The sequence below is a fragment of the Sphingopyxis sp. GW247-27LB genome, assembly GCF_002277025.1.
Lineage (GTDB): Bacteria > Pseudomonadota > Alphaproteobacteria > Sphingomonadales > Sphingomonadaceae > Sphingopyxis.
In genome coordinates, this window is sequence record NZ_NIWD01000008.1 from 227,305 (window position 1) to 281,960 (window position 54,656).

58 protein-coding genes and 1 riboswitch (2 of these 59 only partly in view) are annotated in these 54,656 nt (G+C 68.4%); of the genes, 24 read left to right on the forward strand and 34 right to left on the reverse strand.

The features are described 5' to 3' along the window. From CD928_RS08685 to CD928_RS08705, 5 genes are all read right to left on the reverse strand, one after another. Window positions 1-860 carry the 5' portion of an amino acid permease gene (locus CD928_RS08685; RefSeq protein WP_095386706.1) on the reverse strand. 724 nt of this gene lie to the left of the window's left edge, so only the first 860 of its 1,584 coding nucleotides appear in the window; it begins with the start codon at window positions 858-860; the stop codon falls past the left edge of the window. A gap of 129 nt (window positions 861-989) precedes the next feature. Further along, window positions 990-3,065 carry a penicillin-binding protein 1C gene (gene pbpC, locus CD928_RS08690; protein ID WP_255247142.1) on the reverse strand — a complete coding sequence of 692 codons (2,076 nt, stop codon included), beginning with the start codon at window positions 3,063-3,065 and terminating at the stop codon, window positions 990-992. Window positions 3,066-3,329: 264 nt separating this feature from the next. After that, window positions 3,330-9,122: an alpha-2-macroglobulin gene (locus CD928_RS08695; protein ID WP_255247087.1), complete on the reverse strand. Its 5,793-nt coding sequence runs from the start codon at window positions 9,120-9,122 to the stop codon at window positions 3,330-3,332. Between the two features lie 185 nt (window positions 9,123-9,307). After that, window positions 9,308-9,685 (reverse strand): histidine triad nucleotide-binding protein, encoded by a 378-nt coding sequence (locus tag CD928_RS08700; protein ID WP_095386709.1) that lies wholly within the window; start codon window positions 9,683-9,685, stop codon window positions 9,308-9,310. A 22-nt stretch (window positions 9,686-9,707) separates the two neighbouring features. Continuing rightward, a complete protein-coding gene (locus CD928_RS08705) occupies window positions 9,708-10,028 on the reverse strand; it encodes a phosphoribosyl-ATP diphosphatase (protein ID WP_176473561.1) in 321 nt (106 codons plus the stop codon). Between the two features lie 197 nt (window positions 10,029-10,225). On the opposite strand from CD928_RS08705, the gene ung reads away from it, so the two are divergent. From ung to CD928_RS08735, 6 genes are all read left to right on the forward strand, one after another. Further along, complete coding sequence (gene ung, locus CD928_RS08710; protein WP_095386711.1) at window positions 10,226-10,939, forward strand: uracil-DNA glycosylase; 714 nt, start codon at window positions 10,226-10,228, stop codon at window positions 10,937-10,939. Continuing rightward, a complete protein-coding gene (locus CD928_RS08715; RefSeq protein ID WP_095386712.1) occupies window positions 10,936-11,694 on the forward strand; it encodes a sulfite exporter TauE/SafE family protein in 759 nt (252 codons plus the stop codon). The genes ung and CD928_RS08715 overlap by 4 nt, the downstream gene beginning before the upstream one ends. 11 nt (window positions 11,695-11,705) lie before the next feature. Then, window positions 11,706-12,167, forward strand: coding sequence for a YaiI/YqxD family protein (locus CD928_RS08720; RefSeq protein WP_095387340.1), 462 nt, complete (start codon window positions 11,706-11,708; stop codon window positions 12,165-12,167). 155 nt (window positions 12,168-12,322) lie between these two features. Next, the gene (locus tag CD928_RS08725; protein WP_141237126.1) at window positions 12,323-12,505 is read left to right on the forward strand and encodes a hypothetical protein; all 183 of its coding nucleotides are present in this window, start codon (window positions 12,323-12,325) and stop codon (window positions 12,503-12,505) included. Between the two features lie 200 nt (window positions 12,506-12,705). Beyond that, entirely contained in the window at window positions 12,706-13,047 is a 342-nt protein-coding gene (locus tag CD928_RS08730; protein ID WP_095386714.1) for a DUF962 domain-containing protein, read from the forward strand. Window positions 13,048-13,073: 26 nt separating this feature from the next. Continuing rightward, a complete protein-coding gene (locus CD928_RS08735; RefSeq protein WP_095387341.1) occupies window positions 13,074-13,502 on the forward strand; it encodes an OsmC family protein in 429 nt (142 codons plus the stop codon). Here the strand turns inward: CD928_RS08735 and CD928_RS08740 are convergent. Beyond that, the gene (locus CD928_RS08740) at window positions 13,499-14,101 is read right to left on the reverse strand and encodes a 2'-5' RNA ligase family protein (RefSeq protein ID WP_141237127.1); all 603 of its coding nucleotides are present in this window, start codon (window positions 14,099-14,101) and stop codon (window positions 13,499-13,501) included. The genes CD928_RS08735 and CD928_RS08740 overlap by 4 nt on opposite strands. Window positions 14,102-14,233: 132 nt before the next feature. Here CD928_RS08740 and CD928_RS08745 point away from each other — a divergent pair, with 132 nt between their 5' ends. Continuing rightward, a complete protein-coding gene (locus tag CD928_RS08745; protein ID WP_217983744.1) occupies window positions 14,234-14,782 on the forward strand; it encodes a PepSY domain-containing protein in 549 nt (182 codons plus the stop codon). On the opposite strand, the gene CD928_RS08750 is transcribed toward CD928_RS08745, so the two are convergent. The 4 genes from CD928_RS08750 to CD928_RS08765 form a co-directional block, all read right to left on the reverse strand. Then, window positions 14,776-15,114: an antibiotic biosynthesis monooxygenase gene (locus CD928_RS08750; RefSeq protein WP_095386716.1), complete on the reverse strand. Its 339-nt coding sequence runs from the start codon at window positions 15,112-15,114 to the stop codon at window positions 14,776-14,778. The genes CD928_RS08745 and CD928_RS08750 overlap by 7 nt on opposite strands. A gap of 10 nt (window positions 15,115-15,124) precedes the next feature. Then, window positions 15,125-15,634 (reverse strand): hypothetical protein, encoded by a 510-nt coding sequence (locus CD928_RS08755; protein ID WP_095386717.1) that lies wholly within the window; start codon window positions 15,632-15,634, stop codon window positions 15,125-15,127. Window positions 15,635-15,688: 54 nt separating this feature from the next. Then, on the reverse strand, window positions 15,689-16,138 hold the full coding sequence (locus CD928_RS08760) for a glycine zipper 2TM domain-containing protein (RefSeq protein WP_095386718.1): 450 nt from the start codon (window positions 16,136-16,138) through the stop codon (window positions 15,689-15,691). A gap of 107 nt (window positions 16,139-16,245) precedes the next feature. After that, the gene (locus CD928_RS08765; protein WP_176473523.1) at window positions 16,246-16,740 is read right to left on the reverse strand and encodes a nuclear transport factor 2 family protein; all 495 of its coding nucleotides are present in this window, start codon (window positions 16,738-16,740) and stop codon (window positions 16,246-16,248) included. 151 nt (window positions 16,741-16,891) lie between these two features. Between CD928_RS08765 and CD928_RS08770 the strand changes: the two genes are divergently transcribed. From CD928_RS08770 to CD928_RS08780, 3 genes are read left to right on the forward strand one after another with little or no spacing between them, the layout of a single operon-like run. After that, window positions 16,892-17,761 (forward strand): arylamine N-acetyltransferase, encoded by an 870-nt coding sequence (locus CD928_RS08770; protein ID WP_095386720.1) that lies wholly within the window; start codon window positions 16,892-16,894, stop codon window positions 17,759-17,761. A 54-nt stretch (window positions 17,762-17,815) separates the two neighbouring features. Continuing rightward, the gene (locus CD928_RS08775; protein ID WP_095386721.1) at window positions 17,816-18,106 is read left to right on the forward strand and encodes a hypothetical protein; all 291 of its coding nucleotides are present in this window, start codon (window positions 17,816-17,818) and stop codon (window positions 18,104-18,106) included. Between the two features lie 60 nt (window positions 18,107-18,166). Continuing rightward, a complete protein-coding gene (locus CD928_RS08780; protein WP_095386722.1) occupies window positions 18,167-19,027 on the forward strand; it encodes a TauD/TfdA family dioxygenase in 861 nt (286 codons plus the stop codon). Window positions 19,028-19,037: 10 nt separating this feature from the next. Here the strand turns inward: CD928_RS08780 and CD928_RS08785 are convergent, their stop codons facing one another. From CD928_RS08785 to CD928_RS08830, 11 genes are all read right to left on the reverse strand, one after another. After that, a complete protein-coding gene (locus tag CD928_RS08785) occupies window positions 19,038-19,853 on the reverse strand; it encodes a ThuA domain-containing protein (RefSeq protein ID WP_095386723.1) in 816 nt (271 codons plus the stop codon). 52 nt (window positions 19,854-19,905) lie between these two features. After that, entirely contained in the window at window positions 19,906-20,334 is a 429-nt protein-coding gene (gene arr, locus CD928_RS08790) for an NAD(+)--rifampin ADP-ribosyltransferase (RefSeq protein WP_095386724.1), read from the reverse strand. Between the two features lie 46 nt (window positions 20,335-20,380). After that, a complete protein-coding gene (locus CD928_RS08795) occupies window positions 20,381-21,223 on the reverse strand; it encodes a hypothetical protein (protein WP_095386725.1) in 843 nt (280 codons plus the stop codon). Window positions 21,224-21,308: 85 nt separating this feature from the next. Further along, on the reverse strand, window positions 21,309-21,617 hold the full coding sequence (locus CD928_RS08800) for a hypothetical protein (RefSeq protein WP_095386726.1): 309 nt from the start codon (window positions 21,615-21,617) through the stop codon (window positions 21,309-21,311). A gap of 186 nt (window positions 21,618-21,803) precedes the next feature. Next, entirely contained in the window at window positions 21,804-22,316 is a 513-nt protein-coding gene (locus tag CD928_RS08805; protein WP_095386727.1) for a 2'-5' RNA ligase family protein, read from the reverse strand. A gap of 58 nt (window positions 22,317-22,374) precedes the next feature. After that, entirely contained in the window at window positions 22,375-22,533 is a 159-nt protein-coding gene (locus CD928_RS23375) for a hypothetical protein (RefSeq protein ID WP_176473524.1), read from the reverse strand. Beyond that, on the reverse strand, window positions 22,526-24,103 hold the full coding sequence (locus CD928_RS08810) for an anti-phage dCTP deaminase (RefSeq protein ID WP_095386728.1): 1,578 nt from the start codon (window positions 24,101-24,103) through the stop codon (window positions 22,526-22,528). Before CD928_RS08810 ends, CD928_RS23375 begins: the two co-directional genes overlap by 8 nt. A 152-nt stretch (window positions 24,104-24,255) precedes the next feature. Next, window positions 24,256-24,651 (reverse strand): hypothetical protein, encoded by a 396-nt coding sequence (locus CD928_RS08815; RefSeq protein WP_095386729.1) that lies wholly within the window; start codon window positions 24,649-24,651, stop codon window positions 24,256-24,258. A 72-nt stretch (window positions 24,652-24,723) separates the two neighbouring features. Beyond that, the gene (thiC, locus tag CD928_RS08820; protein ID WP_095386730.1) at window positions 24,724-26,610 is read right to left on the reverse strand and encodes a phosphomethylpyrimidine synthase ThiC; all 1,887 of its coding nucleotides are present in this window, start codon (window positions 26,608-26,610) and stop codon (window positions 24,724-24,726) included. 42 nt (window positions 26,611-26,652) lie between these two features. Further along, a riboswitch (TPP riboswitch) is annotated at window positions 26,653-26,763 on the reverse strand. A gap of 37 nt (window positions 26,764-26,800) precedes the next feature. Further along, the gene (locus tag CD928_RS08825; protein WP_217983745.1) at window positions 26,801-27,256 is read right to left on the reverse strand and encodes a DMT family transporter; all 456 of its coding nucleotides are present in this window, start codon (window positions 27,254-27,256) and stop codon (window positions 26,801-26,803) included. 207 nt (window positions 27,257-27,463) lie between these two features. Next, complete coding sequence (locus tag CD928_RS08830; protein WP_141237128.1) at window positions 27,464-28,486, reverse strand: MipA/OmpV family protein; 1,023 nt, start codon at window positions 28,484-28,486, stop codon at window positions 27,464-27,466. A 170-nt stretch (window positions 28,487-28,656) separates the two neighbouring features. On the opposite strand from CD928_RS08830, the gene CD928_RS08835 reads away from it, so the two are divergent. Together CD928_RS08835 and dxs are read left to right on the forward strand one after the other, a co-directional pair. Beyond that, window positions 28,657-28,884 (forward strand): hypothetical protein, encoded by a 228-nt coding sequence (locus CD928_RS08835; RefSeq protein ID WP_095386732.1) that lies wholly within the window; start codon window positions 28,657-28,659, stop codon window positions 28,882-28,884. Window positions 28,885-29,068: 184 nt separating this feature from the next. Then, entirely contained in the window at window positions 29,069-30,997 is a 1,929-nt protein-coding gene (gene dxs / locus CD928_RS08840) for a 1-deoxy-D-xylulose-5-phosphate synthase (protein WP_095387344.1), read from the forward strand. A 301-nt stretch (window positions 30,998-31,298) separates the two neighbouring features. Here the strand turns inward: dxs and CD928_RS08845 are convergent, their stop codons facing one another. The 11 genes from CD928_RS08845 to purE all read right to left on the reverse strand — a co-directional run bounded on the left by CD928_RS08845 (window position 31,299) and on the right by purE (window position 41,281). Beyond that, a complete protein-coding gene (locus CD928_RS08845) occupies window positions 31,299-31,718 on the reverse strand; it encodes a DUF3035 domain-containing protein (protein ID WP_095386733.1) in 420 nt (139 codons plus the stop codon). A gap of 25 nt (window positions 31,719-31,743) precedes the next feature. Next, window positions 31,744-32,277 (reverse strand): signal peptidase II, encoded by a 534-nt coding sequence (gene lspA / locus CD928_RS08850; RefSeq protein ID WP_095386734.1) that lies wholly within the window; start codon window positions 32,275-32,277, stop codon window positions 31,744-31,746. Then, entirely contained in the window at window positions 32,274-35,165 is a 2,892-nt protein-coding gene (ileS, locus tag CD928_RS08855; protein ID WP_095386735.1) for an isoleucine--tRNA ligase, read from the reverse strand. The genes lspA and ileS overlap by 4 nt, the downstream gene beginning before the upstream one ends. A gap of 151 nt (window positions 35,166-35,316) precedes the next feature. Next, on the reverse strand, window positions 35,317-35,655 hold the full coding sequence (locus CD928_RS08860) for a GIY-YIG nuclease family protein (RefSeq protein WP_255247088.1): 339 nt from the start codon (window positions 35,653-35,655) through the stop codon (window positions 35,317-35,319). Window positions 35,656-35,669: 14 nt separating this feature from the next. Next, window positions 35,670-36,716, reverse strand: a complete 1,047-nt coding sequence (locus tag CD928_RS08865; protein ID WP_176473526.1) for a glycerophosphodiester phosphodiesterase family protein — start codon at window positions 36,714-36,716, stop codon at window positions 35,670-35,672. A 96-nt stretch (window positions 36,717-36,812) separates the two neighbouring features. Next, the gene (locus CD928_RS08870; RefSeq protein ID WP_095386737.1) at window positions 36,813-37,742 is read right to left on the reverse strand and encodes a bifunctional riboflavin kinase/FAD synthetase; all 930 of its coding nucleotides are present in this window, start codon (window positions 37,740-37,742) and stop codon (window positions 36,813-36,815) included. A 121-nt stretch (window positions 37,743-37,863) separates the two neighbouring features. Next, window positions 37,864-39,051 carry a dipeptidase gene (locus CD928_RS08875; protein ID WP_095386738.1) on the reverse strand — a complete coding sequence of 396 codons (1,188 nt, stop codon included), beginning with the start codon at window positions 39,049-39,051 and terminating at the stop codon, window positions 37,864-37,866. 14 nt (window positions 39,052-39,065) lie between these two features. Next, window positions 39,066-39,194, reverse strand: a complete 129-nt coding sequence (locus CD928_RS23765) for a hypothetical protein (RefSeq protein ID WP_255247089.1) — start codon at window positions 39,192-39,194, stop codon at window positions 39,066-39,068. A gap of 6 nt (window positions 39,195-39,200) precedes the next feature. Further along, on the reverse strand, window positions 39,201-39,698 hold the full coding sequence (locus CD928_RS08880; protein ID WP_095386739.1) for a dihydrofolate reductase: 498 nt from the start codon (window positions 39,696-39,698) through the stop codon (window positions 39,201-39,203). Next, on the reverse strand, window positions 39,695-40,777 hold the full coding sequence (locus CD928_RS08885; RefSeq protein WP_095386740.1) for a 5-(carboxyamino)imidazole ribonucleotide synthase: 1,083 nt from the start codon (window positions 40,775-40,777) through the stop codon (window positions 39,695-39,697). Before CD928_RS08885 ends, CD928_RS08880 begins: the two co-directional genes overlap by 4 nt. Before the next feature lie 6 nt (window positions 40,778-40,783). Then, complete coding sequence (gene purE, locus CD928_RS08890) at window positions 40,784-41,281, reverse strand: 5-(carboxyamino)imidazole ribonucleotide mutase (RefSeq protein WP_095386741.1); 498 nt, start codon at window positions 41,279-41,281, stop codon at window positions 40,784-40,786. 187 nt (window positions 41,282-41,468) lie between these two features. Here purE and CD928_RS08895 point away from each other — a divergent pair, with 187 nt between their 5' ends. The 3 genes from CD928_RS08895 (at window position 41,469) to CD928_RS08905 (ending at window position 43,323) form a co-directional block, all read left to right on the forward strand. Then, window positions 41,469-42,113: a GGDEF domain-containing protein gene (locus tag CD928_RS08895; protein WP_095386742.1), complete on the forward strand. Its 645-nt coding sequence runs from the start codon at window positions 41,469-41,471 to the stop codon at window positions 42,111-42,113. A gap of 70 nt (window positions 42,114-42,183) precedes the next feature. Next, window positions 42,184-42,747 carry a hypothetical protein gene (locus tag CD928_RS08900; protein ID WP_095386743.1) on the forward strand — a complete coding sequence of 188 codons (564 nt, stop codon included), beginning with the start codon at window positions 42,184-42,186 and terminating at the stop codon, window positions 42,745-42,747. Between the two features lie 105 nt (window positions 42,748-42,852). Beyond that, a complete protein-coding gene (locus CD928_RS08905) occupies window positions 42,853-43,323 on the forward strand; it encodes a Dps family protein (RefSeq protein WP_255247090.1) in 471 nt (156 codons plus the stop codon). A 225-nt stretch (window positions 43,324-43,548) separates the two neighbouring features. Here the strand turns inward: CD928_RS08905 and CD928_RS23985 are convergent, their stop codons facing one another. Next, the gene (locus CD928_RS23985) at window positions 43,549-44,310 is read right to left on the reverse strand and encodes a cold-shock protein (RefSeq protein ID WP_095386744.1); all 762 of its coding nucleotides are present in this window, start codon (window positions 44,308-44,310) and stop codon (window positions 43,549-43,551) included. A 261-nt stretch (window positions 44,311-44,571) separates the two neighbouring features. On the opposite strand from CD928_RS23985, the gene CD928_RS08915 reads away from it, so the two are divergent. The 5 genes from CD928_RS08915 to CD928_RS08930 all read left to right on the forward strand — a co-directional run bounded on the left by CD928_RS08915 (window position 44,572) and on the right by CD928_RS08930 (window position 48,710). Next, window positions 44,572-45,189: a ribonuclease D gene (locus tag CD928_RS08915; protein ID WP_095386745.1), complete on the forward strand. Its 618-nt coding sequence runs from the start codon at window positions 44,572-44,574 to the stop codon at window positions 45,187-45,189. A gap of 19 nt (window positions 45,190-45,208) precedes the next feature. Beyond that, a complete protein-coding gene (locus CD928_RS08920; RefSeq protein WP_095386746.1) occupies window positions 45,209-45,847 on the forward strand; it encodes an LPS export ABC transporter periplasmic protein LptC in 639 nt (212 codons plus the stop codon). Continuing rightward, on the forward strand, window positions 45,844-46,437 hold the full coding sequence (locus CD928_RS08925) for an LptA/OstA family protein (RefSeq protein WP_095386747.1): 594 nt from the start codon (window positions 45,844-45,846) through the stop codon (window positions 46,435-46,437). The genes CD928_RS08920 and CD928_RS08925 overlap by 4 nt, the downstream gene beginning before the upstream one ends. A 123-nt stretch (window positions 46,438-46,560) precedes the next feature. Beyond that, complete coding sequence (locus tag CD928_RS23380) at window positions 46,561-46,719, forward strand: hypothetical protein (RefSeq protein WP_176473527.1); 159 nt, start codon at window positions 46,561-46,563, stop codon at window positions 46,717-46,719. 176 nt (window positions 46,720-46,895) lie between these two features. After that, window positions 46,896-48,710 carry an ABC transporter ATP-binding protein/permease gene (locus CD928_RS08930; RefSeq protein ID WP_095386748.1) on the forward strand — a complete coding sequence of 605 codons (1,815 nt, stop codon included), beginning with the start codon at window positions 46,896-46,898 and terminating at the stop codon, window positions 48,708-48,710. A gap of 183 nt (window positions 48,711-48,893) precedes the next feature. Here CD928_RS08930 and CD928_RS08935 read toward each other — a convergent pair whose 3' ends face one another. Next, window positions 48,894-49,949 carry a phytase gene (locus tag CD928_RS08935; RefSeq protein ID WP_095386749.1) on the reverse strand — a complete coding sequence of 352 codons (1,056 nt, stop codon included), beginning with the start codon at window positions 49,947-49,949 and terminating at the stop codon, window positions 48,894-48,896. Window positions 49,950-50,073: 124 nt separating this feature from the next. Here CD928_RS08935 and ybaL point away from each other — a divergent pair, with 124 nt between their 5' ends. The 4 genes from ybaL to CD928_RS08955 form a co-directional block, all read left to right on the forward strand. After that, on the forward strand, window positions 50,074-51,711 hold the full coding sequence (gene ybaL / locus CD928_RS08940; RefSeq protein WP_095386750.1) for a YbaL family putative K(+) efflux transporter: 1,638 nt from the start codon (window positions 50,074-50,076) through the stop codon (window positions 51,709-51,711). A gap of 159 nt (window positions 51,712-51,870) precedes the next feature. Next, window positions 51,871-53,646, forward strand: coding sequence for a DNA helicase RecQ (recQ, locus tag CD928_RS08945; RefSeq protein ID WP_095386751.1), 1,776 nt, complete (start codon window positions 51,871-51,873; stop codon window positions 53,644-53,646). Window positions 53,647-53,895: 249 nt separating this feature from the next. Then, complete coding sequence (locus tag CD928_RS08950; protein ID WP_095386752.1) at window positions 53,896-54,330, forward strand: TIGR01244 family sulfur transferase; 435 nt, start codon at window positions 53,896-53,898, stop codon at window positions 54,328-54,330. Continuing rightward, window positions 54,327-54,656, forward strand: the 5' portion of a protein-coding gene (locus CD928_RS08955; RefSeq protein ID WP_095386753.1) for a hypothetical protein. The gene runs 78 nt beyond the window's last position; 330 of the gene's 408 nt are visible here — the first part of the coding sequence; its start codon is at window positions 54,327-54,329; the stop codon falls past the right edge of the window. The genes CD928_RS08950 and CD928_RS08955 overlap by 4 nt, the downstream gene beginning before the upstream one ends.

Consider the following 54,656-nt stretch of genomic DNA (forward strand, 5'->3'; position numbering starts at 1 on the left):
ACGAGCAGATAGAAGACGGTGCAGATGGCGAGACTGCCGATCAGCCCGATCGGCACGTTGCGCTGTGGATTCTTGGTCTCCTCCGCGGCGGTCGAAACCGCGTCGAAGCCGACATAGGCGAAGAAGATCGATGCGGCTGCACCGACGATGCCGAGACCCGAGGTTCCCGCCGGGCCGAACCAGCCGTTCGGCGCGAAGGGCGCGAAATGCTCGCGGTCGAGGACCGGCAGCGCGAGAATGATAAACATGGTGAGCGCGGCGACCTTGATCGCCACCAGAAAGGCGTTGACGGTCGCGCTTTCCTTGGTTCCGATCATCAGTAGCCAGGTCACCGCGAGCGCGACGAAGATCGCCGGCACGTTGATGAAGCCGGTGCTGAAATCGGCAACGGGGATGAAGCCGTTCAGCGACCAGGTCGGCCCAGCTTGTAACATCGTTGGTAACTCGAATCCTGTCAGACTCTTGACCAGCCCCATGAAATAGCCGGACCAGCCGACGGATACGGCGCTCGCCGCCACCGCATATTCGAGGATCAGTGCCCAGCCGACCATCCAGGCGAGCAATTCGCCGACGACCGAATAGGTGTAAGTGTAGGCCGATCCCGATACGGGCACCATCGAAGCGAGTTCGGAATAGCAGAGCGCCGCGACCGCGCACACCGCACCCGCGATGACGAAGCTCCACATCATGCCCGGCCCGGCCTTTTGCGCCGCTGCGGCGGTGAGGACGAAAATCCCGGTGCCGATGATGGCGCCGACCCCGAGCAGAGTCAGCTGGACTGCACCGAGCGACCGGTGCAGCGATTTCTTCTCGGCCGTGGCCAAGATGGCGTCGAGTGATTTGACGCGACCAAATATCATAGAAACATCCCCTTGTCGGGCGGCCTTGCGCGGGCGCCCTCTCCTGGCGGCGCAGACTAGCCGCTCCTTCGGTCAGCGCAACTTAATTTCGTGACGAAAGCCATAACCGCCGCGCCGCGCGAACCGCGCTTACCGTACCGTAAAGCGCACCCGGTCGATCGTCCGCCCGCCCGGGTCGACGAGTGCGAGGACGTGGCTGCCCGGCTGCGGCACGATCTGCAGGCCGGCGTCGGCGTCGCCGGCGAGCCGCTTGTCGAGGATCAGCCGGTGCCCCGCGACGGCGCCGCTGACCGTCACCGCGAGCCGCTGGCGATCCCCCGGAATGTCGGGGTCGATCGCATAGACGCTGCCGCTGACCGGGCTGGTGATGCGCGGGCGGCGGGCGGCGGCGGGGGCGGCCGCCATCTCGGTTTGCGCGGTGCCGCGCACGAAATATTCGCGCCGCGGCGGCTCGCGGGTGCCGGGAAGCGCGATCCGCCGCGCCTCGACGCCGCCCGGCATCGCGGGCGGCTTGCCCGGATGGCCGGCGTGGAGCGCCATCATGACGTCACGCCATACCGGCGCGGCGCCCGATGTGCCCGAGACGGCGCGCATCGAATCGCCCTCGAGATTGCCGACCCAGACAGCGACGGTGTAGCGGTCGGACCAGCCGATGCACCAATTGTCGCGCATGCCTTTCGACGTCCCGGTCTTCGCCGCGGCCCAGAAGGGCAGGCGCAGCGCGCTGTCGGCGCCGAAGGCGTCGGCGCGGGCGGTGGCGTCGGCGAGGATGTCGCCGACGATGAAGGCGGCGGCGGGGCTCACGATCTGGCGCGTCTCGTCCGCATCCTCGCCGATCAGGAAATGGACGGGCGACCAGCGGCCCTGATTGGCGAAGGTGCGAAAGGCATTGGCCTGTTCGACCAGGCTGACCTCGGCCGAGCCGAGCGCGAGGCTGAAGCCGTAATAATCGCCGTCCTCGACAAGGCCGTGATAGCCGAGCGCCCAGAGGCGGTCGCGGAATTCCTGGACGTCGTCGATGACGAGCGTGCGCACCGCGGGGACGTTCAAGGAACTGGCGAGCGCCTGGCGCACGCTGACGGGACCCTTGAAGCTGTGGTCGTAATTCTTGGGCACATAGAGGCCCGAGGCGGTGTCGAGCTGAACCGGGCTGTCGTCGAGGATCGATGCCGCGGTGAGCCAGCCGCGCTCGATCACCTGTGCGTAGAGGTGCGGTTTGAGCGTCGAGCCAGCCTGGCGCATCGCATTGGCGCCGTCGACCGCCGCGGCGGTCGATTTGAGCCCGACGCCGCCGACATAGGCGAGCACCTCGCCGCTCGCATTGTCGAGCACGACGACCGCGCCGTCGCGCACCCGGCCGGCGCCGAGCCCGGCGAGCTGGCGGCGCATCGCCTGGATCGCGAGGATCTGGATGCGGCGGTCGATCGTCGTCGTGACGCGCTTGCCGGGCTTATCGAGGAGGCGGGTCGCGAGGTGCGGCGCGAGCGCGGGGTCGAGCCGCGCGGCGCGCTCGCCCGAGACGAGCGTCGCGGCGGCGGCGCGGATGGCGCCGCAATCCTTCGCGTGGGCGATGCGGCACGCGCGGTCGCCGAGCGCCTTCGCGCCCGCCGCCGGGTTGGGGAGGAGCCCGGCGAACAGCGCGGCATCGGTGCGGCTCATCTCGGCGGGGCGCTTGCCGAACAGGCTGTTCGCGCCGGCTCCGATCCCCTGCGCCTCGCCGCGCAGCGGCACGAGGTTGAAATAGGCCTCGAGCATCTGTTCGTGGGTCCAGTGCGCCGCGAGCGCCTGCCCCGCGCGCATCTGCCGCAGCTTGGCGAGCCAGCCGCGCTGGCCGGGCTGCGCGAGCTCGGGCGCGAGGAAGGCGGCGAGCTGCATGGGCAGCGTCGAGGCGCCGCGCGAGCGGCCGCCGGTCCCCCCCATCGTCAGGCGCGCGCGCACCGCCGCCGCGATCGCGAGCCAGTCGACCCCGCCGTGCGCCCAGAAGCGGCGGTCCTCGGCGCGCACCACCGCGCTGCGCACCGCGGGGCTGATGTCCTTCAGCGGCACCCAGGCGAGGCGGCGGCGTTCGAAATCGATGCGCTCGGTATCAAGCAGCCGTCCGTCGCGGTCGTAGAGCCACGCCTCGCTGGGCTTCCACGCTGCGCGCACGTCGGCGTAGGCGGACATCGCCGGTGGTTTCGTGACGAGATGCGCGGCGGTGGCCATGATCAGCGCCGCGAGCGCGACCCAGGCGACGGCGTCGAAGAGGCGGAATCGGCGCTGCTGCTGGACCATCTGATAGAGCGATAATTCCGTTGCGGATGTCACAATAAGCCCCTCCCCTTCAGGGGAGGGGTCGGGGGTGGGGTCCATCGGCCTTGCGCAAGGCCGATGGACCCCACCCGCTGCAACTAGGCAGCGAGCTGCCAAGTTTCGCTGCCCTCCCCTGAAGGGGAGGGGCTTGGGTTTTTTGCCAAACCACCGGGATCATCACTCCGCCGATCCCGCCACGGTCATCGGGCCGTTCGGCCATTGGCCGCGGATCGCGGGCGAGTACATCGCCTCGACGCGTGTCGGGGGCAGGGTGAAGCGGCCCGAGCCATTGAGGCGCACGACATATTCGACCGCGTGGGTGCCCGCGGGCATCCAGCCGAAATAGCCGCGCCAGCTGTCCTTGCGGCGCTCGACATAGCTCGGCTGCCAGCCCGATCCGTCGGCCTGATCGGCGAGCATCTCGGACTGGCCGCCGAGATTGCCGACGATCGTCGCGCCGGGCGGGATCGGGTCGTTGACGATCACCCAGGTGCGGCCAGCGGCGGCGATCACCTCGATCCGCACCTTGATCACGTCGCCGCGGGCCAGCCGCTTGGGGTTCGCCGCCTTGACGATGCTCACCTGGCGCTTGACCCGATAGCCGGCGTTCAGCGGTTCGGTGAGCGGCACCGCCGCCTTGACGCTGACCGTCGCCCAGGGCGAGCCGCCGCCCTGGTGGCGGAGGCTCATCGTGCCCGCGGCGAGCGGGACGCTGAGCGGCTGGGCGTCGGCGGGACGCGGCCAGCTCGCCGCCGCGCTGCCGCCCGCGAGCGCCACGTGCGTGGTGCCGGTGATCGCGCTGGCCGGATAAAGCTCGGCGAAGCGGCGAACGACGGTCGCGCCCCACGCATTGGCGGGCGTCGTGTCCCAATGGCCGCGGCGCTGGCGCTGGGCGATGCCGACCATCAGCTTGCCGGCGTCATCCTCCCACCCCTTGCGGCCGAGCACGGCGTCGAGTGTCTTGATCGCCATTTCGTCGCCGCTGGTCATCATCCACCACGGCGCGCGCGCGTCGTCGACAAGGTCGAGGCGCGTGCCTTCGTAGACGATCCGCTTTCTGAGCTCCGCCTCGGCGGCGGCGCGCAGCCCGGCGGCGCCCCGCACCCCCGGCGTCCGCTCGATCGCGACGAGCCAGTCGGCGAGCGTCCCCGTCGCCATGTCGGCGGGCGCGAGGTCGATCGCCGCGACGAGGCCGGGGCTCGACGCCTTGTTGCGCGCGAGCGCCGCGAGCGCGGCGATCCGCACCGGGCGGATATCGTAGGGGCCGTAGCCCTTGCGGTCGAGGCGGCCCTCGACCACCGCCTGCAGCGCCGCGATCATCTTCGCCTTCGCGGCTTCGGGGATCGCGAAGCCGTTGGCGGCGGTCACCGCGAGGACATAGGCGGTGAGTTCGGGCGAACCCTGCATCCGCTCGCTGGGCCAGTAGCGCAGCAGGCCGTCGTCATCGAGATAGACGGGCATCGCGCCGGCGAGCGCCTGCCAGCGGCCGAAATCGCCGAGCGCGACCGCGCGCGACGTCTGCTGTTCGAAGCAGTCATAGGGATAGAGCGCCATATAGTCGCGCACCCCGGCGAGCGGCGGCGCGAGCGTATCCGACAGCGCGACGTCGACATAGCCGCCGGGAAGCGCGCCCGCGGGCGCCGCGACGGGCAGGCTGGTGTCGGGGCCGACGCGCATCAGGCTGGCGGCCCAGGTCTCGATCGGTACCGCGGGCTCGACCATCTGGTCGAAGACCAGCCGGTCGCGCTGCTTGCCGTTCTTCGACACCGCCTCGACCGTCCATTGCAGCTTGCCGACCGTTTCGGGCGCGGTCATCGTCCAGCTGATCGGCACCGCACCGCCCCCGGGGATGGTGACGGTGAGCGGCTTGCCGGTCGCGACCGCGGGGGTCAGCGACGGGGTCGCGGTGACCGTCATCGGCTGATCGGTGCCGTTCCGCAGCGTGAAGCGCGCGTCATAGCTGTCGCCGGTGCGGACGAGCTCGGGGAGCCCGGCGAAGACGCCGAGATCCTGCACGGTGCGCACGCTCGTCTCGCCGGTGCCGAAGCTCTGCGATCCGTCGGTCGCGATCGCGACGAGGCGGAAAGCCGAGAGGTTGTCGGAGAGCGGCACGTCGACCGTGGCGCGTCCCTTCGCGTCGAGCGCGACATGGCCCTGCCACAGCAGCACCGGCCGGAAATCCTCGCGCGTCAGCCCCGACAGGTCGCCGCCGCCCCCGCCGCCGGGTTCGAGCGCCTTGCGGCCGTAGTGGCGTTTCCCCACCACCTGCATCTGCGCGGTCGAGGTGAGCACGTCGAGGGTGCGGTCGCCCATCATCGCGTCGAGCAGTTTCCAGCTCTCGTTGGGCGCGAGCTGGAGCAGTGCCTCGTCGACCGCGACGAAGGCGACGTCGGCGCCCGCGGCGGGCTTGCCGTTCGGGGTCCGGACCTCGATGCTCGCCTTCGCGGTGTCGCGCACCGCATAGCTTTCCTTGTCGGCCTTGACCTTGACGCCGAGCTGGTGGCCTTCCCAGCCGACCTTGATCTTCGCGATGCCGAGGCGGTAGCTCGGCTTGGCGAGATCGACCAATGCCGTGGGGGGAGCGCCCTCGCTCTTCTCGATCTCGAAGCCGACCGCGCGCTTCATCTTGCGAAACCAGCTTTCGCCGCCGGTGACGCGCCCGCGCACCGCCATCACCGAGACATAGACGTCGGGGGCGTAGGTCGCGGGCAGCTTGACCTTCACCACCGGGTCGGTGCCCTTCAGGGGGGTGACGAAGCTCGACAGCACGCCCTCGCGCTCGACCGTGACGAGCGCGGTCGCCTCGCGGAAGGGCATGCGGACCTGGAAGGTCGCGGTGTCGCCCGCGTCGTAGCGCGGCTGTTCGGCGATCACGTCCATGCGGTCGCCATTGTCGCCGCCGAACCACCAGTCGTCGTCGCCCGCGAGCCAGACCGAGCGCACCGCGCGCGCCTCGTTGCCGTCGTCGTCGGCCGTCGTCGCGACCACGGTGACCTCGCCCGAGACGCCGGGCGCCATCGCGCAGCTCGCGCGGCCGAGCTTGTCGGTCGTCGCGCTGCAACGCGCGTCGAGCCGCGTCGTGCGCATCTGGTTGTCATAGGCGTAGAAGCCGCCGATCAGCCGGCGCCGCGCGGTGATGATCTCGCGGTTGTAGAGCGCGACCTCGATGCGCTGGCCGCGGATCGGCTTGCCGTCCAGATCGAGCGCGATGAATTTCAGCCGCAGATCCTCGTCGCGCATCAGCCAGCCGTCGGTCTTGAGCCCGAGCCGGACGGCGGAAGGGTAGAGGGTGATGCGGCGGCTGGAGGTCAGCGTCTCGCCATTGGCGTCGGCATAGTCCATCTCGACCGCCATCATCGTCGGCTCGGTGATCGGCTGGTCGACGGCGACGCTGGTCGCCGCGGTGCCGTTCGCGTCGAGGGTCAGCGGCACCGAGCGTGCGAGCGGCATGTCGGCCTGCGGCTCCTCGCCATCGTCGTCGAGCTGGACGACGCCCTCCTTGACCGGCTGGCCGTCGAAATCCCAGTCGCGATAACCCTCCGGCGGCGACCAGCTCGGGCGGAAGTTGGTGCGCAGCTCGACCGACAGGTTCGGCGCGGGGCCGCCCGAAAGATAGCCGACGAACAGCGACAGCGGCACTGCGGTCGGCCGCACCGGCGGGGTCTTCGGCCCCGTCACCTCGGCCTTCATCGTCGGCAGGCGATATTCGTCGACGCGGATCGACTGGTCGGTCCAGATCGTCTTGTCCTCGCCCTTTTCATCCTTGGTGACGAAGACGAGGTCGTAATCGCCCATCGGCGCCGATTTGGGGACGTTCCAGACCGTCTCGCCGCTGCCGCTCGCTTGAATCGCGAAGGGCATCTCGAACTCGGTGTCCGAGCCGCGGTGGACGAGGCGGAGCTTGCCCGCCATCGGCTCGGGAATCCGGAAGCCGGTGCCGACGGGATGGCGGAGGATGTGCTTCATGTTCACCGTCTCGCCCGCCTTGACGAGCGCGCGGTCGAAGACGGTGTGGAGAATGTCGCCGCGTTCGGACCAGCCATAGGGCAGGTCGAAATCATAGGGGCGGATGCCGCTGCCCCAGTCGGTGAGGGTGAAGCTGAAATCGCCCGCGGCGCGCGCGGTGACCATCAGCGCATGGCCTTCGCTGTTCGCAGGATCGGGCGTGTCCTCGCAACTCGAATAGGTCTGCGGCTCGGGAAGCCCGGTCGGGAAGGCGAGGCGGCCCGCCTTGTCGGCGGTGCCGCGCGCGAGCAGGCGGCCGGTGCAGCTGTCGGTGACGCGGATCTCGGCGCCTGCGACGGGCTTGCCGCTGTCGAGCGCGGTCACCCAGGCGAGCGAGCTTTCGCGGCCCCATTTGAAATGCACCGCCATGTTGGTGACCAGCGCGGCGGTCGCGACATAGCGCGTCGCCCGGCGCCCGAGCAGCGCGGCGCCGAGTTCGGGGCTCGCGATCTCGACGACGTGGAAGCCCTTTTCGGTCAGGGGAATGCCGACGACCTCGAATTCCTTGCCGCCGCCGGGCGGGGACAGCGTGAGCTCGCGGCGGGTGCCGTCGTCGGGGGCGTCATCGAACACCGACTTGGTGCCGGTGTAGTTGACGGTGACCTCCTTGCCGGTCGCGTCGCGCTCCTGGCGATAATCGACGTCGTCGGCGTCGTCGACGCGCTTCAGCCAGCGCGCGATCGCGGCATCGTCGTCGCCGACCTTGAGCGCGGTCGCGGGCATCTGGAGGTTTTTCTGAACCAGCGACGCCTCGACCCCGCGCACGGTGACGGGCAGCACGCCGCCCTCGCTCGCCTCCAATATGCCGAAGGGGGCGGCGAACTTGACCAGTGGCGGGGCGCGGTCGATGTGGAATTTCAGCGGGAAGTTCGACTGGTTCTGCAAGCTTCGGCCGCTCTGGTCGGTGACGCCGTCGGGCAGCGTCAGCGTCGCGTCGACATTTTGCGGCAGCGGACCGGCGAAATGCACCTCGGTCAGCCAGGGGTCGTTCTTGTCGTCGTCGGAAGCCTTGGCGGCGAGGCGTTTGCCGTCGGCGGTCGCGAGCGTCGCGGCGAGCGCGGTGGCGCGCGCGACGGGCGAGGCGAATTTGAGCGTGATGTCCTTGATCGGGTTGCAGCCCGCCTGCGGATTGACGCGGCTGCACGCCATTTTCGCGGTGAAGGCGGGGCGCACGTCATAGTCGAAACGCTGGTCGCGACCGGCGGTGCGCGCGGGGACGCCCGCCTGGCCGATGCGCGCGTCCCAGACGAGCGCCATCTCGCGCCCCGGCGGCAGCGGACGGCGGCACTTGACCGGCACGATGCGGTCGAGCGCGGCGTCGCGGTCGGCGCCCGCGGCGGGAAGCCGCTCGGGCAGTCCGGCGTCATAAGCGAAGGAGCGGGCTTTCCAGTCGTTGGTGCCGAGACCAGTGAGGATTTCGGTCGCGGTTTCGCGCGGCAGCACATCGACCGGGATCTTCTCGCCGATGCCGTCGACCGCGCAGTAGGCGAAGCGGCCGACCGAGGCGCGGTCGGCGGCGACGTTGGTCGCGACGAGGAAGATCTGGTCCTCCTCGATCCCGTCATAGGTGCCGCCGGCGAGCACCGCGCGCGCCGAGGGACCGCCGGTGTCGAGCGCGAAGCGGTCGTTGCCGACGACCGACACGCCGCGCGCGGTGACGAGGTCGGGGCGGAGCTCGACATAGCAGCGCTTGCCGCCGGGCAGCGGGGCGTCGAATTCGAGCACCCAGGTGCGCGTGTCGACCCAGCGGCCGGTCGCGGGAAGCTTGCAATCATCGGTCGCGGGCGCCTTCGCGCGCGGATCGCCGAGCGCGACCATGTCCTCCGAAAAGCGCAGCGTGAAGCGGGTGATGGTGCCGTCGCCGGTGCCCGAACTGCCCGGCGTCGCGAGCGTGACCTGCGGCACGGTGTCGCCGCCCGCGGCGGCGGCGAGCGCCGCGAGGGGGAGGATCAGCGCGAGTCGCATCCTGCCGGCCAGCCGATTCGCGAACCCGCGCCATCCCTGCATCATTCCGCCGCCCTTCCCTGTCTGGCATGCGCCGCTATCCTGCTGGAAACAGGGGCGAGAGTCCACCCGTCACCGCGCGCGTGAGGGATAGCCGGTCGGCGCGAAAAGGGTGTGACCGCGGTCACAGACGCAGGCGCGCGACCTCAGCGCGCGAGCATCGGTCCGAGCGGCTGGCCGGCGAAGATGTGGACGTGGAGGTGCGGGATTTCCTGGTGGCTGTCGAAGCCGACGTTGGCGAGCAGGCGATAGCCCGGCGCGACGAGGCCCTGGTCGCGCGCGATCTGGCCGACGGCACGGACGAAGCCCGCGATCTCTTCGGCGCTGCCGCGCTCCGAAAAATCGTCCCAGCTCACATAGGCGCCCTTGGGGATGACGAGGATGTGCAGCGGCGCCTGCGGATTGATGTCGTGGAAGGCGAGGGCATGCTCGTCCTCATAGACCTTCCGGCACGGCAGTTCGCCGCGCAGGATGCGCGCGAAGATATTGGTCTCGTCATAGGGCAGGGTGGCGTCGATCGGCATGAAGGGCTCCTATGCGTCTTGTCTATTTCGGGCGGGCGGCTTTTTCGGCGTGGCCCGAGGTGCCGTGACGGCGCGCAAGCTCGGCCGCGACGGCGTCCCAGCCGAGACCGCGTTCGGCGAGCAGCACGGTCAGGTGGAAGATCAGGTCGGCGGCCTCGCCGGTCAGGGCGGCGTCGTCCTCGGTGAGCGCGGCGATGATCGTTTCGGTCGCCTCCTCGCCGAGCTTCTGCGCGATCTTGCCGCGGCCCTTCGCCGCGAGGCTCGCGACATAGGAGGCGCCGGCATCGCCCGAGGCGAGCCGGTCCTTCACCACCGCCTCGAGCTGCGTCAATGCGTCGCCGATCGCCATGTCGAAATCCTTTGGCTGCTAAATATCCCGTTCGCCCTGAGCTTGTCGAAGGGCCGTCCTTTCTTTTCGGGCGCTGGAAAGAAAGAACGGTGCTTCGACAAGCTCAGCACGAACGGATGAAAGGTTGCCCGATGGCCTAGCGGCGGATAACCCACTGGACAAGGCCGCGCGGCTCTGGTCGAAGGGCGCGCATGGCCGAGGTCAAGCTTCATCCCGACTGGCTCGCGCGGATCGGCGGCGAGTTCGAACAACCCTATATGGCGGCGCTCAAGCAGTTCCTCGCGGGCGAGCGCGCGAAGGGCAAGGCGATCTATCCGCGCCCGCGCGACTGGTTCGCGGCGCTCGATGCGACGCCGCCGCAGGACGTCCGCGTCGTGATCCTGGGGCAGGACCCCTATCACGGGCCGGGACAGGCGCACGGGCTCTGCTTTTCGGTGCAGCCGGGTGTGCGCGTACCGCCAAGCCTCGTCAACATCTACAAGGAGATGCAGGCCGACATCGGCCTCCCGCCGGCGCGCCACGGCTATCTGAAGCATTGGGCCGAACAGGGCGTGCTGCTGCTCAACAATTGCCTGACGGTGGAAGCCGGAATGGCGGCGTCGCACCAGGGCAAGGGATGGGAGCGCTTCACCGATGCCGCGGTCGCCGCGGTCGCGGCCGACCCGGCGCCCAAGGTGTTCATCCTCTGGGGCAGCCACGCGCAGCGCAAGGCGGCGAACGTCCCGGGGCTTGGGCCGGGCAGCCCGCACCTGATCCTGCGCGCGCCGCACCCGTCGCCGCTGTCGGCGCACAACGGCTTCTTCGGCTCGAAGCCGTTCAGCCAGGCCAATGCGTTCCTCGAGGCGCATGGGCGCGGCGCGATCGACTGGCGGCTGCCCGAAACGGCGGACATCGACGCGGCATGAATCTGCTGGCCGATCCGGCGACGCTCGCGATGCTGGTTATCGCGGTGATCCTGCTCGGCATGGCGAAGGGCGGGCTGGCCGGGGCGGGCGCGCTCGCGACGCCGCTCGTCGCGCTCGTGCTGCCGCCGGCCACCGCCGCGGCGCTGCTGCTCCCCATCCTGATCGTGCAGGACGTCGTCAGCGTGTGGGCATTCCGCAAGACGTGGGACGGCTGGATCATCGGCTGGATGCTCCCCGGCGCCGCGCTCGGCATCGCGGCGGGTTGGTTCTACGCCGACCGGGTGAACGAAGCGCAGCTGATGGCGGCGCTCGGCGCGATCACGCTCGCCTTCGGCCTCTATCGCCTGTGGGTCGAACGCGGCGGGCGCATCGTGGCGGCGTCGCAATCGCCGGGCTGGGTCGGCACCCTGTTCGGCGGCCTGATGGGGCTGACGAGCCAGATCGCGCACGCGGGCGGTCCGCCGTTCCAGATGTGGGTGACGCCGCGCAAGCTGCCGCACCTGACCTTCATCGGGACCAGCGCGATCCTGTTCGCGATCGTCAACTGGATGAAGGTCCCCGCCTATCTCGCGCTCGGCGCCTTTCCGCACGAGGTGATCGTCGCGGCGCTGCTCCTGATGCCGCTCGCGATCATCTCGACCCTGCTCACCGTGCGCTGGTTGAAGCGGATCGACGGCGCGCGCTTCTATGGCCTGATCTATGTCCTGATGGTGCTGCTCGGCGCCAAGCTGCTCTGGGACGGGGTCGCGGGGTGAGCGTGTCCGAAATTGCCTCTCCCTTCATATTGGTCGATGCCGACGCCTGCCCGGTGAAGGACGAGGTCTACCGCGTCGCGTGGCGGCATGGCGTCGCGGTGAAGATCGTCAGCAACAGCCGGCTGCGCGTTCCTGAGCATCCGCTGGTCGAGCGGGTGGTGGTCTCCGACGGCTTCGACGCCGCCGACGACTGGATCGCCGACGCCGCGACGCCGCGCAGCGTCGTGATCACCGCTGATATCCTGCTCGCCGACCGGGCGCTTAAGGCGGGGGCGGTGGCGCTCGCGCCGACGGGCAAGCCCTTCACCGCCGCGTCGATCGGCCCGGCGATCGCGACGCGCGCGATCATGGCCGATCTGCGTGCGGGCATGGGGAATGGCATCGGCGGTCCGCCGCCCTTCTCCAAGGCCGACCGCTCGCGATTCCTGCAGGAACTCGATGCCGTGCTGGTGCGGCTGAAACGCCAAGCGTAAGTTTCTTTCCTTCCCGTTCAAAGGTTTGTGCGAATTTTTCACGCCAGTGACCGCGATCACCACGGCGCGGGTCGCGGTGCGGCATAAGCGGGGCATCGGGACGCTCCCGAGACAGTTTTCGAAACCGACGACCCCCCGTTTGAAAGGATATGACGATGACCAGGAAGATGCTTGTTGCCCCCGTGATGGCGCTGACGATCGCGCTGACCGCGACCCCCGCGATGGCCCAGTCGGCGCAGCCGGCGCAGAGCGGGATGACGATTACTTCCAATCCGGTACAGATTCTGATCGGCCTGCTGCTCCCCGCGGTGCAGAAGATACGCGAAGCCGCGCGCTGACGTCTTTCACGCCCTGTTCGGGGGCCGGGATGGCGGCCCTCCGGAGCCCTCCCGCCGCGGTGACCCGGCGGGAGGGCTTTTGCTTGGGAAGAGGGTTTGCGGCCATATTCTCCCTTCCCGCCTGCGGAAGGGGCGGTCCTCGGGCGCAGCTTCCTCCCAACACCCTTGACCCGGCTCCCCCGCCGCCGCATCCTCGCAGCATGGCGCGGACCTATACGAGCTTCGCCGATTTCTGGCCCTTCTACCTGCGCGAGCACAGCAAGCCCTCGACGCGGGCGCTGCACTATGTCGGGACGAGCCTGGTCGTGCTGATCGCGGTCGCCGCGATCGTCGCGGCGCGTTGGTGGTGGCTCGCGGCGCTGCCCGTGGCGGGCTATTTCTTTGCCTGGGTCGCGCATTTCGGGGTCGAGAAGAACCGGCCCGCGACCTTTACCTATCCGCTGTGGAGCCTCGCCGCCGATTTCCGAATGTGGGCGCTGTGGCTGACCGGGCGGCTGAGCCCTGAACTCGACCGGGCGGGGGTGGCGCGGGTTTCGCGCTGACCGCCGCCGAACCCAAGGAGACGATGATGACCGTGAACAGCGCAACCGCCCGCTACGAGGGTTTCGGCAAGGACGGCAAGGGGCATATCTGGACGAAGCGCGGCGCGCTCGACGGCGAGCCCTATGGCTTCGCCTCGCGCTTCGAGGACGGGCCCGGCACCAACCCCGAGGAACTGATCGCCGCCGCGCATGCGGCCTGTTTCACCATGGCGCTGTCCTTCGGGCTGGCGCGTGCGGGCCATTCGGACGGGCAGCTCGACACGCGCGCCGAAGTGACGCTGGACCGCGACGGCGAGGGTTTCAAGGTGACGAAATCGGCGTTGACGCTGACCGCGAAAGTCCCGGGAATCGCGGCCGACGATTTCGCCCGGCTCGCCGCGGACGCCGAAGCGAACTGCCCGATCTCGAAGCTGCTCAATTGCGAGATCACCCTCGCGCACAATCTCGAAAATTAGGCGGCTCGAAGAGTCGGCGGCGGGGGTGACCCGTCTTCGGTCATGAAAGCAAAAGCCGACTGCGCCGGAGGGAGCAGCGGCCAGCGATGGAGCACGATGTGTTCGCGTCCCCGGGCGTCGACCCTCGGGCGGCTTTCGATCAACAGCAACGCATCGGGTGTCCAGTGATGGATGACATCGAACGCATCGAAGGTCGAACGATCGTAGCCCAGCGTGATATGCGGACGCAGTCCCGAGCGACGATGCAGCGGTGCGATGCCGTAGCCCGCGAGCATTTTCGCGATGGCATCGAAGAAACCCCTGATCTCCGTCGATCTGCCGCGCGTGACGAGTTCGGCGCCCATCGCCCGGCCATGAACGCGGCCAAAGCGGATCGGCGCCGCGGGCGGCAGACTGGTTCCCAAGGCGGCAACGACGCGGCTTTTCAGGAACAAGTCGCGCTGCAGGGTTTCGCCGACGACGCATAGCGTGAGATGAAGCATGTCAGGCTCGACGGCTCGGCCGGCTTGACCGGCCCGTCGCTGCCACTCGGCGAACGATGAACGCAGAACCAAGGGCAATTGGAAACCGAGAAAGGTGCGAATGATCGGACTGGACACGGCATTTCTCCGACTCGGGAATGTTCCCATTATGTTCTCATCGGGAACAAGAGTCGAATCGGGCGGAAGTTGGACTCCCGATCAGGTCTGGCATAAAGTGACATCGGTTACCGCTGACACGGGAGATCGACGATGCGCAGGCGAATGGCAGCGATGCTGGTGATCCTACTGACGGCGGCGTGCGGCGCGCCGTCCGACCAGCCCAAGGCGGACGATGGGGCGGCGAAGGCGGTGTTGCCCGCGGGGCCTGCGGCGAAAGTCGACACGGTCGCGGCGGTGGATCTGCCCGCGGGGGTGCGCGAGGCGGCGCTGGCGCGCGTACCCGGCCTGACGATCGCCGGCGCCGAGCGCAAGCAGCGCGACGGAATGACCTTCTACGATGTCGAGGGCACGCGCCCCGATGGCAGCGAGGTCGAGCTCGACATGCTCGAAGATAAGGGACGCTTCACCGTCGTCGAGGTGCAGCGCGACATCGCCTGGGCCGATGCGCCGCCGGCGGTAATCGCCGCTGCCAAGGCCGCGCCCGATGCGTTCGAGCCGGCGCGCGTGATCGAAAGCACGCAGGAGGACGGCACGGTGATCTATGAACTGTTCGCGGCGGGCAAGCCCGGCGAGCCCGCCGCCGAGATCGACTGGAAGGACGGCAAGGCGGCGCTGCGGCGCGAGCGCGCGATCTATTGATCGCCGGCCGCGGGGTCGGTCAGATCGTCGGTGACCTCGAGCAGCAGCAGCGGCGCGTCGCCCGCATCGGCGATCGCATCGACGAAGGCGGCGCGCGTTGCGGGCTCGTCATAGACCATCTTCGCGTCGAACGCCGCCTGCCAGGTCGCGCGGTCGGGCCATTCGGCGATGCCGATGAAGCGCGCCGCGCCGGCGGGGCCGTCCTCGCGGTGGAGGCGCGAGCCGAGCGAGCCGTATTTCGCGCGGATCAACTCGGTCCCGCGGCGCCAGGCGGCGCGGAACTGCTCTTCCTTGCCCGGGTGCACCTTCCACCAATAGGCGGCGACGAACATCGTCCGGCCTTCAATCCTGCCCGAGCTGGCAATTGCCGTCGCGCCATTCCTCGGTCCCCGCGGCAAGGAACCAGTGCGAGCGGTCGCGGTCGACCGCTTCGTCATAATAGCAGACGTCGGTCGCGCCCGTCGCGGGGTCGACGAGGACCGACCATTGGTGCGGGCCGCAATTATGCGCCTCGCACGCCCAGGCCGCGACCTTGCCCTCATAGGTCTCGATCGGCGCCGCGGGACCGGCGAGCGTTTCGATCGTCCGGCGCACGTCGGCGTCCTTGACGGTCCGGGCGATGCCCACCTTCACCGCGGGATGATCGTTCCACGCAACCCCGTTTACCGTGTCGAACGGATAGTGGCCGACATAGGCGGCGAGGCCGGTATCGGCCTTCGGCGCGGGCGCGGCGGCGGTCGCGGGCTGGGCGCCGGGCGTTTCGGACGCATCGGCGGTCTTCGCGCTCGGGCCGCAGCCGGCGAGCGTCAGCGCGGCAAGCGCGGCGAGGGTGGACAGGCGGCGGTCGGTCATGGCGGTCTCCCTTCGGAAAAGGCTTATGCCATGGCCGGCCGGCCGCCGGAAGCCTCAGCGGCAGCGGACGTCGTCGTCGCCGCCCCGGTCGATCGCGCGTCCCGCGACCGCGCCGCCGATCGCGCCGAGCACGGTGCCCAGCGTCTTCGAATCGCCCGGGGCGATGACGTTGCCGAGGGCTCCGCCGGCGATGCCGCCGACGATGAGCCCGGTCGTGCCGTCGGAGCGGCGGCAGTAATATTTGCCGTTGCGCCCGCGATAGACGCGGTCGTCGCGGTTCAGCCGGCGCTCGCGGTAGCGTCGGTCGCCCCGGTAGTAATTGTCGGCATAATAGCCGCCGTAGCGCGGGTCGGGATTGTTGTAGTCGTAGCGGCCATAACGGTCGTGGTAGGCGCTGTCGTAATAGCCGTAGCCGCCGTCGTCATAGCCGTAGCCGCCGGTCGAGGCGCAGCCGCCGGCGAGCGCGGTCGCGGCCGCGAGCGGGAGGAGGGGGAGGATTTTCATCGAAGGTCTCCTGACTTGGCCGGCGTAGGCGACGCTCGGGCGGGGCAAGCCGGCAATGGACCCGATGAATAGACCCCTCAGGCGGCCGGGAGTTCCGCGCCGCGGACTCAGTCGGTCGCGGCGCCTTGCGGGATCGGGATGCGGGTGACCTGGATATGCACGGCCTGCCAGCCGCCGGCACGGCGGTGGAAGACATCGGTGTAGCGCAGGCGGACGCGGAAGGGCTGACCGGCCGAGCGGCCCGACAATATCGCCTCCGCGCTGGCGAGTCCGGCGTCGCTCCCGAGCGGGGTGATCACGCGATCGGAGAGCCGGACGGGGTCGTAGCTGTCGTCCGCGCCGGTCCAGCCGGCGATGAAGTCCCGCTTGCCCTGCCGCTTGCCGCTGCCGTCGATATAGACGAGATCGTCGGCGACCATCGTGTCGAGCTTCGCGCCGTCCTTGGCGATCTGCGCCGCGTCGAAGGCATCGGCGAAGGCGGTAAGATCGGCGACGCTCGCCGCCCCCGCCAGATCGCGCGGCGCGGCGCCGCACGCCGAAAGCGCCAGCGCCATCGCGCCCAGCGTTCCCGCCGCGGACCCGCGTGTCCAGAGCCTGACCATATGCGTATCCTCCCGCTGTGGCCCCCGCCGCCCCCGGGTCATAGCAGGACCGCGGCGCCCCGCAATCGGCCCTCGCGGTCCGGCGCTTGACCTCAACCCCCGTTGAGCTTTCATAAGCGCGGGCAGTGATTCGCGAGACGGAGCTTCGCCCATGCTGTACCGCCCCCTGCCGACCGAGTGCGACGCCATTCCGACGCCCGATCCCGATCCCTTCCTGCGGCGCTATCTGGCGCGGATCGGCTATGCGGGCCCCGTGGAGCCGACGCTCGAGGTGCTGCGCGCGCTGCAGGCGGCGCATATCGCGGCGATCCCGTTCGAGGCGTTCGACGCGCTCGTCGAGGGCGGGGTCGACATCGATCCCGCGGCGATCGAGGCGAAGCTGGTCGATGCCGGGCGCGGCGGATATTGCTTCGAACAGAACGGCCTGTTCCTGCGCGCGCTGCGCGCGGTCGGCTTCGACGCCGAGGGGCTGCTCGGCCGGGTGCGCTGGATGCGGCCGCCCGGCGCGCCGCCGACGCCGCGCAGTCATATGGTGCTGCGGGTGCGGATCGACGGGCGGCCGTGGCTCGCCGACGTCGGTTTCGGGTCGGCGGTGCCGCCCGCGCCGCTCGCGATGGACAGCGAAGCGCCCCAGCCGACCGCGCACGAGACCTATCGCGTCGTGCGGCGCGGCGACCGGTGGAGCGTGCGGATCGCGATCGAGGGCGAGTGGCTGCCCGTCTACACGATCGACGACGCGGTGCCCCCCGCGATCGATTACACCGTCGCCAACTGGTACACGTCGACCCATCCCGATTCGCATTTCCGCCATCAGCTGATCGCGGCGCGGACGACCCCTGCGGCGCGCTATGCGCTGCGCGACAACCGGCTGACGATCCGCCATGCGGACGGCTCCACCGAGCGCCGCTATCTGACCGCCGCAGCGATCGAGGCGGCGCTCGCCGAACTGTTCGGCCTGCCGGTGCGCCCGCACTGGCGCGCCGCGATCGAGCGCGCGGCGACGGCGGAGGTCGAGGGGTAGGAACCTTCGCGGCCGCGCCGGGGTTGTTCGGGATATCCAGCGGGAGACGAGAGGATGACGAACAGGCTTTGGCTCGGCATCGCGGCGGTGGTCGCGGCCGGCGTCGCGGTGCCCGCCGCAGCGCAATATACGGTCGACACCGCGCTGTCGGATTCGGTGCTGGGCGAGACGCGCAAGATCGGCGAAAAGCCCGCCAAATCGACCCGCATGACCGACGAGCAGCTCGCCTTCTGGCGCGACTATTGCGGCAAATGGCCGAAGGGCGGCGCGTGCGACAGCTATCGCGCCGAGGTCGCCGAGCGCGCCCGCGCGGCAAAGCCGAAGCCGAAGGCGAAACCGCGCTGAACTTGACTCGGCGCGCGGCGGCGCCCCTAATGCCTTCGATACGAGAAGGAGAGGGACGCCATGACGATTGCCCCTTCGCAGGAGGCTTTCACCCGGCTGCAGGTCGCGCCGCTGACCCCGGCGATCGGTGCCGAGATCGCGGGGGTCGACCTGCGCGAGGAGCAGGATGACGCGGTGATCGCCGAGATCCGCGCCGCCCTGCTGGCGCACAAGGTGATCTTCTTTCGCGACCAGTTCCTCACCCCCGCGCAGCACATCGCGTTCGCGCGCCGCTTCGGCGAACTGGAGATCCACCCGGCGACGCCGAAGGGCCAGCCCGATCCCGAGGTGCTCCACATCGCGCACGGTCCCGATTCCAGGGGGCAGGAGAATGCCTGGCATTCGGACGTGACCTGGCGGCCCGAGCCCTCGCTGGGGTCGATCCTGCGCGCGGTCGAGGTGCCGCCGGTCGGCGGCGACACGCTGTTCGCCGACATGGGCGCGGCGTTCCGCGGCCTGTCGCCGGCGATGCAGCAATGGTGCCGCGGCCTGACCGCGGTGCACGACATCGCGCGCGTCTTCGCCCGGCGGCTCGGCAAGGATGCGAAGGAGCTCCACGAGCGCTATCCGCCGCAGACCCACCCGGTGGTGCGCACCCACCCCGAAACCGGCGAGCAGGCGCTCTATGTCAACACCGCCTTCACCAGCCATGTCGAGGGGCTGTCCGAGAAGGAGAGCGCCGCGCTGCTCGCGCATCTCTACGCCCAGGCCGCGGTGCCCGAAATCCAGTGCCGCTTCCGCTGGGCGGCGGGCTCGATCGCCTTCTGGGACAATCGCGCCGCGCAGCATTATGCGGCATCGGACTATTTCCCCGCGGTGCGCCGGATGGAGCGCGTGACGATCGCGGGCGACCGGCCCTTCTACAAGGACGAGCGCGGCTAGGGTCAGAATCCTAGTCGCAGCCGCTCCCCTCCCGCCGCGCCGCCCAGCCGATCGCGCCGTCGACCAGCTTCAGATGCGCGGGGTCGCTCCACGCCGCCGCCTGGTGGCCGAGCGCCGAGAAGAAGATGCGCGCGCGGCCTTCGCAGCGCCACCAGATCAGCGCGTGATCCGCGCCCATCCGCAGCCTGGGCTCGAGGCGCATGCCGCTCTCGTCGAGCCGGGCGAGGATATGCGCGTCGGCGGCGGGCGGGGCGTCCCAGCTGTAATATTCGTCGGTCCAGCGCCAGCGCGCGGGAAGGCCGCGCGTCGCGGGATGGTCGCGGTCGGCGACGAGGATGTCGGCGCTCTGGAACTGGTCGGCGCCGCCCGGATGGCCGACGAAGTTGCCGTTTCCGCGCAGCGTCACGAACCAGCCGGGATGGCTGCCGTCGCCCGCGCTGTGCAGCCCGACGAAGCCGCCGCCCTTCGCGATCCACGCCCGAAAGGCGGCGCGCTGATCGGGGGTGTAGATGTCGCCGCTCGCATTGGCGAAGACGATGACGTCGAACTTCGCGAGTTGTTCGGGGTTGAACACCGCGGCATTCTCGGTCGCGAAGCTGCTCCAGCCGCGCTCCGCCACGAGGCGCTCGATCGCGGGCACCGCCTCGGCGATGCTGTCGTGGCGATACCCATTGGTCTTGCTGACGATCAGCACCGCGGGATGCGCGAGCGCGGGCAGCGCGGGCGGCACCGTGTCGAGCGTCGGCGCCGGGCGGCGCGGGTCGGGGGCGGCGGGCGCGGCCTGCAGCGCGAGCAGCAGGGCGGCGGCGAGTTTGGCGGCGATCATGGCATCCTCCTCGGTTGCTCCTTACCCCGGCGCGCCGGGAGGATGGAAGCGGTCAGTCGATGATGTCCGCCTTCCCCTCGGCCCGCAACCGGGTGAGGTTCGCCTTCATCGCCGCGAGCACCTCGGGTGCGTGCGGGGTCCAGCGTTCGACCTCGCCGACGATGCGCAGGGGCGACCGGCTGCGGTAGCTGCGGGTCGGGTTGCCGGGGAGTTTCTTGTCGGTCAGGTTCGGGTCGTCGAACCAGTCGCCGGTGGGCTCGACGATATAGATGCGCTCGCGGCGGTCTCCGGCGGCGAGTTCGCAGCCCCACACCGCCGATTCGAGCGCGGCGGAAAAATAGATCCACGACAGCGGCGTGCCGTCGGCGAAATTGCTCGTCCGTCCCGCGGTGAGCAGGTCGCCGACGGCAAGGTCGGCGCGGGTGCCGTGATAGAAGGTCGCGCCGGCATCGGGGCCGGTGGGGGCGGCAGAGTCGATCATGCGGGGTTCGCTTTCACTGGGCGGGGGCCCTCTGGCGGAAGCTGCATCAACTGTCGTCCCCGGTTTCGGTTCCGGGCATTTCAAGCCCCAAGTTGTCAAACTTGTCACTCCCCTCCGGTATAATGATACCCGCGCGTGCCAGGTGGCGAAGCGGCGTGGTCGCGATGCCGGCTTCGGCTTCGGCCGAGACGACGGGCCCGTCCGGGTCGAAGCTGTCGTCGGTCTCGCCCTCCTCCTCCTCCTCATCATCATCATCATCGCGCGGACCGATGCCGTAACGCTCCGGGTCGAGCCCCAGCGCGGCGACGAAGCGGCGCGGGTCGGGCAGCGCGGCGACGGCGCCCGCCTCCTCGCCCTCGAACGCCGCCTCCTCGGCCAGGTCGATCAGCTCCGACAGGAGCAGCGCCGGGCCATCGACATGCTGGTCGGGCTCGCGCGCGTCGCGCCATTTGCCGAAGCGCACCGGGTCGCGCAGGCGCAGGATGAACTGGGTCAGCCGCTCGTCATAATAGCGCCGCTCGCCGATCTGCTGGCCCTGATAGAAGACCGGCCGCGCGACGCCGTGCACTGCGCGCGACAGCGCCGCGTCGGCGAGCCGCCGCACCCCGAAGTCGAGCGCCGCGTCCCACGCGAGCCGGAACGCCTGCGCCTCGGGCCGGCGGCGGAGATTATAGGCGGCGGTCGCCGAGAGCCCGGCCGCCTCGGCGGCTCGGGTGACGCAGGCACTCTCCGCCAGCGCCTCGATGAAGGCGACCTGCCGCTCGGGCGTCCAGCCATTGTGGCGGGCGTGGAGGGCTACCGGGATAAAATCGGAAGCCGCGGCACGCGCATCGGCACGCGGGGCGGCACGGGGGGCGGCAGGGCGAGGAGGGATGTTGCTGTGCTTCATCGGACAGGATGAACCACAAATGACGAATGTAGGAAAGGGGTTTTGCCTATCTGGTTAGTTTATCGTGGCCGGGCCGTCGCGGCGGTCATTCCGCATCGTCGGAGGGATCGAGCCGCACCACCCACATCGGCCGGCCCTCGGGCGACAGCGCGATGTCGGGCGAGGGGACCGGATCGGCCCCGGTCTCGATCCAGCCGCGCCCGTCGCATTTGGGGCAGGGCACGCGGATCGAGCGCTGGCTGACGAAGTCGATCTGGCTGTTCCACTGGCCGTACCCCGCGCAGACCGGACAGATGACGTCGAGGTCGCCGGTGCGCGGGCGCGGCGAAATGCCGTCGAGCGCGTGCGGATCGTGCGGGCCGGAACAATGGACGATGTTCGAGGCGTGCGACATGCGGGGGAGGATAGGCGGCGGGGGTGGGGGTTGGCAATGCGGGGCGGAAGGCGCGGCGCGCTGTTGTGCCTTTCCGTCACCCCGGACCCTTCGACAAGCCCAGGACAGGCTTGATCCGGGGCCTGCCTGTCTTCGGGCGTGGCAAGGAAGGCGGGTCCCGGGTCGAGCCCGGGATGACGCGATCGGTCAGGCGACGCTGCCGCGGAGCCGCCAGCGGCCGTGCTCGACATGGGTGGTCTTGCCGACGATGCTTTCGGTCAGGATGATCTCGTCGACCGTCCAGCCGATCGGGGGCATCTTCTGGGCGTTCAGCCGGTCGCCGCGATAGTTGATCGTGATGTGCGGTTCGGGGGTGGTGCCGTCCATGATCGGCGCCTTCGCCGCGAGCAGATGGTTCACCAGCGCCTTCTGGAACGCCCGCGCCTCGGCCAGCGGCTCGCGCGTGCGCAAAGTCACCGCCTTGCGGTTCTCGATCCGGTCGAAACGGAGCGGAAAGGGCGCCGCGGCGAAGCTGTCGAGCGCGGCGATGGTCGCGGGCAGCCACTCGGGCGGCACATGGTGCAGGTCGTAGAGCGAGATGAGCGTGACATGGAGGAGGTCGGGGCCGCGCCCGGGGTCGTTGCGCGGCAGCGCGGCGATTTGCGCCTGCACCTCCGGCGGCGGCTTGGCCATGACGTAGAGGGGGTTCCGGGCGCGCATGGGTGGGAGTGTAGCATGGTGTGGGGGGTGCCGAATGGCGGCCGATCTATGCGGTTCCCTATTTTTTCTGCGATATTTCTTCGAAATTCCAGTAATTACTTAGCTCTCGAATGATTGCCTTCCGTGGATTTTCTTTCATCCCGGTTACGTACAATCGGTCTTTTTCATTCTGTGCTGAAAGTCTTTTTGAATGTTTCTCTGGAGTTTCTTTAGACATTTTCGAGATCCTTGATGTCTTCTATCCTACCAAGGCTTTCCATTTGCGACGCGACAATGGCCTCAACAGAAAGATGTGCTGTAGAAAGAGAAACAAGTTTCGGTAGGGCCTGATCTTTTGTCCATTCGACAATGTACCCTTCTGATGTTTTTCTTTTTGTAGAACTAAAAATGTCTCTAAAACGCCTCGGAGATACGCCTTCAAACGGGCGAAATACCACTTTTTTCGATTTATCTTCGGGCGCAGATTCCTCATCTATAGAGACATCTTCCGGGTAGAGTTCCTTTGTCATGCTCTTAGGGTAGGGTTCAATATAAACCACGTTCTCTATTCCTGACGAGATGATATGCCTTGCACACATGTGGCACGGGAAAGTGGTTGAGTAAATCGTCCCTCCGCCGACTGCCAAGCCCCGCCGCGCCGCTTCAGATAATGCATGCATCTCTGCATGAACAACTCGCCCAAATTCAATCAAATTTGAAACTCTCAAATCCTTGAAACGGCTTTTGAGATTTCCAAAAATGAGATCTGTTACGAAGGCGTCAATCTGATCACTTGGTAGGTTGAGGACGTCAACATCCTTCTCGGCAAGGAACTTGATGAGTTCTTCGATAATGTCAATTTTCTTGACGGCGTTAAAATCTCGTCCGGTCGTGAAATCACGATTATCCCTTTTTCCTTCATCGTCGATCCAAAACGAACCCCCGCCCGGAAGGGGAACCTCATTGCAGCCTTGCGCAACGACATCTCCTTGAGCGTTCGCTATCACGGCGCCAATTTGCCGCGAAAGATCGGCAGATTTAAGAGCGATTGAACTGGCTTGGAACATATGCATTTCGCAACGGGTCGGCGTCGCATATGGATAGCTGAAGATGTTTTGGAAAAAGTCATCTAGCATAGACTGGAAATCTCCGTCCATAGATAGAAAGAAATCTGCCAAATGAAATGTCTCAGATAGATTCTGCCCTATTTTTGCACCAGGTCTTTTTCGATCAAGACTAATTAAATTATCAGCAGATTTAGAAAATTTGGCATCATTTGTAGTTTTATAAGATTTTGCAATTTGTCTTGTGAGATGTTTTTTCCGGTCATTCTCATGTGTGAACGCTGATATCATTATGAACTTATCGCCGTATATGTGTCGAAGTAGGTCGACCTCATCGGGATGCTTAAGGCTGTTCAGTATATAGCAATGATTGTATAGTTCCAAATCTTCATAGTCTAAATCGCATCCTTCCTTTAGAAGGAATCCCTGTCTAAGACTTCTAATTTCTGTAGCTATTAAGGGTACAGTGGCGGCTCCAGAGTTTACTTTCCTTCTTAGGAGGTCTGCAGCCGCCATGAGAAGCTCAACACGACGATCAAACTTTGATTTCGTTATCTCATCCGAAACGGTCTTTGAACAAACCGCTTGAATGAGTGAGCTCACCCTTATCTGGAATGACCGATAGCCATATGGTCTAATGGCATCCGCTACCTCAGATGCCAGAGATTGCAGGTCTGTGCCGGCGGGTCCCGCGAGTCCAATAACAATCTCGGGCTTAGGGAAAAGTGGATCGTAGTGCTTCATGGATATGAGTTGTACTAAAAGCTGCTTTCTCGCAAGATGCTGACTTCTCAATCATGCTCGCCACCATCAGCGCCCATATACAATTCCAGTCCGGTTTCCTCATAATCCTCAACTACGGTGACAGGTGCAATAATCCCCAATCAACAAGCGGATTACCTCGCCTCAGGACGCCAGCTATCGGTTGCCCGTGCATCCGCGAGTGCGCTGCGCAACGCAGCGCCGTGGGCCGCGTCGTTCTTGTCCGCTTCCCATGCGCGGCAGGCCTGGTCTGCGGCCTTGTAGCCGGCTTCCTGATGCTCGCGGATCGCGCGGCGGCGGTCGCGGGCGGTTTTTTCGGCGGGGGTCTCGCCTTCGTAGCAGCTGACGAATTCGCCGCTGCCGGGGTCGCCGCAGTTGGCGTCGCCCTCTATCATCGCGGCGAGCATCAGGCGGGGATAGACCTGATAGACGCGTTCGCATTCGGCCGCGAGCGCGGCATCCTTCGCGTCGGCCGCGATCGGGGCGGCGAGCGCCGCGGCGACGATGGTCAGCGACACGGTCCGTTTCACAGGCGCTCCTCCCCCTTGCGGGGGGCGCCGGTGCGCCGCCCTGCCGCTTAATGCCCCATTGCGCCGCCGGGCTCAATCATGCTCCCGCCCGCCCGCGCCCATATACAGCTCGCGCCCCGTATCCTCATAGACCTGGCTCATTTCCGCCATGCCCTTCTCGGCCTCTTCGGCGGCGATGAAGCCGGCGCTGTCCTGATTTTGCAGCTTCGCGAACTCGCGGACTTCCTGGCTGATCTTCATCGAGCAGAATTTGGGGCCGCACATGCTGCAGAAATGGGCGGTCTTGGCGCCCTCCGCCGGGAGAGTCTGGTCGTGGTATTGCTCGGCGGTGTCGGGGTCGAGGCTGAGGTTGAACTGGTCGCGCCAGCGGAATTCGAAGCGGGCTTTCGATAGCGCGTCGTCGCGGACCTTGGCGGCGGGGTGGCCCTTGGCGAGGTCGGCGGCGTGGGCGGCGAGCTTGTAGGTGACGACGCCGACCTTCACATCGTCGCGGTCGGGGAGGCCGAGATGCTCCTTGGGGGTGACGTAACAGAGCATCGCGGTGCCGTACCAGCCGATCATCGCGGCGCCGATGCCGCTGGTGATATGGTCATAGCCGGGCGCGATGTCGGTGGTCAGCGGCCCGAGCGTGTAGAAGGGCGCCTCGCCGCACGCCGCGAGCTGCTTGTCCATATTCTCCTTGATCTTGTGCATCGGGACGTGGCCCGGGCCCTCGATCATCACCTGCACATCCTGTTCCCACGCGCGCTTGGTGAGCTCGCCGAGCGTGTAGAGCTCGGCGAACTGCGCCTCGTCGTTCGCGTCGGCGATGCTGCCGGGGCGGAGGCCGTCGCCCAGCGAATAGGCGATGTCATAGGCCTTCATGATTTCGGTGATCTCGTCGAAGCGTTCGTAGAGGAAGCTCTCCCTGTGATGCGCGAGGCACCATTTCGCCATGATGCTGCCGCCGCGGCTGACGATGCCGGTGACGCGCTTCGCGGCGAGGGGCACGTAAGGAAGACGGACCCCCGCATGGATGGTGAAATAGTCGACGCCCTGCTCGGCCTGCTCGATCAGCGTGTCGCGGAAGATCTCCCACGAGAGTTCCTCGGCGATGCCGCCGACTTTCTCGAGCGCCTGATAGATGGGGACGGTGCCGATCGGCACGGGCGAGTTGCGGATGATCCATTCGCGCGTGTCGTGGATGTTGCGCCCGGTCGATAGGTCCATGACGGTGTCGGCGCCCCAGCGGATCGACCAGACCATCTTGTCGACCTCGGACGCGACGTCGGACGCGACCGCGCTGTTGCCGATATTGGCGTTGATCTTGACCAGGAAGTTGCGGCCGATCGCCATCGGCTCGCTTTCGGGGTGGTTGATGTTGCTGGGGATGATCGCGCGGCCGCGCGCGACTTCCTCGCGGACGAATTCGGGGGTGACATAGTCGGGGATGCTCGCGCCCCAGTCCTGCCCGTCGCGGATGTACTCGGCGAGGCGTTCGCGGCCGAGATTTTCGCGGGTCGCGACATATTCCATCTCGGGGGTGATGATGCCGCGGCGGGCGTAGTGCATCTGGCTGACGTTCTGGCCGGGCTTGGCGCGCAGCACCGTCTTGCGGACGTTGGGGAAGGCGGGGACGCCGCCCGAGCGGTCGGGGCCGAGCTGGCCGTTGTCCTCGGGGCGGACTTCGCGCTGGGTCACCTCCTCGACGTCGCCGCGGGCGCGAATCCACGCGGCGCGGAGTTCGGGGAGGCCCTGGCCGATGTCGATGCGGGCGTTCGGGTCGGTGTAGGGGCCCGACGTGTCGTAGACGCGGACCGACGGCTCATTGCTGTGCGGGTCGAGGTCGATCTCGCGCATCGCGACGCGGATGCCGCTGCCGGTGGGGCTCGCGACATGGACCTTGCGGCTGCCGCGGATCGGCCCGGTGGTGACGCCGATCCTGTCGGCAGCTTCTATGCGGGAATCGATGTCGGCCATGTCAGTCGCTCCAAGGGTTTCGGAGCGAGTTGGGGATTCCGGGCTAGGAATACCGACCCTCCCTCCGCCGGTATTACCCGGATCAGGTTCGACGGGTCGCGGGCTGTTCCGCTCTCAACCTGTTTCTGCACACAGGCTCCCCGGGGATGGAGGGGGTTATAGAGGGGCTTGGGCCGAAGGGGAAGGGGGCTCAGCCCGTCCGCCGCGCGAGCCAGACGCCGGCGATCATCAGCGCGATGCCGGCGGTGCGCCGGGCATCGATGGGAAAGCGCAGCGAGCCGAAGAGGCCGAAATGGTCGATCGCGGCGGCGCTGACGAGCTGGCCGACGAGGACGAAGAAGATCGCGTTGCCGACCCCGAAGCGCGGCGCGATGAAGGTCACCGCGATAACATAGAAGGCGACGAACAGCCCGCCGAAGTAGAATTGCGGCGGCACCGCGGACGACAGCCGCACGTCGCCGAGCGATCCCGTCGCGGCGGCGCCCGCGAGCGCGATGAGGAGCGCGAGGCCGAAGAGGATCACCGAGGCCGCCATCGGGCTGCCGAGCCGCGCGCCGAGCCCGCCGTTCAATGCGGCGAGGATCGGGATGCCGACCCCGGTCAGGAACATGATGAGGGCGAAGGTCGGGGCGTTGTGGGCGGTCACGGCGGCTCTCCTGCGGGAACGCCGCCGCTTGTCCCCGCTTGGGTCGCGCGCGGCAAGGGGGTATTGTTTGGGGCCGCGCCCAATTCTCCGCTCGCCCTGAGCTTGTCGAAGGGGCCCGTTCTTCTCTGCAGCGTCAGAAGGAAGGACGGTGCTTCGACAGGCTCAGCACGAACGGATTTGGGAAAAGCCGTGTCGATCGAATGCGCCCTAGAATTGATAGGCGACCCCGGCGCCGCCGATCCACTGGTCGGCGTCGCCGGCGATGCGGACGATCGGCGAGGCGGCGAAGCGGCTGGTCATGCGGCCGTACTGGACGCCGCCGATGAGCACGAAGCCCTTGCGCAGGTCGCCCGACAGGGCATAGGCGCCGGCGACGCCGATCGTATATTTGCCCGCGGTCGCCTTGCGCCCGGCGCCGTCGTAGACCGGGAGCCCGCTCGCGGCGCTGCCCGCCGGGTCGATGTCGTAATAATAGTCGCCGAACCCCTTGCCATAGATGTTCACCGACGCCGACAGGCCGACATAGGCGCGCTTCGAGATCGGGGTGCCATATTCGATCGTCGGCGAGGCGACCCAGCTGCCGTGGCGGCCCGAAATATCCTTGAGCACGACGATGCGGGCGCCGAGCTGGTCATATTTGCTGGTGATCAGTCCCGAATAGGTGACCCCCGCCGAAATCCCCGCCTCGACCGCCATCTTGCGTTCGCCGAGCGCCTCGACCTGCGGGTCCTTGATGCGCCCGGTACGGTCGCTGCGGAGATTGATCAGCGGGCCGAATTTCCAGTCGATGCGCTGGCCGCGCCGCTGGCGGATCAGGTCGACCTGCAAATTGGTGCCCCGGGTCGAGAAGGAAAAGCCCGACAGCCGGCCGCGCAGATAGAAGCCGGGAAGCACGACGCGCTCGTCCGAGCCGTTGTAGCTCGGCGCGGTGACGACCCCCGCGGCGATGGCGAGATAATCGCGCGACCATTTGCGGTCGGGATCGTCGTCCTGCGGCCGCGCGGGGGGCAGCAAAATATCCTGGTCGACCTCGCTGTCCTGGAAATGGCTCGCCGGCGCCGGCGCGGCGGGCGGCAGGCCGGGGGCGACGTCGGCGTCGCCCAGGGCGGTCAGGTCATAATCGAGCGTCTCGTCGGCGGCCTGCGCCGGAGCGGCGGCCAGCAGGCTCGCGGCGGCGGCGAGGGCGGCGGGACGGAGGTGGCGGGCATGGCGGGAGGCGAGGGTGTCCATCGGCGATTGCGGTCCTAATGTTATTGCCCCTCTGAACAGGGGTGTAAGTGATCGCCCGGCCGATGCAAAGGCCGCGTCTTGCGGGCGCATGCTTTTCGCGCCATCGTGGCTTTCGTGCATCAATACAGACTCTTCGCCTTTCTATGCCGCCACGCGGCATTCGGTTCCGCATGAGCCGCGCCCCGCGCCTCGCCGGCTATGCGCTGATGGCCGCGGCGGCGCTGATCGCGGTCGCGATGCGGCGCGGCGCGATCGAGGCGGTCGGGCCCTTTCCCGCGATCGCGGCGGCGCTGTTCCTGGGGATGGTCGGGGCGATGCTGGTGTTCACCGACCTGATGGTGCGCGGGCTCTATGCGCAGGTCGACGCGGCGAAGCGGGGGGAGGAGGAGAAGGATTAAGCCCCTCCTCTTCAGAGGAGGGGTTGGGGGTGGTGGCGCGCGACAGCGCGCAAGGCGGCAGGCACCACCCCGCTGCGACTAGGTCCGGCTGCGCCGAACCAAGTCTCGCTGCCCCTCCTCTGAAGAGGAGGGGAATCTGGCTTTTTGTTCGACACTATCTGCCGTTGCCAGTATGACGCTGCGGATGACCGACGTTCCGCATACGCCGCTGCTCGACACGGTGGATGTCCCCGCAGACCTCCGCAAGCTGAAACCCGAACAGCTCCGCGCCTTCGCCGACGAGCTGCGCGCCGAGATGATCAGCGCGGTCGGGACGACGGGCGGGCATCTGGGGTCGGGGCTGGGCGTCGTCGAGCTGACCGTCGCGATCCATTATGTGTTCGACACGCCGCGCGACAAGCTGGTGTGGGACGTCGGGCACCAATGCTATCCGCACAAGATCATCACCGGGCGCCGCGACCGCATCCGTACCTTGCGGACGGGCGGCGGCATCAGCGGCTTCACCAAGCGCAGCGAGAGCGAGTACGACCCGTTCGGCGCGGCGCATTCGTCGACCTCGATCAGCGCCGCGCTGGGCTTCGCGGTCGCGAACAAGCTCAGGCAAGAACCCGGCCGCGCGATCGCGGTGATCGGCGACGGATCAATGTCGGCGGGCATGGCCTATGAGGCGATGAACAACGCGCAGCAGGCGGGCAACCGGCTGGTCGTCATCCTGAACGACAACGACATGTCGATCGCGCCGCCGGTGGGCGGCCTGTCGGCCTATCTCGCGCGGCTGGTGTCGTCGCGGCCCTTCCTCGAGCTGCGCGAGATCGCGCGGCGCTTCGCCCGGAAACTGCCCGAGCCGCTGCACAAGGCGGCGCGCAAGACCGACGAGTTCGCGCGCGGCATGGCGATGGGCGGCACGCTGTTCGAGGAACTCGGCTTTTATTATGTCGGGCCGATCGACGGGCATAATCTCGACCATCTGATCCCGGTGCTCGAAAATGTCCGCGACAGCGACCATGGCCCGGTGCTGATCCATGCGGTGACGACGAAGGGCAAGGGCTATGCGCCCGCCGAGGCCGCGGCCGACAAATATCATGGCGTCCAGAAATTCGACGTGATCACCGGCGAGCAGGCGAAGGCGCCGCCGGGACCGCCCGCGTACCAGAATGTGTTCGGCGAGACGCTCGCGAAGCTCGCCGAGACCGACAAGCGCATCGTCGCGATCACCGCCGCGATGCCGTCGGGCACCGGGGTCGACAAATTCGCAAAGGCGCATCCGACAAGGACCTTCGACGTCGGGATCGCCGAGCAGCATGCGGTGACCTTCGCCGCGGGGCTCGCGGCGCAGGGGATGCGGCCGTTCGCGGCGATCTATTCGACCTTCCTCCAGCGCGCCTACGACCAGGTCGTGCACGACGTCGCGATCCAGAATCTGCCGGTGCGCTTCGCGATCGACCGCGCGGGGCTGGTCGGCGCCGACGGCTCGACGCACGCGGGCTCGTTCGACGTCACCTATCTTGCGACGCTGCCGAACATGGTGGTGATGGCCGCGGCCGACGAGGCCGAGCTGGTCCACATGACCTATACCGCCGCCGAGCATGACGACGGGCCGATCGCCTTCCGCTACCCGCGCGGCAACGGCACCGGCGTGGCGCTGCCCGCGGTTCCCGAGAAGCTCGAAATCGGCAAGGGCCGCGTGGTGCGGCAGGGCAAGACGGTCGCGATCCTGTCGCTCGGCACCCGGCTCGCCGAGGCGCTGAAGGCGGCCGACACGTTGGAAGCGAGGGGCCTGTCGACGAGCGTGATCGACCTGCGCTTCGCCAAGCCGCTCGACGAGGAATTGATCCGCAGGACGCTCGCGGGCCATGAGGTGTGCGTGACGATCGAGGAGGGCAGCATCGGCGGCCTCGGCGCGCATGTGCTGACGCTGGCGAGCGACGAGGGGCTGATCGACGCGGGGCTGAAGCTGCGCACGATGCGGCTGCCCGACGTCTTCCAGGACCAGGACAAGCCCGAAGCGCAATATGAGGCCGCGGGCCTCAACGCGCCGCAGATCGTCGAGACGGTGCTGAAGGCGCTGCGGCACAACAGCGCGGGGGTCGAGGAGGCGGGCGCGCGGGCGTGAGCCCCTGGTGGTTCGCCGCCGGTTGCTCCCGGTCCGGCGATTCCCCTGTTCCGTCACCCTGAACTGGTTTGGCGATCATAGCCGCACCGTCCGTAGCCCCTTATGTGTCATTGCGAGGAGCGTAGCGACGAAGCAATCTCCAGCCATCGGCATGGCGGGGCGATGGCTGGAGATTGCTTCCCCCCGGCTTCCGCCGGGGTCGCAATGACGAGGCAACGGATACGGCCGGAACGCCGGTCCATGAAAAAGGGCGGCCGAAGCCGCCCTTTCCCGCATCTCCGCGCGAAAATCTGCCGGGCGCTCAGGTCCCCGGGATCGCCGCCGAGGCGTCGCGGCCGTCGCCTTCGGGGGCGGCGATGATGTCGCGGGTGGCGAGGCCCTTGTCGACGACCTGGGTGTCGGGGCTGCCGACCTCGCTGCGGATGCCGGGGTCGGCGCGGGCGCCGTCGGCGGCACCGATGATCGACGTCTCGGTCGCGCTGCGCGGCGAGGCGCCGCCGAAGAGCGCGCGCAGCGTCTGCTCGGCGGTCGAGTCACCACCGGGGCGCGCCGCGCCGGGCGCGGGCGGGACGAGCGAGAAATCGGGCGGCACGACGAGCGGTGCCTGGCGCGACACCGCGAACTCGTCGGGACGATCGCGGCTGAACAGGCTGTTCGACCCGCAGGCCGACAGCGTCGTCGCGGCGAGGGCGGTAGCAAGGATAGCGGTGGTCCGGTTCACGTAAAAACTCTCCTGATGCGCCCCGTTAGTCGGTGGCGGCCGCATCGCTGGACGAAGCGGGCGCCGCTGGCGCCTTTTCGCGCAAGAGCAGCGCCCGCGCAACCAGCAAAAGCACGCCGATCGTGATGCACGCATCGGCGACGTTGAAAATGAGGAAGGGACGGAAGGTGCCGAAATGAAGGTCGGCGAAGTCGACCACGAAGCCGTGGCGGATGCGGTCGAGGATGTTGCCGAGCGCGCCGCCGAGGATCAGCGCGAGCGCGAACACGTCGCCGCGCGCCTTCTCGCGCGTCATCCACACCGCGACCGCGATCGCGACGAGCGCGGTGACCGCGACGAGAATCCAGCGCTGATTGTCGTCGCAGCGTGCGAACATCGACAGCGAGATGCCGCAATTCTCCGCCCAGGTCAGGTTGAAGAAGGGCAATATCTCCATCACGCGCTTGGGTTCGAGCGACAGCGGGACGATGACCACCCATTTGCTGATCTGGTCGGCGAGGAAGGCGAGCGCGGCCACGATCAGGCCGAAGCGCAGGTGCGGGGAACGTTTGCCGGTCATCGTCCGTCCAATACCGTCTCGCAGCGATTGCACAAGGCGCCGTCCTCGGTCACTTCGGGAAGGTGGCGCCAGCAGCGGCCGCATTTGTGGTTTTCGGTGCGCTTCACGTCCCAGTCGTCGCGGTGGACGGTCGAGGTGATGAAAATCTCTTCGAAATCGACGTCGTCGGGATCGTCCGGCAGCCAGACCTCGGCTTCGAGGCTGGAGCGGATGATCTTTTCGCGGCGCAGCGGCTCGATGCGCTCGGTGACGAGGGCGCGGGTGGCGCGGATCTGCGCCCACTTCTCCCGCAATTCGCGGGTGGGACCCGCGAGCGCGGGAAGCTCGGGCCACTCCAGCAGATGGACGCTGCCCGCGCCCGGATAGCGCGTGCTCCACACCTCTTCGCTGGTGAATACCAGCACCGGCGCCGCGTAGCGGACGAGGGCGTGGAAGAGGGTGTCGAGGACGGTGCGATAGGCGGCACGCTCGGCGGTCTGATGGCCGGTCTCCGGGTTGACGTCGCAGTAGAGCCGGTCCTTGCGGATGTCGAAATAGAAGGCCGACAGGTCCTCGTTGCAGAAATCGGCGAGGAGGCGGGTGTAGGCGTTGAAGTCGAAATCGTCGACCGCCGCCGCCAGCTTGGCGTCGAGGTCGGCGAGGAGCGACAGCATATAGCGTTCGAGTTCGGGCATCGCGGCGACGTCGGTGACGCGCTCGGCCTCGGTGAAGCCGTCGAGCGCGCCGAGCAGGTAGCGGAAGCTGTTGCGCAGCTTGCGATACTGGTCGGCGACCCCGGCGAGGATTTCCTTGCCGATGCGGTGGTCCTCGGTGAAGTCGACCGACAGCGCCCACAGGCGCAGGATGTCGGCGCCATAGTCGCGCATCAGGTCGATCGGGCTGATCGTGTTGCCGAGCGACTTGGACATCTTCATGCCCTTGGCGTCCATGGTGAAGCCATGCGTGAGGACGGCCTTATAGGGCGCGCGGCCGCGGGTGCCGCAGGACTCCAGCAGCGACGACTGGAACCAGCCGCGATGCTGGTCCGAGCCTTCGAGATAGAGGTCGGCGGGGTGGGTCGAGCCGTCGCGGCGGACGAGCTGCGGCCATTTGCCGCTTTCGAGCACGAAGGCGTGGGTCGAGCCCGAATCGAACCAGACGTCGAGGATGTCGGCGACGCGCTCGTAATCGGCGGCGTCATAGGCGTCGCCCAGATAGTCCTGCGCGCGCGCGTCGCTCCACGCGTCGACCCCGCCCGCGCGGATCGCGGCGACGATGCGGTCGTTGACCTGCGCGTCGTTCAGATAGTGGCCGGTCTTGCGGTTCACGAACAGCGTGATCGGCACGCCCCACGCGCGCTGGCGGCTGAGCACCCAGTCGGGGCGCGTTTCGACCATCGATCCGATGCGGTTGCGGCCCTTGGCGGGCACGAAGCGCGTCTCGTCGATCGCGCGCATCGCGGTCTCGCGCAGCGTCTCGCCGTCGCCCTGATGCGCGCGGATCTCGGCCTCGGCGGCGCAGCGCGGGGTGTCATGGTCGACGACCTTGTCCATCGGCACGAACCACTGCGGGGTGCAGCGATAGATGACCTTCGCCTTCGAGCGCCAGCTATGCGGATAGCTGTGCTTGTAATCGGCCGAGGCGGCGAGCAGCGCGCCGGCATCGCGCAGGTCCGAGCAGATCGGGCCGTCGGGGGCGTTGAACTTGGGGTTGATGACGCTGCCCTGCCCGCCGAGCCACGCCCAGTCGGCGCGATATTTGCCGTCGCCCTCGACCGCGAAGACGGGGTCGATGCCGTTCGCCTTGCACAGGTCGAAATCATCCTCGCCATGGTCGGGCGACATATGGACGAGGCCGGTGCCGCTGTCGGTGGTGACGAAATCGCCCGCGAGGAAGGGGCGCGGGCGGGCGAAAAAGCCGCCGAGCGCGTGCATCGGGTGGCGGGCGATGGTGCCGGCGAGGTCGGAGCCTTTGCCGTTCCAAATAACGTCATAGCCGTAGCCGCCGACGCGCTTCCAGAATGACTCGAGCAATTCGGTTGCTACGAGGATTTTCTGCGGGAACGGTCGTTCTGCCTCGGTCGCGCGCAGTACGGATGATACGCGCAAGCAGGAATACCCAACCTCCGGCCCATAGGCCAAAGCCTGGTTGACCGGGATCGTCCACGGAGTCGTCGTCCAGATCACCGCATGCGCGCCGACCAGTTCGGGGATCGGGCTCTCGACGATCTCGAACGCGACGTCGATCTGGGTCGAGACGATATCCTCATATTCGACCTCGGCCTCGGCGAGCGCGGTCTTTTCGACCGGGGACCACATCACCGGCTTGGCGCCGCGGTAGAGCTGGCCGCTTTCGGCGAATTTGAGCAGTTCGCGGACGATCGTCGCCTCGGCGTCGAAATCCATCGTGAGATAGGGGTGGTCCCAGTCGCCGCCGATGCCGAGGCGCTTCAGCTGCTCGCGCTGGACGTCGACCCAATGCTGGGCATAGGCGCGGCATTCGGCGCGGAATTCCTCGACCGGAACCTCGTCCTTGTTCAGCTTTTTCTTGCGATACTGTTCCTCGACCTTCCACTCGATGGGCAGGCCGTGGCAGTCCCAGCCGGGCACATAAGGAGCGTCCTTGCCCTTCAGCGTCTGGGTGCGGACGACCATGTCCTTGAGGATATGGTTGAGCGCATGGCCGATGTGCATGTCGCCATTGGCATAGGGCGGGCCGTCGTGGAGGATGAACTGCGCGCGGTCCTTGCGGCTCTCGCGAATCTGCCCCTCGAGATCGCTCTCGAGCCATTTGGCGAGAATCGCCGGCTCCTTCTGCGGCAGGCCGGCCTTCATCGGGAAGTCGGTCTTGGGCAGGAAGACGGTGTCGCGATAGTCGCGCTCTTCTTTGGCGGGCACAGTGTCGGTCATGGTGCGCGCGCTTAGCGTAAATGGGGTGGGATAGTCACGTTGAAGTTGAAGTCTCGCCAGCATGGGGATTGTGCGGCGTCATCGACCACGGTTTTCGCCGGGGATCACGGTAGAGCTTGGTGAGCCCCGGCGAAAGCCGGGGTCCAGATGCCTAGCGCAAAAGGTCGAAATAGAGATCGCGCCAATCGGGGTTCATCGTCTCGATTAACTCGATCTTCCACGCGCGCTTCCACCCCTTCATCTGCCCCTCGCGGCGGCGGGCGTCGTGGAGATTCTCGAAGTAGCCGTACCAGACGAGCCGTTTGAGGCCGTATCTTTTCGTAAAGCCCTCGATCGTCCCTTCGCGATGTTGCCAGATGCGCTGGGCGATGTTGCTGGTGACGCCGATGTAGAGCGTGCCGTTGCGCCCGTTGGTGAGGATGTAGACCCAGCCTTGCTTCATCGCCGCGCGGTTATAATGGACCCCGGCTTTCGCCGGGGAGCACTTCATCGATATGGACGCGATCATTTCTGCCGCGGGCGGAGGGCGGGGCCGAGGTTGTAGATGTCGTCGATCCAGACATAGCCCTTGAAGCTCGCGGGGATGCGGGTGAGCTGCTGGACCTGCGACAGGCCCATGCCGGCATGGTCGTCGCCGCGCGGGCCGATGAGGAGGAGGCGGGTGCCGTGTTCGGCGGCGCGGGCCTGGAGGCGGTCGGGCCAGCCCCAATAGGCCCATTGGCGGTCGAGCGGCACGACGATGGTGCCGCCGGTGCAGCTTTGCGGGAACCAGCCCGACCAGCCGAACTTGAGATAGTCGGTGGTGCAGCGCTTCGCCCCCGCGGGGTCCATCGCCCACGCCCTGGGTGCTTTCGCGCGGATGGGCGCGAGCGCGCGCGCGTCGCCGAAGAAGGCGAAGCGCGGCTGGTTCGGGTCGATGCCGGCGCGCGCGAAGGCGGCGAGCGCGAGCTCGGCCTCGCCGGGGTCGCGCGACTTGAAGTTGATCACTATCGGCAGGTGGCCGAGATCGGCGAGCACCTCGTCGAGGCTCGGCATCAGGCCGACGCCCGTGCCGCGCAGCGGGAAGGTCCTGCCGCCGTCGGCGGTGTAGCCATAGCCGATGTCGAGCGCCTTCAGCTCGGCCATGGTGCGGTCGCGGATCGGCCCCTTGCCGTCGGTGCGGCAATCGAGCGTCCAGTCGTGGAAGACCGCGAGCCGGCCGTCCTTCGTCGCGGCGACGTCGAACTTGATCATCCCCGCGTCGCGCCCGACCGCGGCGCGCAGCGAGCGCAGGCTGTTCTCGATATAGGGATGCTCGGGCGGGTAGATGCGCGCCGCGGTGCAGGTCGTGTCGGTGACGCCCGCATGGTCGAAGAGCTGCGACACGCCGCGATGCGCGATGAGGATGCGCTTGCCCGCGGGATCGGGAGCGAGCCAGCTCGCGTTCGAGAGCGTCAGCCAGGCGACGAGGAGGCCGAAGAGCCAGAGCAGGATCTTCGCGCGGCGCGTCAGCGGCTTTTTCTTCGGGCCTTCGAGGCCGGCGGCCCAGTCGTCGGTCGTCGTGTCGGTCATGTCATCCCCCCGGATTTCGTCATGCCGGACTCGATCCGGCATCCATTCGGCGCAGCGTTCAATGGACCCCGGATCAAGTCCGGGGTGACGAAGAAATCATAGATCGGCCAATAATTGCTTTGCCGCGTCGCAATCCGCCGCGATCTGCGCGGTCAGTGCGTCCATGCTGTCGAATTTCGCCTCGCCGCGGATGAAGGCGTGGAAGGCGACGTCGATCTCCTGCCCGTAAAGATCGCCCGCGAAGTCGAAGAAATGCGGTTCGAGCAACTCCTTGGGCGGATCGAAGCTGGGGCGGATGCCGAGATTCGCCGCGCCTTTCAGCACCCGGCCATCGGGCAGGCGGCCGGTCACCGCGTAGATGCCGTAGCGCGGGCGGAGATAGGCGCCCATGTCGATGTTCGCGGTCGGGAAGCCCAGAAGGCGGCCGTTCTTGTCGCCGTGCTGGACGGTCCCGCGCACGGTGAAGGGGCGGGTGAGGAGGCGCGTCGCGGTCGCGCAGTCGCCGGCCTGGAGCGCCTCGCGGATGCGGCTCGACGAGATGGTCTCGCCGCCCTCGTCGACCGGGGCGACCATTTCGGTGAAGAAGCCGAGGCGGCGCGCGTGGTCGGCGAGGGTCACGACATCGCCGCCGCGGCCCTTGCCGAAGACGAAGTCGGCGCCGGTGACGACCCCCGCGGCGCCGTAGCGGGCGAGGAGGATGTCGGTGATGAAATCCTCGGCGGTCGTGCCCGCCATGGCGGCGTCGAAGGGGAGGACGAGCATCGCGTCGGCGCCCGCGGCGCCGAACAGCTCCTGCCTTTGGTCGAGCGTGGTCAGGCGGAAGGGCGGCGCGCCGGGCTTGAAGAAGCGCACCGGATGCGGGTCGAAGGTCGCGACGATGCACGGGCGCGCATCGTCCTGCGCGTGGTGGACCGCGCGGCCGACGACCGCCTGATGCCCGGCGTGGAAGCCGTCAAAGTTGCCGAGCGCGATGACGCCGCCGCGCAGGGGCTCGGCGATGCGGTCGTGGCCGTCGAGGCGGATCATCTCGCCACCCTCTCTCCGTTCGTGCTGAGCTTGTCGAAGCACCGTTCTTCCCCTTGCGGATTCAAAAGAAAGAACGGCCCTTCGACAAGCTCAGGGCAAGCGGATTTGGGAAGGATGAGGGTCATTTACTCGCGTCCGCCCGCATCGGCACGATCCCCGCGCGCAGGACGCGGATCGCGTTGCCGCCCATCGCGGCGCGGATTTCGTCGTCGGTGAAGCCCGCGTCGATCAGCGCCTGCGTCACCTGCACCAGCTTCGACGTGTCGAAGCGGACGGTGGTGGCGCCGTCATAGTCGCTGCCGAGCGCGACATGGTCGATGCCGACGAGGTCGCGGACATGCTTCATCGCCCTCGCGATTCCCGCGGGCGAGGTGTCGCACACCGCGGCGTCCCAATAGCCGATGCCGACAAGGCCGCCGGTCGCGGCGACCCCGCGGATCTCGGCGTCGGTGAGGTTGCGGTTGACCCGGCACGTCGCCTGCACCCCGCCGTGGCTGGAGACCACCGGGCGGCGCGCCATCTTCAGCACCTCGGCGACCCCGGCGTGGCTGAGGTGGGCGAGATCGACGATCATCCCCTTTTCCTCCATCGCGCGCACGACGCGGCGGCCGAGCGGCGTGAGCCCGCCCTTCTTGAGCCCGTGCATCGAGCCCGCGAGGCCATTGTCGAAGAAATGGGTGAGCCCCGCCATGCGGAAGCCCGCGGCGTGGAGTTTGTCGAGGTTGGCGATGTCGCCTTCGAGGTCCTGCAGCCCCTCGATGCTGAGCATCGCGCCGACCGGCACCGCCTTGCCGCCGCGGCGCGCCGCGAGCAGCGCGCCCAAATCGACCGGGTTCGCGATCGCGCGGAGCTGGCCGTCCGAATCCCGGGCGGCGCGGTGCAGCTTTTCGGCGTGCCACAGCGAGCGTTCGAGCAGCGAATTCCACGTCCGCACCGGCTGGAGCTGCGCGATCACGAGCCCGGTGATATTGTCGCCGTCGGCGCTGTTGGCGTCGTAATTCTGATTCTTCGGCGTCTTGGTGACGCTCGAGAAGATCTGAAGCGCGACGTTGCCGTCCTCGAGCCGCGGCAGGTCGACATGGCCCTGGCCCGAGCGGGTCAGGAGACCGCGTTTCCACATCAGGGTGTCGCTGTGCAGGTCGACGATCGTCAGGCCGCGGTGGAGCGCGCGGGCGCGCTCGCTGACCTGCGGCAGCGCGCCGCCCTCGACCTTGTTCATGCTGCGCTCGACCATGGCGGGGGCGAACAGGAAGAAGGCGGCGGCCGCGACGAGCAGCAGCGCGAGGAGGCCGAATATCCAGCGGCGCATCTTTTTCTCCCCCCCTAGAGCACGGCTTCGGATTGAACAGCATCGTCATTGCGAGCGGCGAAGCCGCGCGGCAATCCAGAGTTGGCGTAAACCGCTCTGGATTGCTTCGCTTCGCTCGCAATGACGAGGTGGATGACGGTCATTCCGGTCTAACCCATCCGGCGCGTAAAGGTGACGAAGGCGTAGGCGGGGCGCCCGGCCTCGTCCGCCGGATGATCCTCGCGCGCGACCTCGCGCCACTCGGCGGGATCGGGGGCGGCGATGACCGCGTCGCCCCTGGGTTCGAGCGCGACTTCGGTGAGTTCGATGCGGTCGGCGAGCCCCAGGAAGAGGCGGTAGATTTCGGCGCCGCCGATCACCATCACCTGCGGCGCGTTGGCGAGGCGCAGCGCTTCGGGAGCGCTGTGCGCGACCTCGGCATGCTCGTCGTGCCATTCGGCGTCGCGGGTGAGGACGATGTGGCGGCGGCCTTCGAGCACCGCGGGCAGGCTGTCGAAGGTCTTGCGCCCCATGATCATCGGGCGGCCCATGGTGAGCTGCTTGAAGCGGCGGAGATCGGCGGGGAGGTGCCACGGCATCCTGCCATCGGCGCCGATCACGCCATTGGCGGCGCGCGCGAGGATCAGCGTGATCTCGGGACGGTTCATAAGGGCCCTTCGGGAGCGGTTCCGACCCAGGTGGCGTGGCCGAGCTTGCGGCCCTCGCGCACCTCGGTCTTGCCATAATGGTGGACGCGGGCGGCGCCGTCGGCGAGCAGCGCGGGAACGCCCTCGATGGCGCGGCCGATCAGGTTGCGCATCGTGACCGGCAGCGCGAGCGTGCCGGTGTCGCCGAGCGGCAGGCCGGCGACGGCACGGATGTGGTTCGCGAACTGGCTCGCCGCCGCGCCCTCGATCGTCCAGTGGCCGCTGTTGTGGACGCGCGGCGCCATCTCGTTGAAGACCGGCCCGTCGTCGGTCGCGAAGAATTCGCCGGTGAGGACGCCGACATAGTCGAGGGCGTCGGCGATGCCGGTCATCAGCGCGCGCGCCGCGTCCTGCTGGGCGAGGATCATGCGCGGCGGCGGCAGGCTCGAGGTCGCGAGGATGCCGCCTTCGTGGACGTTGACCGGCGAATCCCAGAAGCGGGTCTCGCCGTCGATGCCGCGCGCGAGAATCACCGAAAATTCGTGCGCGAAGGTCACGAAGCCTTCGAGGATCGCGGGGTGGCGGCCGATCGCCTCCCACGCCGCATCGGCGTCGGCGGGGGCCGCGAGGCGCGCCTGGCCCTTGCCGTCATAGCCCATGCGGACGGTCTTGAGGATCGCGGGGGCGCCGATGTCCGCCAGCGCGGCATCGAGCGCGGCGCGGTCGGGCACCGCGGCGAAGGGCGCGGTGCGGCCGCCGAGCCCGGCGACGAAGCGCTTTTCGGCGAGGCGGTCCTGCGCGATTTCGAGCGCCGCCGCGCCCGGGCGCACCGCGACATGGCCCGACAGGAAGCGCACCGTGTCGACGGGGACGTTCTCGAACTCGATGGTCACCGCGTCGCAGGCGGCGGCGAAGGCGGCGAGGCGCGGCTCGTCGTCCCACGCCGCCTGCGTGTGGTGCGCGGCGACCTCGGCCGCGACGCTTTCGCGGTCGGGGGCGTAGACATGCACCTTGTAGCCGAGCGGCGCCGCGGCGAGCGCGAGCATGCGGCCGAGCTGGCCGCCGCCCAATATGCCGATGGTCGAACCGGGTGGCAGCACCTGCGTTCAGCCCTCGCGAACGGGGATCGGGGCGACGCCCTCGGTCTGCGCGGCGCGCCAGGCGTCGAGCCTTTGCGCGAGGTCGGGGTCGGCATTGGCGAGCAGCGCGGCGGCGAAAAGGCCGGCGTTGGTCGCGCCCGCCTTGCCGATCGCGAAGGTCGCCACCGGAACGCCGCCGGGCATCTGGACGATCGAGAGGAGGCTGTCCATGCCGCTCAAGGCGGCCGACTGGACGGGAATGCCGAGCACCGGCACGCGGGTCATCGCCGCGACCATGCCGGGCAGGTGCGCGGCGCCGCCGGCGCCGGCGATGATCGCCTGGAGCCCGCGGCCCGCGGCCGCCTTCGCATAATCGACCAGCCGGTCGGGGGTGCGGTGGGCGGAGACGATCCGGACCTCGTGCGCGATGCCGAACTGGTCGAGGATCTGGACCGCATGCGCCATGGTCGGCCAGTCCGACTGGCTGCCCATGATCACGCCGACGCGTGGCGCCGTGTCGTCCATTCGAAACCCTCCTGCCCCGGCGATTCCGTCGCCGCCCCACCCCCTAGCGGGTCGGAAACCGTCGGGCAACGCCATCCGATTATTGCCGCGTTTACCGATTGGTATGGAGTCGCGGCTATCGTCATGGGCCACACGAGATCGTCGGCATCCGGCCGACGGCGCTTTGGGTACGCATCGGGGACGTCGAATGGACAGCATGGGGGGAGCGCGGATCGCGGTCGACCAGATCGGCTTCGCACCCGTCGACTCCGTCGAGGACCAGCTGCGCGAGATGCGCCGCGAACGCGACGCGCTGCGCCGCGAGAACCGCATCCTGAAGATCGCCGTCGCCGAGCTCGAACGCGTGTCCGAACGCGACACGCTGACCCCGCTGTTCAACCGCCGCTATTTCCTGACCGCGATCCACCAGCGCATCGCGCGCTTCGAACGCCGCGCCGAGACCGCGGCGATCGTCTTCGCCGATGTCAACCAGCTGAAGTTCATCAACGACAGCTTCGGCCACGCCGCGGGCGACTTCGCGCTGCTCGAGATCGCGAACCGGCTGCTCGGCGCGATCCGTTCGGTCGATGTCGCGGCGCGCATCGGCGGCGACGAATTCGGGCTGATCCTCGACCAGTCGAGCGAGTCCGGCGCGCGCACGCAGGTGGCGCGGCTGTCCGCGCTGCTGAGCGCGACCCCGGCCGTCTACGACGGGCGCGAGATTTCGCTGTCGGCCTGTTTCGGCGTCGCGATGCTGCAGTCGGACATGAACGAATCGGATATCCTCGCCGCCGCCGACCGCGACATGTATCTGTGCAAGCTGGGGCAGGACGGCCCCGCCGGCCACCGCTAGGGTCAGGCCCTAGGGTCGAGGCGAACCCCCGCGGACCCGGCGAGGCCGGAGCGCGGGATGGAGGCACCCGATGGACGCGATCATGGTGACGCTGGTGGCGGTGCTGCTCGCCAATGCCGACGGGCGCAGCGGCCGTTTCCTGTCGCGCCTGCTCGACGCGCGCACCGACCGGCGCACGGTGACGGGCATCGCGGTCGGCAGCTTCATCGTCAACGCGCTGGTCGCGGCGTTCGCCGGGTCGATCGCCAACCGGATGATCGGGCAGGGGATCGTCGCGCTGCTCGTCGCCTTCGCGCTGCTCACCGCGGCGGCGGCGTTGCTGTGGCGCGGGCGGCTGACGCTGGCCGACGAGCAGGCCATGGGCGCGCCGGCGCCGGTGCTTGCCGCGCGGCTGCTGCTCGTCCAGCTCGGCGACCGCAGCCATTTCCTGATCGGCGCGCTCGCCGCGACGAGCGGGGCGGGGCTGTGGGCGGCGGCGGGCGGGCTCGCCGGCTGGATCTTCGCGGCGCTGCCCTTTCTCGCCTTCGGCCCCGCGCTCGCCGAGCGGCCCGCGGCGCGGATCGTCCGCTGGGCGAGCGCCGCGGTGCTCGGCGTCTGGGGGCTGCGCATGGCGATGACGGCGTTCGGCTTGTAGGAAAGACGTCAACTGATCGATTTTGTCGATCAGCGCGACCGAGAGCCCTCATGGGCGTTGGGACGGGGGAAAGCCTATATCGAGAGCAACGAAAGGAGCTTCCCCATGTCCAAGGCCATGCCCGATAAGAAGAATCAGCCCGCCGTCGCCGATGCGCTCAACGCGCTGCTCGCCGACAGCTTCGCGCTCTATCTCAAGACCAAGAATTACCACTGGCACGTCGAGGGCCCGCGCTTTCGCGAACTGCACCTGCTGTTCGACGAGCAGGCGGCGCAGATATTGGCGACGACCGACCTGATCGCCGAACGCGTGCGCAAGAACGGCGCGCCGACGCTGCGCTCGATCGGCGAGATCGGTCGCCGCCAGTCGATCAAGGACGACGACAAGGCCGGGGTCGCCGCCGACGCGATGATCGCCCAGCTCGCCGCCGACAACGAGGCGCTGCTCGCGCAGATCCGCGAGACCAAGGCGGCCGCCGAGGCCGATGGCGACATCGCGACGAGCGGACTCGTCGACGGCTGGGCCGACGAGGCGCAGCAGCGGATCTGGTTTTTGAAGGCGACGCTGGGCGGTTGAGGCGCGCGCGTTGGGGTGGGGAGCGGATGTTGCATAGCCCGTCGCTCCCGCGAAGGCGGGGGCCGCCGCCGTTTTACGCAGCGGCGCAGGAATAAGCCTCCAGCGGCCCCCGCCTTCGCGGGGGCGACGGTTGTTATCGGCTGAAAGCAGCCACGCTACGCCACGCGCCAACGAAAAAGGGCGGCCCGCAAAGGCCGCCCTCTTCCTCTATCGCTGTGCCGCCGCTTATTCGCTCGCGGGCTGAAGGTTCACCGCCGCGAACTTGCCGCGGTCGTCGACCTCGATGTCGAAGGCGACGCGGTCGCCCTCTTCGAGGCCCGCCATGCCGGCGCGCTGCACCGCGCTGATGTGGACGAAGGCGTCGGCCTGTCCGTCGTCGCGCGCGATGAAGCCGAAGCCCTTCGTCGTGTTGAAGAATTTGACCGTGCCCGAGGTGCGTTCACCGGTCAGCTGGCGCCGGCCGCGCGCGCCGCCCGGACGGTCGCCGCCGCCGCGGTCGTCGCGACGCGGAGCGAATTCCTCGATCGGCATCGGCTCGCCCTCGATCTTGAGGTCGATCGCCGACACCTTGCCGTTGCGCTCGACGAGGGTGAAGCCGAGCGGCTGACCCGAGGCGAGGCCCTGGAGCCCGGCCTGTTCGACCGCGCTGATGTGGACGAACACGTCTTCGCCGCCGTCGTCGCGCGCGACGAAGCCGAAGCCCTTCGACGGGTTGAAGAATTTCACCGTGCCCTGACCCTCGCCGACGACCTGCGCCGGCATGCCGCCGCCGCGTCCGCCGCCGAAACCGCCGCCCCGGTCGCCGCCGCCGAAGCCGCCGCGATCACCGCCGCCGAAGCCGCCACGATCGCGATCGCCGAAGCCGCCGCGCGGCGGGCCGCCGAAGCTGTCGCCGCCGTAGGGCGCCGGTTCGAAGCTGTCGAAATTGCCGAAATCATCGCGCTTGCCGCGCCCGCGATGGCCACGGCGATCCTTGTTGAAACTCATTGCTTAGTAGTCGCTTTCGGTTCGTCCACGCCCTATTGAACCGGCTCCTTGCGCCGGACGGGGACGCAGTTCACCATGGGCACAGACTCGCCCCGTGCCACCAAGGGCGCAATATATAACCTATATGAACGGCTTCTGCGAACAGAAAATTCAAGGATACTGTGGCGTCTTTGCCACGCTTTGGCGCGGTGCGGGCCCCATGCGCTTCGCCCGTGCAAACCAGTCATTGAGCGGCGGGGCAACAGGCTCTAAGGCGAGGCGATGAGCGTATATTTTCACGAAGAAGACCTGCCCGAAGGCGTGCTGGGCCCGGGCGCGGTCGCGATCGACACCGAGACGATGGGGCTCAACCCGCTGCGCGACCGGCTCTGCCTCGTCCAGATCAGCGACGGGTCGGGCGACGAGCATCTCGTCCGCTTCGCGCCTGGCAGCGCCTATGACGCGCCGGTGCTGAAGGCGATATTGACCGACCCCGGCCGCCTGAAGCTGTTTCATTTCGCGCGCTTCGACATCGCGGCGCTGCAGCATGCGCTGGGGGTCGTCACCGCGCCCGTCTATTGCACCAAGATCGCCTCGAAGCTGGTGCGCACCTACACCGACCGCCACGGGCTGAAGGAGCTGGTGCGCGAACTGCTCGGCCAGGAAGTGTCGAAGCAGCAGCAGTCGAGCGACTGGGGCGCCGCGGTGCTGAGCGACGCGCAGCGCGACTATGCCGCGAGCGACGTGCGCTTCCTCCACGCGATGAAGGAGGTGCTCGACGTGCGGCTGGCGCGCGAGGGACGCACCCATCTGGCGCAGGCCTGCTTCGATTTCCTGCCGACGCGCGCCGCGCTCGACCTCGCGGGCTGGCCCGAGGTCGATATCTTCGCGCACAGCTAGGAGCGGAGCGGAAGCGACGATGTCCGAACGCGCCGAACTCGACCGGACGATGCGGCAATTGTGGGCGGCCAAGGGGTCGAGCCACGACCGGGTCGTGCGTATCCTGCGCACCGGGCTGCCGCTGGTCATCGGCGTCATCGCCGCGGTGCTCGTCTTTTCGCCCTTCACCCAGCGCAGCGAAGTGAGCTTCCTGCTCGCCAAGGACAAGGTCGAGGTCGCGAAGGAGCGGATGCGCGTGACGCGCGCCGAATATCGCGGCCAGGACGGCAAGGGCCAGCCCTTCGCGCTGATCGCGGGAAGCGCGGTGCAGAAATCGAGCGCCGAGCCGATCGTGCGGATGACCGACCTGTCGGGCGCGATCCGGCTGAAGGACGGCCCGGCGACGATCGCCGCCCAGCAGAGCTTCTATAACATGGACACCGAAAAGGTCGTGGTGCCCGGCGAAGTGCTGGTGAAGAGCGCCGACGGCTATCGCATCGCCGCCGACGGGGTCGCGTTCGACCTCAAGAATCGCAGCCTCGCCGGGGGCAGCGGCGTCGAAGGCACGTTGAACATCGGCCAGTTTTCGGCCAACCAGCTGTACGCCGACCTCGATACGCGGATCGTGCGCCTGTCGGGCAATGCGCGGCTGCGGATCAATCAGGGAGTGATCAAATGAACCGCCCGTCAACGCCGCGCGCCTTCGGCTGGAAAAGCCTGGCGCTCGCCGGCGCCAGCTTCGCGGCGACCAGCTTCGCGATCCTCGCCACCGGCGGCGGCGCGGCGGCGCACGCGCAGGCGCTCGCCAACCACAACAGCAACGCGCCGGTCAATATGGCGGCGGATGTCATCGAGGTGCAGGACCGCGCCGATCGCGTCGTCGTGACGGGCGACGTCCGCGTGACGCAGGCGGGGATGACGCTGACCGCGCAGCGCATGACCATCGCCTATACCCGCGCCGGCGGCACCGACATCAACCGGCTCGACGCCTCGGGCGGGGTCACGGTGACCAAGGGCGACGAGACCGCGAAGGGCAATGTCGCCATCTATGACCTCAACCGGCGGCTGATCACGATGGTCGGCAATGTCGAGCTGCGCCAGGGCGCGAACCGCCTGTCGGGCGGGCGGATGGTGATCGACCTCAATTCGGGCCGCGCCACCGTCGACGGACGCGGCGCGGCGCGCGGGCCCGACGGCAACCCCGTGCAAGGGGGCACCGGCGGCCGCGTGACGGGCACCTTCACCGTGCCGCAGCGCAAGACGCAATGAAGCCAACAAAGCGGTAACCAGACCGCTTTACCGCCCCGAAACCACGCGCCGCGAGGATCGCGGCAGGGACCGGATCATCCGCGGCGGCCGGGGGGCGACGCCGCCCAGCGAGGTGTGCCCCCCATGCGCCTGTTCGCCCCCGTCTTCCCGCCCCGCCGCCCGAGCTTCGGCCGCCGCCAGGACCATGCCCCCGAGCCGCCCGCCGTCGCCGGGCCCGACGCCGAGGCGCGCCGGCTGATCGAGCGCATCCTGCGGCATGCGGGCCAGCGCGACGGGCGGTAAGCGGCAGAGCCGGGTCGTTAAATTCAGCGTCATTGCGAGCGAAGCGAAGCAATCCAGAGTGGGCGTGAACCGCTCTGGATTGCTTCGCTTCGCTCGCAATGACGAACAGGATTGAGGTCCACCCTCCGCCGATCGCGGCTTGGCGTTCGGCGCGCGCGTCCCTACATGGCGTCTCCATGCCGCCCGACACCGCCACCTCCGCCGATGCGGCCCGCGAACCGCCCGTTCTGGCGACGCTGAAGCGCTTCCTGCCCTATCTGTGGCCGGCGGGGCACACCGAGCACAAGGTCCGCATCGTCCTCGCCGCGCTGATCGTCCTCGCGTCGAAGGGGGTGCAGCTGTCGATGGGCTTCCTCTACGGCGCCGCGATCGACCGCATGGCGCCGGGGATGGAAGAAGGCGTGGCGCTCGCGATCGGGCTGGTGCTCGCCTATGCCGGCGCGCGCTTCGCCGGGGTCTTGTTCGACAATCTGCGCAACGTCGTGTTCGAGCGTGTCGGGCAGGATGCGACGCGCGAGCTCGCGATCGCGACCTTCACCCACCTCCACGCGCTGAGCCTGCGCTTCCACCTCGCGCGGCGGACGGGCGAGGTGACCAAGGTGATCGAGCGCGGAACCAAGAGCATCGACACGATGCTCTATTTCCTGCTGTTCAACATCGCGCCGACGATCATCGAGCTCGCCGCGGTGCTGGTGATCTTCTGGAGCAAGTTCAGCCTGGGATTGGCGGGCGCGACGGCGCTGATGGTCGTCGTCTATATCGCCTTCACGCGCAAGGTGACCGACTGGCGCAACGCGCTGCGCACGCGGATGAACGACCTCGACACGCTGACGGTGGGGCGCAGCGTCGACAGCCTGCTCAACTACGAAACGGTCAAATATTTCGGCGCCGAAGAGCGCGAGGCGGCGCGCTATCGCGACGTCGCCGACCAATATGCGCGCGCCGCGGTGAAGAGCGAGAACAGCCTCGCCTGGCTCAACATCGGGCAGAGCCTGATCACCAACGCCGCGATGGCGGGGGCGATGGCCTATACGGTGTGGGGCTGGTCGAAGGGGCAGTTCGCGGTCGGCGACGTCGTGCTGGTGAACACGCTGCTCGCGCAGCTTTTCCGCCCGCTCGACATGCTCGGCATGGTGTACCGGATCATCCGCCAGGGGCTGATCGACATGGAGGCGATGTTCCGCCTGATCGACACCCCGCCCGAGATAAAGGATGCCGAGGGCGCCTGGCCGCTGGTGGTGAACGGCGGCGCGGTGGCGTTCGAGGACGTCGTCTTCGGCTATGAAAGCGACCGGACGATCCTGAACGGCGTGAGCTTCGCGGTGGGCGCGGGCGAGACGCTGGCGATCGTCGGGCCGTCGGGGGCGGGCAAGTCGACGATCGCGCGGCTGCTCTTCCGCTTCTACGACCCGCAGCGCGGGCGCGTGCTGGTCGACGGTCAGGACATCAAGGCGGTGACGCAAGCGAGCCTGCGCGCCGAGATCGGCATCGTCCCGCAGGACACGGTGCTGTTCAACGACACGATCGGCTATAACATCGCCTATGGCCGCGCCGATGCGGGCGCCGACGAGATCGCGGCGGCGGCGAAGGGCGCGGCGATCGACAGCTTCGTCGCGCTGCTGCCGCAGGGGTATGAGACCGAGGTCGGCGAGCGCGGGCTGAAGCTGTCGGGCGGCGAGAAGCAGCGCGTCGCGATCGCGCGCACCTTGCTCAAGAACCCGCCGATCCTGATCCTCGACGAAGCGACGAGCGCGCTCGACAGCCGCACCGAGGCGGCGATCCAGGCGACGCTCGAGCGCATCGCGCAGCGGCGGACGACGCTGGTCATCGCGCACCGGCTGTCGACGGTGGTCAACGCCGACCGCATCATCGTGCTGGAAAAGGGCCGCGTCGCCGAGACGGGGACGCACGAGCAGCTGCTCGCGATGCGCGGGCTCTACGCCGACATGTGGGCGCGGCAGCAGGCGGAGAAGGAAGAGGGGACGGTTTAGGGAGAAGTGGTCGATTGCGACCGAGAGCGGGCATGCCTTCTCCCCTCCCTTCTAGGGAGGGGTTGGGGGTGGGTAGTCGCCGAAGGCGGCGTTCTTTGTAGGCTCGCTCCGCTCGCGCACCCACCCCTAACCCCTCCCTAAAAGGGAGGGGAATGGCTCAAATCCACCCCAAAGCCTTCGTCATCAGTTTCGATTCGCACCGTCACCCAACGCCTGCAGAATATCCCTCAGCGGCACCAGTTTGAAATTCTGCGGTGCCCTCTCCTCCTTGCCGTCCGCGCCGACGTCGCGGTTCTTGCCATCCTGTGCCGCGAACAACCCGCCGGGCCACGCCTCGCCGAAATCGCGGGCGTCGAGCGCGATGCCGTCGGTGCCCTCGGTGCCGTCGATCGCGCCGCCCCGGATGCGGAAGCCGCCGGCATAGGCGCCGCCCGGCAGATGGAAGACCGCGAAGCTGTCGTCGTCCTGGCTCGCGGCGAAGAGGAGGCCGCCGTCCTTCCCGCGCGGCAGGACCGCGAGGCCCTCGACATCGTCGTGGAGGCGGACGCCGTCGACCGCGGCGAAGCGCCGCGGCGCCATCGCGCGCCCGGGGTCGGTGTCGATGCGCCAGATCGCGACCTTGTCCTCGGCCACGTAGAGGATGCCGGTGCGGTCGTCGGCGACGCAGCCCTCGGCGCGGCTGCCGAGGTCGTGGCGGCGCACGATCCGGCCGGCGGGCGCGGCGCCCGACAGGTCGAGCGCGATCTGCTCGACCACCCCTTCCTCATAGATCATGAAGGCGTCGATGCCGCCGGCGCGGCGGTGGAGGCAGAGGCCGTAGGCCTCGCCCGCGGGCGGGTCGACGCTGCCGATCTCGACGAGGCGCGGGGCTTGCGCGTCGAGGCGGAAGAGGCGAAGGCGCGGGCGTTCATGGTCGCTGCGATCCGACGCGGCGACGAGCGTCGCCTTTTCGCCCGCGATCGTCACCCCGGTGCGCAGATCGACATTGTTGAGATCGCCGAGCGGCTGGAAGGCGAGCAGGCGGCCCGCGAGGTCGTGGATCGCGATCCCGGCCTTCTTGTCGGTCGAGAGGATCAGGCTCTTTGCCGGGTCTTGCGGATCGCGCCAGATCGCGGGGTCGTCGGCGCGGTCGCCCTTGCTGGTGGTCGCGGGCGCGGTCTCGGCGCGCGCCGGGACTTCGGGAAGCGGCGGCGGCCCGGCGGCGGCGAGCAGCGCGGCGAGAAGCAGGGGGTGCGGCATGGGGGCAGCCTCCGTTACTGCGAGGATAACGGGCGGCGGCGGTGCCGGGTTCCTGATTCGGACAATCGCAACAAAATCACTTGAGTTGCTTGACCGCGCGCCCCCGCGCCTTTTACGCTGCCCTATGCCGCATGACACCAGCCTGATCGGAACCGTGGTCGCGGGCCTCGGCGTCGCCTTTCTGATGGGGGCGCTCGCGCACCGGCTGCGGATTTCGCCGATCGCGGGCTATCTGCTCGCGGGGGTGCTTGTCGGGCCGTTCACGCCGGGGATCGTCGCCGACACCGGGCTCGCGCTCCAGCTCGCCGAGATCGGGGTGATCCTGCTGATGTTCGGGGTCGGGCTGCATTTTTCGCTGAAGGACCTGCTCGCGGTGCGGAATATCGCGGTGCCGGGGGCGATCGCGCAGATCGCGGTGGCGAGCGGGCTCGGCATCGCGCTCGGCCTGTCGCTCGGCTGGCCGCTCGCGGGGAGCGCGATCTTCGGCCTCGCGCTGTCGGTCGCGAGCACGGTGGTGCTGCTCCGCGCGCTGCAGGCGCGCGACATGGTCGAGACCGAAAAGGGGCGGATCGCGGTCGGCTGGTTGATTGTCGAGGATCTGGCGATGGTGCTCGCGCTCGTCCTGCTGCCCGCGATGTTCGGCGGGCGCGGCGACGAAAGCGGCGGCGCCGGGCTGTTGCAATCGGCGGGAATCGTCGCGCTGAAGGTGGTCGGCTTCGTCGCCTTCATGCTGATCGTCGCGCGGCGGATATTGCCCGCGGTGCTGCACTGGGTCGCGCATACCGGGTCGCGCGAGCTGTTCCGGCTCGCGGTGCTCGCGATCGCGCTCGGGGTCGCTTTCGGGGCGGCGGTGGTGTTCGACGTGAGCTTCGCGCTGGGCGCCTTCTTCGCCGGGATGATCCTCGGCGAGACGCAACTCAGCCGCCGCGCGGCCGAGGAGACGCTGCCGCTGCGCGACGCCTTCGCGGTGCTCTTCTTCGTGTCGGTGGGCATGCTCTTCGACCCCAAGGTGCTCGCCGAGCATCCCGGGCCACTGGTCGCGACGGTGGCGATCATCGTCGTCGGCAAGGCGGTCGCCGCCTATGCGATCGTGCGCGCCTTCGGGCACGGGTCGCAGACCGCGATGACGATCGCGGCGAGCCTCGCGCAGATCGGCGAATTCTCCTTCATCCTCGCCGGGCTCGGCGTCGGATTGAAGGTGATGCCCGAGGAGGCGCGCGACCTGATCCTCGCGGGGTCGATCCTGTCGATCCTCTTCAACCCGCTGTTCTTCACGCTCGCGGTGCGGCGGATGCGCGCCGACGCGCCGGCCGAGGTCGAGGCGGCGGTCGAGGCGCTGCCCGAGGCGGCGCCGTCGCGCACGGTGCTGATCGGCTATGGCCGCGTCGGCAGCCATATCGGCGAGCTTCTGTGCGGCAAGGGCGAGGCGCTGACCGTGATCGAGGACCAGAAGGACCGCGCCGCCGCCGCCGGCGAGGCGGGGGCGGCGGTGATCGTCGGCAACGCCGCGAGCGAAACCGTGCTGCGCCAGGCGGGGCTCGACAGCGCCTCGACCCTGCTGATCGCGATCCCCGAGGGGGTCGAGGCGGGGGCGATCGTGCGGCGCGCGCGGGCGATCAACCCGAAGCTGGTGATCGTCGCGCGCGCGCATTCGGACGAGGAAGTGACCGACATCGTCCGCCACGGCGCCGACCATGTCGTGATGGCGGAGCGCGAGACCGCGGCGCGGATGGCCGAGCGGGCGCTGCTGGCGCGGGCTTGAACCTAGTCATTGCGAGGAGCGTAGCGACGAAGCAATCTCCAGCCCTCGACCTTGGGGAAGGCAGATGGCTGGAGATTGCTTCGCTTCGCTCGCAATGACGCCAAATAGGAAGTGCCGGGGCTTCCCTCTCCTCATCATCCGCCCTATCGCCCACCCACAATGACCGCCGACGCTCTCCTCCCGCTGCTCAAATCGACCTTCGGCTTCGACGCCTTTCGCGGAAAGCAGGCTGAGGTCGTCGCGCGGGTGATGGCGGGCGAGCATACGCTCGCGGTGATGCCGACCGGGGCGGGCAAGTCGCTGACCTATCAGCTTCCCGCGGTCGCGGTCGCCGGCTGCGTCGTCGTGGTGTCGCCGCTGATCGCGCTGATGCACGACCAGCTTCGCGGTGCGCGCGCGGCGGGGATCAGGGCGGCCAGCCTGACGAGCGTCGATGCCGATTTCGCCGACACGCGCCAGGCGTATCGCGACGGCCAGCTCGACCTCCTCTACATCGCGCCCGAGCGGGCGACGGGCGAGGGGTTTCGCGCGCTGATGGAGGCGCGCGCGCCCGCGCTGTTCGCGATCGACGAGGCGCATTGCGTGTCCGAATGGGGGCATGATTTCCGGCCCGACTACCGCCTGCTCCGGCCGCTGCTCGACGCCTTTCCGGACGTGCCGCGGCTCGCGTTGACCGCGACGGCGGACAAGCACACGCGCGAGGACATCCTCGTCCAGCTCGGCATAGCGGCCGAGGGACTGGTGCTCGCGGGGTTCGACCGGCCGAACATCCGCTATCGGGTGAGTCCGCGCATCGGCGCGGCGAAGCAGCTTGCCGAATTCATCGCCGCCAATCCGGGGCCGGGGATCGTCTATTGCCCGACGCGCGACGGCACCGAGCGGATGGCCGAGAAGCTCGCCGCCGCGACGGGGCGGCCGGTCGCCGCCTATCACGCCGGGCTCGACGCCGAGCGGCGCGCGCAGGTGCAGCATGATTTCGTCGCGTCGGAGGACGGCATCGTCACCGCGACGGTCGCTTTCGGCATGGGGATCGACAAGCCCGACGTGCGCTTCGTCGCGCACGCGGGGCTGCCGAAGTCGATCGAGAGCTATTATCAGGAAACGGGGCGCGCGGGGCGCGACGGCGACCCCGCCGAGGCGCTGATGCTGTGGGGCGCCGAGGATTTCGCGCGGGCGCGGATGCGGCTGGGCGAGCTGCCCGAGGCGCGCGTCGCGGGCGAGCGGGCGCGGCTCAACGCGCTGGGCGCGCTGGTCGAGACGGTCGAGTGCCGCCGCGCGCTGCTGCTGCGCCATTTCGGCGAGACCCCGCCCGAGCGCTGCGGCAATTGCGACAATTGCCTCGAGCCGCCGAGCCAGATCGACGCGACGGTGCTCGCGCAGAAACTGCTCTCGGCGGTCTATCGCACCGGGCAGAGCTATGGCGCCGGGCATGTCGAGGCGGTGCTGACGGGGCGCAGCGACGAGCGGATCGTCAGCCGCGGGCACGACAAGCTGTCGGTCTTCGGCCTCGTCGAGGGCGAGGAGGCGCGGCTGATCAAGCCGCTGGTGCGCACGCTGATGGCGCGCGAGGCGCTTTCGACCACCGAACATGGCGGGCTGATGTTCGGTCCCGCGGGCCGCGCGGTGATGAAGGGCGAGGTGCCCGTGCTGATGGCCGAGCCGCCGGCGCGGCGGACGAAGCGCGCGTCGCGCGGCGAAGGCGCGGCGGCGAATCCGGTCGGCGATCCGCTGTTCGAGGCGTTGCGCGCGACCCGGCGCGAGCTGGCGGCGGAGGCGGGGGTGCCGCCCTATGTGGTCTTCCACGACGCGGCGCTGCGCGCGATGGCGAGCGAGCGGCCCGCGACATTGGCGGAACTGGCACAGATCCCAGGGGTCGGCGCGCGCAAGCTGGAGGCGTGGGGCGACGCGTTTCTGGCGGTGATCCGTCAGTTTTGATGGTCCTGTTTCGGCCGGTAGCGGACGTTAGCGACCATACCCTCTCCCCTCCCTTTTAGGGAGGGGCTGGGGGTGGGTAGCCGCCGAAGGCGGCGTTCTTTTGCGGGCTCGCTCCGCTCGCGCACCCACCCCTAACCCCTCCCTAAAAGGGAGGGGAATGGCTCAAACCCACCCCAGAGCGGACATACTTTCGGGACGTTGATACCTTCCCGCTTGTCAGCAAACACGGCTGTCCTATACATCGCGGCCATGAGCGATTTTCGTCCCCTGAGCCCCGGCTATAGCGTCGCCCCGCAGATCGCCCTCGAGGATGTCGCGGAGGCGAAGGCCGCGGGGTTCGCGATGATCATCAACAACCGCCCCGACGGCGAGGAGCCGACGGCGCCGCAGGGGGGCGACATCGCATCGGCCGCCGCCGCCGAGGGGCTGGCCTATGCGGCGATTCCGGTCGGCCATGCGGGGTTCAGCCATGCGCAGCTCGACGCGCTCGACACGCTGCTCGCCGACGCGACGGGGCCGGTGCTCGCCTATTGCCGCTCGGGGACGCGCTCGACGCATCTCTGGGCGCTCGCCCGCGCGCGCGCCGGGGACGATGTCGAAGCGCTGTGCGAAGCCGCCGCGAAGGCGGGCTATGACCTTTCGGGGCTGCGGCCGATGATGGACGCGCTGGCGGGCGAGCGGTGACGGCGGCGGTCTGGATTCAGCTCGGCGCATCGCTCGTCGCGGTGCTGTTCATCGCCTGGCTGGTCAGGGCGATGGGGCTGGGCGCCGATCCGCGCATCGAGGATGCCGCGCATGCGATCCGCCTCGCCGACGAGGCCGAGGCGGGGTTCGGGGGCGTCGAGGTGGCGCGCGACCGCGCGGGCTTTGCCGCGATCGTGCGTAATGCCGAGGGGCGGATGCTGCTGATCCGCGCGCACGGCAATCATTTCGCGGCGCGCCCCGTCGACGCCGGCACGGTCGGACGGCTCGACAAGGATTTCCTGACGCTGACCAGCCCCGAGCGGACC

What these genes read in the sequence shown, in the direction of transcription:
- pbpC (WP_255247142.1), bottom strand. Translation starts at nt 3,065, where the DNA reads ATGGCCACCGCCGCGCATCTCGTCACGAAACCACCGGCGATGTCCGCC.
- CD928_RS08695 (WP_255247087.1), bottom strand. Translation starts at nt 9,122, where the DNA reads ATGCGACTCGCGCTGATCCTCCCCCTCGCGGCGCTCGCCGCCGCCGCG.
- CD928_RS08700 (WP_095386709.1), bottom strand. Translation starts at nt 9,685, where the DNA reads ATGCCGATCGACGCCACCCTGCCCTATGACGAGACCAATATCTTCGCG.
- ung (WP_095386711.1), top strand. Translation starts at nt 10,226, where the DNA reads ATGGCCGAGGTCAAGCTTCATCCCGACTGGCTCGCGCGGATCGGCGGC.
- CD928_RS08715 (WP_095386712.1), top strand. Translation starts at nt 10,936, where the DNA reads ATGAATCTGCTGGCCGATCCGGCGACGCTCGCGATGCTGGTTATCGCG.
- CD928_RS08725 (WP_141237126.1), top strand. Translation starts at nt 12,323, where the DNA reads ATGACCAGGAAGATGCTTGTTGCCCCCGTGATGGCGCTGACGATCGCG.
- CD928_RS08730 (WP_095386714.1), top strand. Translation starts at nt 12,706, where the DNA reads ATGGCGCGGACCTATACGAGCTTCGCCGATTTCTGGCCCTTCTACCTG.
- CD928_RS08735 (WP_095387341.1), top strand. Translation starts at nt 13,074, where the DNA reads ATGACCGTGAACAGCGCAACCGCCCGCTACGAGGGTTTCGGCAAGGAC.
- CD928_RS08745 (WP_217983744.1), top strand. Translation starts at nt 14,234, where the DNA reads ATGCGCAGGCGAATGGCAGCGATGCTGGTGATCCTACTGACGGCGGCG.
- CD928_RS08750 (WP_095386716.1), bottom strand. Translation starts at nt 15,114, where the DNA reads ATGTTCGTCGCCGCCTATTGGTGGAAGGTGCACCCGGGCAAGGAAGAG.
- CD928_RS08755 (WP_095386717.1), bottom strand. Translation starts at nt 15,634, where the DNA reads ATGACCGACCGCCGCCTGTCCACCCTCGCCGCGCTTGCCGCGCTGACG.
- CD928_RS08760 (WP_095386718.1), bottom strand. Translation starts at nt 16,138, where the DNA reads ATGAAAATCCTCCCCCTCCTCCCGCTCGCGGCCGCGACCGCGCTCGCC.
- CD928_RS08765 (WP_176473523.1), bottom strand. Translation starts at nt 16,740, where the DNA reads ATGGTCAGGCTCTGGACACGCGGGTCCGCGGCGGGAACGCTGGGCGCG.
- CD928_RS08770 (WP_095386720.1), top strand. Translation starts at nt 16,892, where the DNA reads ATGCTGTACCGCCCCCTGCCGACCGAGTGCGACGCCATTCCGACGCCC.
- CD928_RS08775 (WP_095386721.1), top strand. Translation starts at nt 17,816, where the DNA reads ATGACGAACAGGCTTTGGCTCGGCATCGCGGCGGTGGTCGCGGCCGGC.
- CD928_RS08780 (WP_095386722.1), top strand. Translation starts at nt 18,167, where the DNA reads ATGACGATTGCCCCTTCGCAGGAGGCTTTCACCCGGCTGCAGGTCGCG.
- CD928_RS08785 (WP_095386723.1), bottom strand. Translation starts at nt 19,853, where the DNA reads ATGATCGCCGCCAAACTCGCCGCCGCCCTGCTGCTCGCGCTGCAGGCC.
- arr (WP_095386724.1), bottom strand. Translation starts at nt 20,334, where the DNA reads ATGATCGACTCTGCCGCCCCCACCGGCCCCGATGCCGGCGCGACCTTC.
- CD928_RS08795 (WP_095386725.1), bottom strand. Translation starts at nt 21,223, where the DNA reads ATGAAGCACAGCAACATCCCTCCTCGCCCTGCCGCCCCCCGTGCCGCC.
- CD928_RS08800 (WP_095386726.1), bottom strand. Translation starts at nt 21,617, where the DNA reads ATGTCGCACGCCTCGAACATCGTCCATTGTTCCGGCCCGCACGATCCG.
- CD928_RS08805 (WP_095386727.1), bottom strand. Translation starts at nt 22,316, where the DNA reads ATGCGCGCCCGGAACCCCCTCTACGTCATGGCCAAGCCGCCGCCGGAG.
- CD928_RS23375 (WP_176473524.1), bottom strand. Translation starts at nt 22,533, where the DNA reads ATGTCTAAAGAAACTCCAGAGAAACATTCAAAAAGACTTTCAGCACAG.
- CD928_RS08810 (WP_095386728.1), bottom strand. Translation starts at nt 24,103, where the DNA reads ATGAAGCACTACGATCCACTTTTCCCTAAGCCCGAGATTGTTATTGGA.
- thiC (WP_095386730.1), bottom strand. Translation starts at nt 26,610, where the DNA reads ATGGCCGACATCGATTCCCGCATAGAAGCTGCCGACAGGATCGGCGTC.
- CD928_RS08830 (WP_141237128.1), bottom strand. Translation starts at nt 28,486, where the DNA reads ATGGACACCCTCGCCTCCCGCCATGCCCGCCACCTCCGTCCCGCCGCC.
- CD928_RS08835 (WP_095386732.1), top strand. Translation starts at nt 28,657, where the DNA reads ATGAGCCGCGCCCCGCGCCTCGCCGGCTATGCGCTGATGGCCGCGGCG.
- dxs (WP_095387344.1), top strand. Translation starts at nt 29,069, where the DNA reads ATGACCGACGTTCCGCATACGCCGCTGCTCGACACGGTGGATGTCCCC.
- lspA (WP_095386734.1), bottom strand. Translation starts at nt 32,277, where the DNA reads ATGACCGGCAAACGTTCCCCGCACCTGCGCTTCGGCCTGATCGTGGCC.
- ileS (WP_095386735.1), bottom strand. Translation starts at nt 35,165, where the DNA reads ATGACCGACACTGTGCCCGCCAAAGAAGAGCGCGACTATCGCGACACC.
- CD928_RS08860 (WP_255247088.1), bottom strand. Translation starts at nt 35,655, where the DNA reads ATGAAGTGCTCCCCGGCGAAAGCCGGGGTCCATTATAACCGCGCGGCG.
- CD928_RS08865 (WP_176473526.1), bottom strand. Translation starts at nt 36,716, where the DNA reads ATGACCGACACGACGACCGACGACTGGGCCGCCGGCCTCGAAGGCCCG.
- CD928_RS08870 (WP_095386737.1), bottom strand. Translation starts at nt 37,742, where the DNA reads ATGATCCGCCTCGACGGCCACGACCGCATCGCCGAGCCCCTGCGCGGC.
- CD928_RS08875 (WP_095386738.1), bottom strand. Translation starts at nt 39,051, where the DNA reads ATGCGCCGCTGGATATTCGGCCTCCTCGCGCTGCTGCTCGTCGCGGCC.
- CD928_RS23765 (WP_255247089.1), bottom strand. Translation starts at nt 39,194, where the DNA reads ATGACCGTCATCCACCTCGTCATTGCGAGCGAAGCGAAGCAATCCAGA.
- CD928_RS08880 (WP_095386739.1), bottom strand. Translation starts at nt 39,698, where the DNA reads ATGAACCGTCCCGAGATCACGCTGATCCTCGCGCGCGCCGCCAATGGC.
- purE (WP_095386741.1), bottom strand. Translation starts at nt 41,281, where the DNA reads ATGGACGACACGGCGCCACGCGTCGGCGTGATCATGGGCAGCCAGTCG.
- CD928_RS08895 (WP_095386742.1), top strand. Translation starts at nt 41,469, where the DNA reads ATGGACAGCATGGGGGGAGCGCGGATCGCGGTCGACCAGATCGGCTTC.
- CD928_RS08900 (WP_095386743.1), top strand. Translation starts at nt 42,184, where the DNA reads ATGGACGCGATCATGGTGACGCTGGTGGCGGTGCTGCTCGCCAATGCC.
- CD928_RS08905 (WP_255247090.1), top strand. Translation starts at nt 42,853, where the DNA reads ATGTCCAAGGCCATGCCCGATAAGAAGAATCAGCCCGCCGTCGCCGAT.
- CD928_RS23985 (WP_095386744.1), bottom strand. Translation starts at nt 44,310, where the DNA reads ATGAGTTTCAACAAGGATCGCCGTGGCCATCGCGGGCGCGGCAAGCGC.
- CD928_RS08915 (WP_095386745.1), top strand. Translation starts at nt 44,572, where the DNA reads ATGAGCGTATATTTTCACGAAGAAGACCTGCCCGAAGGCGTGCTGGGC.
- CD928_RS08920 (WP_095386746.1), top strand. Translation starts at nt 45,209, where the DNA reads ATGTCCGAACGCGCCGAACTCGACCGGACGATGCGGCAATTGTGGGCG.
- CD928_RS08925 (WP_095386747.1), top strand. Translation starts at nt 45,844, where the DNA reads ATGAACCGCCCGTCAACGCCGCGCGCCTTCGGCTGGAAAAGCCTGGCG.
- CD928_RS23380 (WP_176473527.1), top strand. Translation starts at nt 46,561, where the DNA reads ATGCGCCTGTTCGCCCCCGTCTTCCCGCCCCGCCGCCCGAGCTTCGGC.
- CD928_RS08930 (WP_095386748.1), top strand. Translation starts at nt 46,896, where the DNA reads ATGCCGCCCGACACCGCCACCTCCGCCGATGCGGCCCGCGAACCGCCC.
- CD928_RS08935 (WP_095386749.1), bottom strand. Translation starts at nt 49,949, where the DNA reads ATGCCGCACCCCCTGCTTCTCGCCGCGCTGCTCGCCGCCGCCGGGCCG.
- ybaL (WP_095386750.1), top strand. Translation starts at nt 50,074, where the DNA reads ATGCCGCATGACACCAGCCTGATCGGAACCGTGGTCGCGGGCCTCGGC.
- recQ (WP_095386751.1), top strand. Translation starts at nt 51,871, where the DNA reads ATGACCGCCGACGCTCTCCTCCCGCTGCTCAAATCGACCTTCGGCTTC.
- CD928_RS08950 (WP_095386752.1), top strand. Translation starts at nt 53,896, where the DNA reads ATGAGCGATTTTCGTCCCCTGAGCCCCGGCTATAGCGTCGCCCCGCAG.